Annotated in this window: 47 protein-coding genes, 1 tRNA gene and 1 pseudogene (2 of these 49 only partly in view); 26 read left to right on the top strand and 23 right to left on the bottom strand. The window is 63.9% G+C overall.

The annotated features are described in order from the left end of the window. Positions 1 to 1177, top strand: the 3' portion of a protein-coding gene (locus BM374_RS01305) for an outer membrane beta-barrel protein (protein ID WP_092288792.1). 566 nt of this gene lie to the left of the window's left edge; 1177 of the gene's 1743 nt are visible here — the last part of the coding sequence; its start codon lies off the left edge, out of view; the stop codon is at positions 1175 to 1177. A 116-nt stretch (positions 1178 to 1293) separates the two neighbouring features. Here the strand turns inward: BM374_RS01305 and BM374_RS01300 are convergent, their stop codons facing one another. Together BM374_RS01300 and gltB are read right to left on the bottom strand one after the other, a co-directional pair. Further along, positions 1294 to 2745: a glutamate synthase subunit beta gene (locus tag BM374_RS01300; protein ID WP_092288791.1), complete on the bottom strand. Its 1452-nt coding sequence runs from the start codon at positions 2743 to 2745 to the stop codon at positions 1294 to 1296. 144 nt (positions 2746 to 2889) lie between these two features. After that, the gene (gene gltB, locus BM374_RS01295) at positions 2890 to 7623 is read right to left on the bottom strand and encodes a glutamate synthase large subunit (RefSeq protein WP_092288790.1); all 4734 of its coding nucleotides are present in this window, start codon (positions 7621 to 7623) and stop codon (positions 2890 to 2892) included. 491 nt (positions 7624 to 8114) lie between these two features. Here gltB and BM374_RS01290 point away from each other — a divergent pair, with 491 nt between their 5' ends. Next, positions 8115 to 8858 carry a hypothetical protein gene (locus tag BM374_RS01290; protein ID WP_092288789.1) on the top strand — a complete coding sequence of 248 codons (744 nt, stop codon included), beginning with the start codon at positions 8115 to 8117 and terminating at the stop codon, positions 8856 to 8858. A gap of 57 nt (positions 8859 to 8915) precedes the next feature. Here the strand turns inward: BM374_RS01290 and BM374_RS01285 are convergent, their stop codons facing one another. Together BM374_RS01285 and BM374_RS01280 are read right to left on the bottom strand one after the other, a co-directional pair. After that, positions 8916 to 9686, bottom strand: a complete 771-nt coding sequence (locus BM374_RS01285) for an alpha/beta fold hydrolase (RefSeq protein ID WP_092290106.1) — start codon at positions 9684 to 9686, stop codon at positions 8916 to 8918. Between the two features lie 151 nt (positions 9687 to 9837). After that, the gene (locus BM374_RS01280) at positions 9838 to 10299 is read right to left on the bottom strand and encodes an Hsp20 family protein (protein ID WP_177248034.1); all 462 of its coding nucleotides are present in this window, start codon (positions 10297 to 10299) and stop codon (positions 9838 to 9840) included. A gap of 219 nt (positions 10300 to 10518) precedes the next feature. Here BM374_RS01280 and BM374_RS01275 point away from each other — a divergent pair, with 219 nt between their 5' ends. Further along, the gene (locus BM374_RS01275; protein ID WP_092288787.1) at positions 10519 to 11466 is read left to right on the top strand and encodes an alpha/beta fold hydrolase; all 948 of its coding nucleotides are present in this window, start codon (positions 10519 to 10521) and stop codon (positions 11464 to 11466) included. 173 nt (positions 11467 to 11639) lie between these two features. Here BM374_RS01275 and BM374_RS01270 read toward each other — a convergent pair whose 3' ends face one another. After that, positions 11640 to 14444 (bottom strand): di-heme-cytochrome C peroxidase, encoded by a 2805-nt coding sequence (locus BM374_RS01270; RefSeq protein WP_092288786.1) that lies wholly within the window; start codon positions 14442 to 14444, stop codon positions 11640 to 11642. A gap of 189 nt (positions 14445 to 14633) precedes the next feature. Continuing rightward, positions 14634 to 16430: an adenylate/guanylate cyclase domain-containing protein gene (locus BM374_RS01265; protein WP_177248033.1), complete on the bottom strand. Its 1797-nt coding sequence runs from the start codon at positions 16428 to 16430 to the stop codon at positions 14634 to 14636. Between the two features lie 224 nt (positions 16431 to 16654). Between BM374_RS01265 and BM374_RS01260 the strand changes: the two genes are divergently transcribed. Further along, positions 16655 to 17287 (top strand): LysE family translocator, encoded by a 633-nt coding sequence (locus BM374_RS01260; protein ID WP_092288785.1) that lies wholly within the window; start codon positions 16655 to 16657, stop codon positions 17285 to 17287. 6 nt (positions 17288 to 17293) lie between these two features. On the opposite strand, the gene BM374_RS01255 is transcribed toward BM374_RS01260, so the two are convergent. Continuing rightward, positions 17294 to 18046: a sulfite exporter TauE/SafE family protein gene (locus tag BM374_RS01255; RefSeq protein WP_092288784.1), complete on the bottom strand. Its 753-nt coding sequence runs from the start codon at positions 18044 to 18046 to the stop codon at positions 17294 to 17296. Positions 18047 to 18135: 89 nt separating this feature from the next. On the opposite strand from BM374_RS01255, the gene BM374_RS01250 reads away from it, so the two are divergent. After that, positions 18136 to 19026: a LysR substrate-binding domain-containing protein gene (locus tag BM374_RS01250; RefSeq protein WP_092288783.1), complete on the top strand. Its 891-nt coding sequence runs from the start codon at positions 18136 to 18138 to the stop codon at positions 19024 to 19026. Between the two features lie 13 nt (positions 19027 to 19039). Here the strand turns inward: BM374_RS01250 and BM374_RS01245 are convergent, their stop codons facing one another. The 3 genes from BM374_RS01245 to BM374_RS01235 form a co-directional block, all read right to left on the bottom strand. Then, positions 19040 to 20017, bottom strand: coding sequence for a Bug family tripartite tricarboxylate transporter substrate binding protein (locus BM374_RS01245; RefSeq protein WP_092288782.1), 978 nt, complete (start codon positions 20015 to 20017; stop codon positions 19040 to 19042). Between the two features lie 22 nt (positions 20018 to 20039). Further along, entirely contained in the window at positions 20040 to 20822 is a 783-nt protein-coding gene (hisN, locus tag BM374_RS01240; RefSeq protein WP_092288781.1) for a histidinol-phosphatase, read from the bottom strand. A 519-nt stretch (positions 20823 to 21341) separates the two neighbouring features. Then, a complete protein-coding gene (locus tag BM374_RS01235; protein WP_092288780.1) occupies positions 21342 to 22232 on the bottom strand; it encodes an N-formylglutamate amidohydrolase in 891 nt (296 codons plus the stop codon). Between the two features lie 360 nt (positions 22233 to 22592). Here BM374_RS01235 and cpdR point away from each other — a divergent pair, with 360 nt between their 5' ends. The 4 genes from cpdR to BM374_RS01215 all read left to right on the top strand — a co-directional run bounded on the left by cpdR (position 22593) and on the right by BM374_RS01215 (position 24111). Next, a complete protein-coding gene (gene cpdR / locus BM374_RS01230; protein WP_028179810.1) occupies positions 22593 to 22952 on the top strand; it encodes a cell cycle two-component system response regulator CpdR in 360 nt (119 codons plus the stop codon). A gap of 75 nt (positions 22953 to 23027) precedes the next feature. Continuing rightward, positions 23028 to 23102, top strand: a tRNA-Val gene (locus BM374_RS01225). 207 nt (positions 23103 to 23309) lie between these two features. Continuing rightward, on the top strand, positions 23310 to 23525 hold the full coding sequence (locus BM374_RS01220; RefSeq protein ID WP_092288779.1) for a hypervirulence associated TUDOR domain-containing protein: 216 nt from the start codon (positions 23310 to 23312) through the stop codon (positions 23523 to 23525). Between the two features lie 28 nt (positions 23526 to 23553). Continuing rightward, a complete protein-coding gene (locus tag BM374_RS01215) occupies positions 23554 to 24111 on the top strand; it encodes a DUF488 domain-containing protein (RefSeq protein WP_092288778.1) in 558 nt (185 codons plus the stop codon). A 66-nt stretch (positions 24112 to 24177) separates the two neighbouring features. On the opposite strand, the gene BM374_RS01210 is transcribed toward BM374_RS01215, so the two are convergent. Then, the gene (locus BM374_RS01210) at positions 24178 to 24633 is read right to left on the bottom strand and encodes an NUDIX hydrolase (protein ID WP_092288777.1); all 456 of its coding nucleotides are present in this window, start codon (positions 24631 to 24633) and stop codon (positions 24178 to 24180) included. Positions 24634 to 24830: 197 nt separating this feature from the next. Then, entirely contained in the window at positions 24831 to 25922 is a 1092-nt protein-coding gene (locus BM374_RS01205; protein ID WP_092288776.1) for an enolase C-terminal domain-like protein, read from the bottom strand. A 186-nt stretch (positions 25923 to 26108) separates the two neighbouring features. Between BM374_RS01205 and BM374_RS01200 the strand changes: the two genes are divergently transcribed. Beyond that, on the top strand, positions 26109 to 27671 hold the full coding sequence (locus BM374_RS01200) for an adenylate/guanylate cyclase domain-containing protein (protein WP_092288775.1): 1563 nt from the start codon (positions 26109 to 26111) through the stop codon (positions 27669 to 27671). 117 nt (positions 27672 to 27788) lie between these two features. On the opposite strand, the gene BM374_RS01195 is transcribed toward BM374_RS01200, so the two are convergent. The 3 genes from BM374_RS01195 to BM374_RS01185 all read right to left on the bottom strand — a co-directional run bounded on the left by BM374_RS01195 (position 27789) and on the right by BM374_RS01185 (position 31072). Continuing rightward, on the bottom strand, positions 27789 to 29012 hold the full coding sequence (locus BM374_RS01195) for an ABC transporter substrate-binding protein (RefSeq protein WP_177248032.1): 1224 nt from the start codon (positions 29010 to 29012) through the stop codon (positions 27789 to 27791). 320 nt (positions 29013 to 29332) lie between these two features. Further along, positions 29333 to 30265 carry an alpha/beta hydrolase gene (locus BM374_RS01190; protein ID WP_092290100.1) on the bottom strand — a complete coding sequence of 311 codons (933 nt, stop codon included), beginning with the start codon at positions 30263 to 30265 and terminating at the stop codon, positions 29333 to 29335. A 237-nt stretch (positions 30266 to 30502) separates the two neighbouring features. Next, the gene (locus BM374_RS01185; protein ID WP_092288774.1) at positions 30503 to 31072 is read right to left on the bottom strand and encodes an alpha-ketoglutarate-dependent dioxygenase AlkB; all 570 of its coding nucleotides are present in this window, start codon (positions 31070 to 31072) and stop codon (positions 30503 to 30505) included. Between the two features lie 79 nt (positions 31073 to 31151). Between BM374_RS01185 and BM374_RS38385 the strand changes: the two genes are divergently transcribed. After that, complete coding sequence (locus tag BM374_RS38385; RefSeq protein ID WP_164938899.1) at positions 31152 to 31292, top strand: hypothetical protein; 141 nt, start codon at positions 31152 to 31154, stop codon at positions 31290 to 31292. Here BM374_RS38385 and BM374_RS40080 read toward each other — a convergent pair. Beyond that, positions 31289 to 31437: pseudogene (locus BM374_RS40080) on the bottom strand (ATP-binding protein); the annotation flags it as partial. The gene BM374_RS38385 and the pseudogene BM374_RS40080 sit on opposite strands and share 4 nt — an antisense overlap. A gap of 200 nt (positions 31438 to 31637) precedes the next feature. After that, on the bottom strand, positions 31638 to 33092 hold the full coding sequence (gene hydA / locus BM374_RS01180; protein ID WP_092288773.1) for a dihydropyrimidinase: 1455 nt from the start codon (positions 33090 to 33092) through the stop codon (positions 31638 to 31640). 368 nt (positions 33093 to 33460) lie between these two features. Here hydA and BM374_RS01175 point away from each other — a divergent pair, with 368 nt between their 5' ends. The 4 genes from BM374_RS01175 (at position 33461) to BM374_RS01160 (ending at position 36621) form a co-directional block, all read left to right on the top strand. Further along, a complete protein-coding gene (locus tag BM374_RS01175) occupies positions 33461 to 34525 on the top strand; it encodes an amidohydrolase family protein (protein ID WP_092288772.1) in 1065 nt (354 codons plus the stop codon). Positions 34526 to 34726: 201 nt separating this feature from the next. After that, entirely contained in the window at positions 34727 to 35839 is a 1113-nt protein-coding gene (locus tag BM374_RS01170; protein ID WP_092288771.1) for an amidohydrolase family protein, read from the top strand. A gap of 5 nt (positions 35840 to 35844) precedes the next feature. After that, complete coding sequence (locus BM374_RS01165; RefSeq protein ID WP_092288770.1) at positions 35845 to 36258, top strand: Rieske (2Fe-2S) protein; 414 nt, start codon at positions 35845 to 35847, stop codon at positions 36256 to 36258. A gap of 156 nt (positions 36259 to 36414) precedes the next feature. Continuing rightward, positions 36415 to 36621 carry a hypothetical protein gene (locus BM374_RS01160; RefSeq protein ID WP_092288769.1) on the top strand — a complete coding sequence of 69 codons (207 nt, stop codon included), beginning with the start codon at positions 36415 to 36417 and terminating at the stop codon, positions 36619 to 36621. Between the two features lie 9 nt (positions 36622 to 36630). Here the strand turns inward: BM374_RS01160 and BM374_RS01155 are convergent, their stop codons facing one another. Further along, entirely contained in the window at positions 36631 to 37476 is an 846-nt protein-coding gene (locus BM374_RS01155; protein WP_092288768.1) for an SDR family NAD(P)-dependent oxidoreductase, read from the bottom strand. Between the two features lie 186 nt (positions 37477 to 37662). Here BM374_RS01155 and BM374_RS01150 point away from each other — a divergent pair, with 186 nt between their 5' ends. The 4 genes from BM374_RS01150 to BM374_RS01135 all read left to right on the top strand — a co-directional run bounded on the left by BM374_RS01150 (position 37663) and on the right by BM374_RS01135 (position 42833). Next, entirely contained in the window at positions 37663 to 39159 is a 1497-nt protein-coding gene (locus BM374_RS01150) for an aldehyde dehydrogenase family protein (RefSeq protein WP_092288767.1), read from the top strand. A 122-nt stretch (positions 39160 to 39281) separates the two neighbouring features. Next, a complete protein-coding gene (locus BM374_RS01145) occupies positions 39282 to 40409 on the top strand; it encodes an alkene reductase (RefSeq protein WP_092288766.1) in 1128 nt (375 codons plus the stop codon). Positions 40410 to 40560: 151 nt separating this feature from the next. Next, positions 40561 to 41064 (top strand): GFA family protein, encoded by a 504-nt coding sequence (locus tag BM374_RS01140; RefSeq protein WP_092288765.1) that lies wholly within the window; start codon positions 40561 to 40563, stop codon positions 41062 to 41064. A 107-nt stretch (positions 41065 to 41171) separates the two neighbouring features. Then, positions 41172 to 42833 (top strand): thiamine pyrophosphate-binding protein, encoded by a 1662-nt coding sequence (locus tag BM374_RS01135; RefSeq protein WP_092288764.1) that lies wholly within the window; start codon positions 41172 to 41174, stop codon positions 42831 to 42833. A 167-nt stretch (positions 42834 to 43000) separates the two neighbouring features. On the opposite strand, the gene BM374_RS01130 is transcribed toward BM374_RS01135, so the two are convergent. Beyond that, positions 43001 to 44380: an LLM class flavin-dependent oxidoreductase gene (locus tag BM374_RS01130; RefSeq protein ID WP_092288763.1), complete on the bottom strand. Its 1380-nt coding sequence runs from the start codon at positions 44378 to 44380 to the stop codon at positions 43001 to 43003. Between the two features lie 270 nt (positions 44381 to 44650). On the opposite strand from BM374_RS01130, the gene BM374_RS01125 reads away from it, so the two are divergent. From BM374_RS01125 to BM374_RS01100, 6 genes are all read left to right on the top strand, one after another. Then, positions 44651 to 46045 (top strand): M20 family metallopeptidase, encoded by a 1395-nt coding sequence (locus BM374_RS01125; RefSeq protein ID WP_092288762.1) that lies wholly within the window; start codon positions 44651 to 44653, stop codon positions 46043 to 46045. Positions 46046 to 46135: 90 nt separating this feature from the next. Next, a complete protein-coding gene (locus BM374_RS01120; protein ID WP_092288761.1) occupies positions 46136 to 47047 on the top strand; it encodes an amino acid ABC transporter substrate-binding protein in 912 nt (303 codons plus the stop codon). A gap of 116 nt (positions 47048 to 47163) precedes the next feature. Next, a complete protein-coding gene (locus BM374_RS01115; RefSeq protein WP_092288760.1) occupies positions 47164 to 47895 on the top strand; it encodes an amino acid ABC transporter permease in 732 nt (243 codons plus the stop codon). A 4-nt stretch (positions 47896 to 47899) separates the two neighbouring features. Beyond that, on the top strand, positions 47900 to 48592 hold the full coding sequence (locus tag BM374_RS01110) for an amino acid ABC transporter permease (RefSeq protein WP_092288759.1): 693 nt from the start codon (positions 47900 to 47902) through the stop codon (positions 48590 to 48592). Positions 48593 to 48782: 190 nt separating this feature from the next. Next, positions 48783 to 49514 carry an amino acid ABC transporter ATP-binding protein gene (locus BM374_RS01105; RefSeq protein ID WP_092288758.1) on the top strand — a complete coding sequence of 244 codons (732 nt, stop codon included), beginning with the start codon at positions 48783 to 48785 and terminating at the stop codon, positions 49512 to 49514. Positions 49515 to 49722: 208 nt separating this feature from the next. Next, the gene (locus BM374_RS01100; RefSeq protein ID WP_092288757.1) at positions 49723 to 50583 is read left to right on the top strand and encodes a D-amino-acid transaminase; all 861 of its coding nucleotides are present in this window, start codon (positions 49723 to 49725) and stop codon (positions 50581 to 50583) included. Positions 50584 to 50720: 137 nt separating this feature from the next. Here BM374_RS01100 and BM374_RS01095 read toward each other — a convergent pair whose 3' ends face one another. From BM374_RS01095 to BM374_RS01085, 3 genes are all read right to left on the bottom strand, one after another. After that, on the bottom strand, positions 50721 to 51182 hold the full coding sequence (locus tag BM374_RS01095; RefSeq protein WP_092288756.1) for a carboxymuconolactone decarboxylase family protein: 462 nt from the start codon (positions 51180 to 51182) through the stop codon (positions 50721 to 50723). A gap of 29 nt (positions 51183 to 51211) precedes the next feature. Further along, entirely contained in the window at positions 51212 to 52831 is a 1620-nt protein-coding gene (locus BM374_RS01090) for an MDR family MFS transporter (protein WP_092288755.1), read from the bottom strand. 112 nt (positions 52832 to 52943) lie between these two features. After that, complete coding sequence (locus BM374_RS01085; RefSeq protein ID WP_092288754.1) at positions 52944 to 54095, bottom strand: HlyD family secretion protein; 1152 nt, start codon at positions 54093 to 54095, stop codon at positions 52944 to 52946. 142 nt (positions 54096 to 54237) lie between these two features. Between BM374_RS01085 and BM374_RS01080 the strand changes: the two genes are divergently transcribed. Beyond that, positions 54238 to 55149 carry a LysR family transcriptional regulator gene (locus BM374_RS01080; protein WP_092288753.1) on the top strand — a complete coding sequence of 304 codons (912 nt, stop codon included), beginning with the start codon at positions 54238 to 54240 and terminating at the stop codon, positions 55147 to 55149. A gap of 16 nt (positions 55150 to 55165) precedes the next feature. On the opposite strand, the gene BM374_RS01075 is transcribed toward BM374_RS01080, so the two are convergent. After that, positions 55166 to 57671, bottom strand: partial view of an indolepyruvate ferredoxin oxidoreductase family protein gene (locus BM374_RS01075; RefSeq protein ID WP_092288752.1) — the 3' portion only. It continues 926 nt past the right edge of the window; 2506 of the gene's 3432 nt are visible here — the last part of the coding sequence; its start codon lies off the right edge, out of view; the stop codon is at positions 55166 to 55168.

The raw sequence follows: 57671 nt of genomic DNA, 5'->3' as shown, positions 1-57671 counted from the left end.
TGACGATGCATTTGGCGCGGTCGGCGATTACGCCGGCAGCTTTCTGATCAAGGGCGGTCTCGAGCTCTCCGCCGGCTACGACACCAATCCTGCGCGCCTGCAAAAGCCTGTTGGCTCGCCGGTCTATGTCGTCGCGCCTGACCTGCTCGTGATCTCCGACTGGGAACGCCACGCCCTGGTCGCCGATCTGCGCGGCTCGTTCTCGGGCTACACCAACAACATGCCAGTGACCATCGACGGCCTCGCCTCGCCGTCGCCGGTCGAAATCAACCGCCCCGACTTCACCGGCCATGTCGACGGCCGCGTCGACGTCGATCGGGATTTCAAGCTGACCTCGCAGCTGCGCCTGCGGCTCGCCACCGACAATCCCGGCAGCCCGAACGTGCAGGCCGGTCTGCAGAAATATCCTGTCTATGCCACTTACGGCACCACCGTTGGCTTCGACCAGACCTTCAACCGCTTCCAGGTCGCCGCCGGCGCCACGGTGGACCGCACCGCCTACACCGATTCAAAGCTCACCGACGGCTCGATCTTCAGCAACAACGATCGCGACTTCAATCAATATGGCGGCGTCGGCCGCTTCTCCTACGATCTCAAGCCCGGCCTGAAGCCGTTCGTCGAGATCCAGGGCGACAACCGCGTCCACGACCAGGCCGCCGATCGCAACGGCTACTTGCGCGATTCATCCGGCGGCTACGCCAAGGTCGGCTCGTCGTTCGAATTCTCGCGCATCCTCACCGGCGAGATCTCGGTCGGCTATTCCGCGCGCACCTATGTCGATCCGCGCCTGAGCCAGCTCTCGGGCTTCCTGACCTCGGGCTCGCTGATCTGGAACGCAAGCGGGCTGACCACGGTGAAGTTCAACACCGATACGCAGATCGCGGAAACCACCATCCCCGGCTCCTCCGGCGTGCTCGTGCACACCTATGCAGCGGAAGTCGACCACGACTTCCGCCGCTGGCTCACCGCGATCGGCAAGTTCACCTACGGCACCTACGACTACCAGAACCAGGGCCGCAACGACAAAACCTACTCGCTCGAAGGCAACCTGATCTACAAGCTCAACCGCAACGTCTGGATCAAGGGCACCTTGCGCCACGACATCCTGGACTCGAACCAGCCGGGGTCGAGCTCGCAAGGGACGGTTGTGATGCTGGGTGTGAGGTTGCAGAATTAGTTGCGCTGTCATTCCGGGGCGCGCCACTTGGCGCGAGCCCGGAATCCAACTGGCCTCAGAATCTGTAGATGAATGGATTCCGGGTTCGCGCTTCGCGCGCCCCGGAATGACAGATCTTACCGCGGCAGGTCCGTCTTCCCCATCAGGAACGTGTCGATCGAGCGCGCGCACAGCCGGCCCTCGCGGATGGCCCAGACCACCAGCGACTGGCCGCGGCGCATGTCGCCCGCCGAAAACACGTTCGGGCGCGAGGTCTGGTAGTCCAGCGTGTTGGCCTTGACGTTGCCGCGCGGGTCGAGCTCGACCGCGAGCTGCTTCAGGAGGCCCTCATGCACGGGATGGAGAAAGCCCATCGCGAGCAGGACGAGCTCGGCCTCCAACTCGAACTCGGTGCCGGCGATCGGTTTGAACTTGTCGTCGACGTGCACGCAGTGCAGCTTCTTGACCTTGCCGTTCTCGCCGGAAAACTTCTGCGTCAGCACGGCGTATTCGCGGATCGCGCCTTCGGCCTGGCTGGAGGAGGTGCGCATCTTCAGCGGCCAGTTCGGCCAGGTCAGGCCCTTGTTCTCGCGCTCGGGCGGCGCGGGCATGATCTCGAGCTGGGTCACTGAGAGCGCGCCCTGGCGCAGCGAGGTGCCGATGCAGTCTGATCCGGTGTCGCCGCCGCCGATGACGACGACATGCTTGCCTCCGGCGAGGATCTCCTTGACGCCGTTCAGCGGCTCTTCGGAGACGCGGCGGTTCTGCTGCGGCAGGAAGTCCATCGCGTAGTGGATGCCGTCGAGCTCGCGGCCGGGGATCGGCAGGTCGCGCGGGGCTTCCGCACCGCCGGTCAGCGCGATCGCGTCGTACTGGTTCAACATCTCACGCGGATCGACATTGCCGGTCATGCCGACATGGCTGTTGTAGTGGAAGGTGACGCCTTCGGCTTCCATCTGCTTGACGCGGCGGTCGATGACGCCCTTTTCCATCTTGAAGTCGGGGATGCCGTAACGAAGAAGACCGCCGGCCTTGGCGTACTTCTCGTAGACATGCACGTCGTGGCCGGCGCGCGCGAGCTGCTGGGCGCAGGCCATGCCGGCCGGACCGGATCCGATCACGGCGACCTTCTTGCCGGTCTTCACAGCCGCGACTTCAGGCTTCAGCCAGCCATTGTCCCAGGCGCGGTCGACGATCGCGCACTCGATCGTCTTGATGGTGACCGGGTTGTCGTCGATGTTGAGCGTGCAGGACGCTTCGCACGGCGCCGGACAGATGCGGCCGGTGAACTCAGGGAAGTTGTTGGTCGAGTGCAGGTTGCGCGAGGCTTCTTCCCAATTGCCCTGATAGACGAGGTCGTTCCAATCGGGGATCTGGTTGTTGACCGGGCAGCCGGGCGTGCCGGGGGCGACCGAGCCGGTGCCGTGGCAATAGGGGATGCCGCAATTCATGCAGCGCGCAGCCTGGTCTCGCACTTCCTTCTCGGAGAGCGGAATGACGAACTCGTTGTAATGCTTCACGCGCTCGGCGACCGGGGTGTACTTGCGGTCGTGCCGTTCGATTTCGAGAAAACCCGTGATCTTGCCCATTAAAGCTCGAAGTCCCTGCCGGCTAATTCGTCTGTTGTTTCCTCATCCGTCATTGCGAGGAGTTCTTGCGACGAAGCAATCCAGTCTTTTCGCGGAGAGTTTCTGGATTGCTTCGCTCCGCTCGCAATGACGGGGTGTGATGCCTTACGCCCCGATCGCGATTTTCGGCTCGGCGTCCGCGTTGGCGGCCATTTCGCGGAGCGCGCGCCGGTATTCGACCGGCATCACCTTGCGGAATTTGGGCAGCCATTCCTTCCAATCGGCGAGGATCTCGGCGGCGCGCCTGGAGCCGGTCGCTTTCGCATGGCGCGTGATCAGGACGTGCAGCCGCTCGACGTCGGAGGCGAGCAGGTTGTTGAACACGTCGACCCGGCCATGCGCCTCGAGGTCACCCGAGTGGTGATAGGTCCCGGCATTGATCAGCTCTTCCGACAGCACCGGCTCGAGCTCGACCATGGCCATGTTGCACAGCCTGTCGAAGTCGCCGGTCTCGTCGAGCACGTAGGCGATGCCGCCGGACATGCCGGCCGCGAAGTTGCGCCCGGTCTTGCCGAGCACGACCACGATGCCGCCGGTCATGTATTCGCAGCAATGGTCGCCCGCGCCCTCGACCACGGCGACCGCGCCCGAGTTACGCACGGCAAACCGTTCGCCGGCAATGCCGCGGAAGTAGCACTCGCCCTCGATCGCGCCGTACATCACGGTGTTGCCGACGATGATGCTCTCCTCCGGAACGATGGCGCTGTTGGCCGGCGGCTTGACGATGATCTTGCCGCCCGAGAGACCCTTGCCGACATAGTCGTTGCCTTCACCCTCGAGCTCGAAGGTGACGCCGTGGGCGAGCCAGGCGCCGAACGCCTGGCCGGCGGTGCCCTTGAGGCTGACATGGATGGTGTCATGCGGCAGGCCGGCATGGCCGTAGATCTTGGCGACCGCGCCCGACAACATCGCGCCGGCCGAGCGGTTGGTGCTGTTGATCGCAGCCTCGATCTTCACCGGCGCGCCGCGATCGAGCGCAGGCTTCGCCTTCTCGATCAGCGTACGGTCGAGCACCGCCTCCAGATGATGGTTCTGGCGCTCGGAGTGATAGATCTTCTGGCCTTTCTCTTCCTTCTGCTTGACGAACAGCTTCGAGAAATCGAGGCCCTTGGCCTTCCAGTGCGCGACCAGCTTGGTCTGGTCGAGCAGCTGCACCTGGCCGACCATTTCGTTGAAGGTGCGGAAACCGAGCGAAGCCATGATCTCGCGGACTTCCTCCGCAACGAAGAAGAAATAGTTGATCACGTGCTCGGGCTGGCCGGTGAAGCGCTTGCGCAGGACGGGATCCTGAGTGGCGACCCCGACCGGGCAGGTGTTGAGATGGCACTTGCGCATCATGATGCAGCCGGCCGCGATCAAGGGCGCCGTGGCGAAGCCGAACTCGTCGGCCCCGAGCAGCGCGCCGATCACGACGTCACGGCCGGTGCGGAAGCCGCCGTCGACCTGGACCACGATGCGGCTCCGCAGCCGCTCGCGCACCAGGGTCTGGTGGGTTTCGGCAAGTCCGATCTCCCAGGGCGAGCCGGCGTGCTTGATCGAGGTCAGCGGCGACGCGCCGGTGCCGCCCTCGAAGCCCGCGATGGTGACATGGTCGGCACGCGCCTTGGCGACGCCCGCGGCGACGGTGCCGACGCCGATCTCGGACACGAGCTTGACCGAGACGTCGCCCGTCGGGTTGACGTTCTTGAGGTCGTAGATGAGCTGCGCCAGATCCTCGATCGAATAGATGTCATGGTGCGGCGGCGGCGAGATCAGGCCGACGCCCGGTGTCGAGTGCCGGACCTTGGCGATGGTCGCATCGACCTTGTGGCCGGGCAGCTGACCGCCTTCGCCGGGCTTGGCGCCCTGCGCCATCTTGATCTGCATCATGTCGGAGTTGACGAGATACTCCGTGGTGACGCCGAAGCGCCCCGAGGCGACCTGCTTGATGGCCGAGCGCATGGAATCGCCGTTCGGCATCGGCTTGAAGCGGTCGGCTTCCTCGCCGCCTTCGCCGGTGTTCGACTTGCCGCCGATCCGGTTCATGGCGATCGCGAGCGTCGTGTGCGCCTCGCGCGAGATCGAGCCGAAGCTCATCGCGCCGGTGGCAAAGCGTCTGACGATGTCCTTGGCCGGCTCGACCTGCTCGATCGGGATCGGCTTGCGCTTCTCTTCCTCCGCGTTCTTGATCCGGAACAGGCCGCGCAGCGTCAAGAGGCGCTCCGACTGCTCGTTGAGGATCTTTGCGAAGGCGCGGTAGCGCTCCTGCGAATTGCCGCGCGCGGCGTGCTGGAGCAGCGACACCGACTCGGCTGTCCAGGCATGGTCCTCGCCGCGGCTGCGATAGGCATATTCGCCGCCGACATCGAGCGCGCTCTTGTAGACCAGCGCCTCGCCGAACGCGTCGGCATGGCGGCGCACGGCTTCTTCCGCGATCTCGGCAAGGCCGACGCCCTCGACGCGGGTATGCGTGCCGGCGAAGAATTTTGCGACGAAGTCGGCCTTGAGGCCGACCGCGTCGAAGATCTGCGCGCCGCAATAGGACTGGTAGGTCGAGATGCCCATCTTGGACATCACCTTCAAAAGGCCCTTGCCGATCGACTTGATGTAGCGCTTGACGATCTCGTAGTCGTCGAGCGAGCCGGGCAGGCGGTCCTTCATCGCGATGATGGTCTCGAACGCGAGATAAGGATTGATCGCTTCGGCGCCGTAGCCGGCGAGGCAGGCGAAGTGATGCACTTCGCGCGGCTCGCCGGATTCGACGACGAGTCCGACCGAAGTGCGCAGGCCCGTGCGGATCAGGTGATGGTGCACGGCGGCGCAGGCCAGCAGCGAGGGGATCGGCACGCGGTCGGCGCCGACCATGCGGTCGGACAGGATGATAATGTTGACGCCCTCGCGCACCGCGCTCTCGGCGCGCGCGCAGAGCTCATCGAGCACCTGGTCCATGCCGGCCGCGCCGAGACCGGCGTGGAAGGTGGTGTCCAGCGTGCGCGACTTGAAGTGCGTGTCGGCCACGTCCGAGATCGAGCGGATCTTTTCGAGATCGGCGTCGGTCAGGATCGGCTGGCGCGCTTCCAGGCGCTTGGTGGTCGCCATGCCCTGCAGGTCGAACAGGTTCGGCCGCGGTCCGATGATGGAGACGAGGCTCATCACCAGCTCCTCGCGGATCGGGTCGATCGGCGGATTGGTGACCTGCGCAAAGTTCTGCTTGAAGTAGGTGAACAGCGGCTTGGCCTTGTCCGACAGCGCCGAAATCGGCGTGTCGTTGCCCATCGAGCCCGCGGCTTCCTCGCCGGTGGCCGCCATCGGCGTCATCAGGATCGCGATGTCTTCCTGGCTGTAGCCGAACGCCTGCTGGCGATCGAGCAGCGACAGGTTGGAGCGCACGCCCGTGGTCGGCACCTTCGGCAGCTCTTCCAAGACGATCTGCGTCCGCTCCAGCCACTCCTTGTAGGGATGGCTCTTGGCGAGTTCGGCCTTGATCTCGTCGTCCGGAATCAGGCGGCCCTGTTCGAGGTCGACCAGCAGCATCTTGCCGGGCTGCAGGCGCCACTTGGTGATGATCTGGTCCTCGGGGATCGTCAGCACGCCCATTTCGGACGCCATCACGATGCGGTCGTCCTTGGTCACGAGGTAGCGTGCGGGCCTGAGGCCGTTGCGGTCGAGCGTGGCGCCGATCTGGCGGCCGTCGGTGAAGGCGATCGCGGCGGGGCCGTCCCACGGCTCCATCAGCGCGGCGTGATATTCGTAGAAGGCGCGGCGCTTCTCGTCCATGAGGGGATTGCCGGCCCACGCTTCCGGAATCATCATCATGACGGCGTGCGGCAGCGAGTAGCCGCCCTGCACCAGGAATTCGAGCGCGTTGTCGAAGCACGCGGTGTCCGACTGGCCCTCGTACGAGATCGGCCACAGCCGATTGATGTCCTTGCCGTAGAGCTCGGAGCTCACCGAGGCCTGCCGCGCCGCCATCCAGTTGGTGTTGCCGCGCAGCGTGTTGATCTCGCCGTTGTGGGCGATCATGCGATAGGGATGCGCCAGCGACCACGCCGGGAAGGTATTGGTCGAGAAGCGCTGGTGAACCAGCGCGAGCGCGCTCTCGAAATCCTTCTCGTGCAGATCGGGATAGTACTTGCCGAGCTGGTCAGCGAGGAACATGCCCTTGTAGATCACGGTGCGGCAGGACATCGAGCAGGGGTAATAGCCGGCAAGACCGCGGTCGCGGCGCTGATAGATGGCCTGCGAGATCGACTTGCGCAGGATGTAGAGCCGGCGCTCGAACTCGTCCTCGCTCTTGGCGGTGCCGTTGCGGCCGATGAACACCTGCATGCAGGCGGGCTCGGTCGGCTTCACGGTGACGCCGAGCGAGGAATTGTCGGTCGGCACGTCGCGCCAGCCGAGCAGGGTCAGCCCCTCGTCCTTGATCTGGTCGGCGATGATGCTCTTGATGACGTTGCGCCAGGCGGTGTCGCGCGGCATGAACAGCGCACCGATGGCGTATTCGCCGGGGGCGGGCAGCGCGAAGCCGAGCTCCTTGGCCTTGCGGCTGAAGAAGGCATGCGGGATCTGCACCAGGATGCCGGCGCCGTCACCGGCGCGCGGGTCGGCGCCGACGGCGCCGCGATGCTCGAGATTGCACAGGATGCTCAGCGCGTCCGAGACGATCTCGTGGGATTTGTTGCCCTTGATATTGGCGATGAAGCCGACGCCGCAGGAATCCTTTTCCAGGCTCGGATCGTACAGGCCCTCTGCTTTGGGGCGCGAATTGTGCTCCTGGATCGGATCGGCCGTTTTCGAGGCGACCGTCGCCGACAGCTCTTCTGCCACGATGTTTGCGCGCTCGAATTGCGACCCGTTCATTGTTCCAATCCTCTCCATGCGGCAAGCTGCCTCACCGCCATCTTCGGCGCACCTTGGGCGTTCCGCGGCACCCGCCTCTGGGTCACCGCTCGTCCGTTGCGAGCCGCATTTTCTTAAATTCAGGCCAAGGCGTTCTTCGTCCCCGAGAACGGCTTTGCCTGTTGCCTTATGGCGCTCGAAAGCGCCGGTTTTCGCTGCAATCCCCATGCCGGAACTGCAAGCAAAATTGAGACAGCTTTCCTGTCCTAACCATCACCTTGCCAAATTTTTGTCTAGCACACAAGCGTGCGGAAGTCGCGATTCCCGATATGTCAATCAATCGCTTTCCGAAAGTTGCGCGGCCCCGGTTTTGGAGCAAACGCGCCGCGATCCGGCCCAAGCGGCGCCGAAATCCCGAATGAAGCTTCGGATCAGCCCTTCGAACGGCGCGCCACGCCGCACGAAGCGAAAGGGCGCGGATCACTTGGGGGCCTGACAGGAGCGTGTCGACCATGAAGTTTTTCACAGAATGTGTGGCCGCGGCCACGCTGGCGCTGGCTGCAACCGCTGCTCAGGCACAAGTTCCGGCCAGTGGTATTTCCGGAGGGGCCTATATTGCGGTGTCGGATTTCGAGGGGCCCTTTATCGCGCCGGAAGCCGCGCCGCAGCCGCGTTACGGCTATGGTTATGAGGAGCGTGGTCCGGCGCCGGCCCTGCTGCCGGCTACCGAGGTCTACGCGGTGCTGCGCGACAATGGTTTCTCGCCGCTCGGTATCCCGCGCCTGCGCGGCGCCGTCTACACCATCGCGGTGATCGACCGCCGCGGCGACGATGGCCGGCTCGTAATCGACGCCCGCGACGGCCGGATCATCCGTTTCATGCCGGCCGCCGACGCCTATGGCATGACCCCCACCTATGAGGAGCCGGCGGTTGGGCCTTACGAGCCGCAAACCGCGCTGCCGCCGCCGACCATGGTCCGCAGCGGCCCGCCGCGCCCGCCGGCGTCGATCCCGCACGTCGCCAGCCGTACCGTGCCGCTTCCGAAGGCGGCTCCGCCGCGCGCCGGGACGCCGGTGGCGGCTGCGAAGCCCGCGGAACAGCCGACGCAAGCTCAGCCCGCGCAGCAGACCGCCGCCATACAAGCAAAACCCGCCGAGGCCGCGCCGCTCGCCACTGCTCCGACCGTGGGCCAGGCCAAGCCGGCTTCAGCCATTTTGCCGACACAGGAGATGCCGGCAGTGCAAGGGCTGGATTAGGTTGACGTGCAAAAAGCGCCCGAAGAGCTCGGGCGCGCTGGCACCAGAGGCAATGCCTCAGCTGCGCGGATGCCCCGCCGCCTCCAGGATCAGATTCGCCACCTCTTTCGGATGCGACACCAGCGAGAGGTGGCCGGCGTCGAGTTCGATCGTGGTCGCGCTCATACGCTTGGCGAGGAAGCGTTCGAAATCGGGGTTGATGGTGCCGTCGTTCTTCGACACCGCATACCAGCTCGGCTTCGTATGCCAGGCGGCTTCGGTGGTGCGGCCGGCGAAGATCGAGGCGGCCGTCGGCCATTGCACGGCATAGAGCTCCTTCGCGCGTTCCGGCGCAACGCCGTTGGCGAAATATTTCAGGAAGGCGTCTTCGGACAGTTTGGTAGTGCCGTTGCGCTCGACGATGCCGGCGCGCGCAGGGCCGGCGGGAAACTGCTTCGAGAGCGCGATGAAATCCTCATTGGCATCGGGGGCGCGCGCGGCGACGTAGACGAGGCCGGTGACCTTCGGGTCGGTGCCGACCTGGCTGATCACGGTGCCGCCCCAGGAATGCGCGGCCAGCACAGTCGGACCATCCTGCTCGGCGAGCACACGCTTGGTCGCCTCGACCGACTCGGCGAGCGACCCCAGCGGATTCTGCACGGCGGTGACGTTGAGCCCGGCGGCCTGGAGGATCGGGATCACCTCCGACCAGCTCGAGCCGTCGGCCCAGGCGCCGTGCACCAGCACGACGTTCTTGGCCTTCACGGACTGCGGGGTCTGTGCATGGGCAAGGCTGACGGGAGCCGCCAGCAGGCTCGCGGCGACGAAAAGGCTGCGCCAGAAAGTCATCATCGTTCTCCGTCTTGTTTTGGCTGCGATGTCCAAAGGACGGAGCGTGAGGCCGCAGCGTTACGCGTTCTCACCGCTCTGTGATGCGGTGCAAAATAAAAACGCCCCGGGGCACCGGGGCGTTTTCGCAGCTTGAAAGTCGATGCGCGGCTTAGGCGGCGACCGAGTTCTCGATCACCTGGGCCTTAGCAGCGCCGCTGTTGATCGCGATCTGGCGCGGCTTCTTGGCTTCGGGAATCTCGCGGACGAGGTCGACATGAAGCAGGCCGTTCTCGAGCGAGGCGTCCTTCACCTGCACGAAGTCGGCAAGCTGGAAGGCGCGCTCGAAGGCGCGGGCGGCGATGCCGCGATAGAGCACTTCGGATTTCGAGTTTTCGTTGGCGACTTTCTCGCCCTTGATCGTCAGCGTGTTTTCCTTCGCGACGATGGAGAGCTCATCCTTGGCAAAGCCCGAGACCGCGACGGTGATGCGGTAGGCGTTCTCGCCGGTGCGCTCGATGTTGTAGGGGGGATAACCGGGGCTGCCATCCGAACTTGCCTGGTCGAGCAGGCTGAAGAGACGGTCGAAGCCGACGGTGGAACGATAGAACGGGGTGAGGTCGTAGGTACGCATGGTCAAGTCCTCCATTGAGCGACTGTTGGGTAACCCGCCCGCCAATCGGGCCGGGCTATAGTCTGTGTGCAGCCTGATGTTCCGGTCCCGAAACACTGGTAGCGGCCTGCACTGAGATGATATGGGTGGGTCCAGACGGCGTTCAAGAGGGCGGCAATGGCGCCTTTTCGGCGCTCCCGCCCCTTGATTTGCAGCACTTGCGCCCAAGCACGTCCAATCATGACGCTGGTCTCGATTCCGTCCAATCCCGTTCCCGAAGACGTCGTCAGCGGCACCATCAAGACGCCCGATGGTGTCGAGCTGCGGTTCGCGCGCTGGGCGCCGCCGGCGAACCGCAAGGGGACCGTTTGCGTCTTTACCGGGCGCAGCGAGCAGATCGAGAAATATTTCGAGACCGTGCGCGATCTGCGCGACCGCGGTTTTGCGGTGGCGATGATCGACTGGCGCGGGCAGGGCCATTCCGCGCGTCGCCTGCGCGACCCGCGCAAGGGCTATGTGCGCAACTTCGCCGATTACGAGATCGACGTGGAGACCTTCGTTCAGCAGGTGGTGCTGCCGGATTGTCCGCCGCCGTTCTTCGCGCTGGCCCATTCCATGGGCGGCGCGGTGCTGTTGCGCCTCGCGCATGCGGGCAAGCGCTGGTTCGACCGCATGGTGCTGACCGCGCCGATGATCGATTTGCCCGGTCGCGCCACATCGTTTCCGGTGCGGGCGCTGTTGAAGACGATGCGGATGCTGGGGCGGGGCGGTGGTTACGTGCCCGGTGGCAGTGACCAGCTCACCGGGCTGTCTCCCTTCATCAACAATCCCCTGACCAGCGATCCCGTGCGCTATGCCCGCAACGCCGCGATCCTGGAGGAGGACCCGACGCTCGGCCTGGCATCACCGACGGTTGCCTGGGCCGACACGGCCTTCCGCGCCATGCACACTTTCAAGGGCATGAACTACCCCTCCGAGATCCGCCAGCCGATCCTGATGCTGGCGGCCTCCAACGACACGGTCGTTTCCACTGCCGCGATCGAGGAGTTCGCCTATCATTTGCGCGCCGGCTCCCACCTCGTGATCGCCGGCTCGAAGCACGAGATCCTGCAAGAGCAGGACCGCTACCGCTCCCAGTTCTGGGCCGCATTCGACGCGTTCGTGCCGGGCACGCCGCTGTTCAAGTGAGGATGAATTCGCGAAGGCGGTGCGAGTTGGACGCGCGGAGTGTCCTCATTCTCGGTCATTGCTTCGTCGCACCAGCGCAAAATTGCTTCGCAATTTTGTCGCGGGCTCCTCGCAATGACGGCGTGGATGCATTCTGGCCTCTCCCCGCGCGCGGGGCGAGCTAAAAAGACGACTCACAGCGTCTTCAAATACTCGATCAAATCGTAGCGCTCTTGCTCCCTGAGCACGCGGCCGATGGTGCCGTCCTTGCCGGGACCCGGCGTGCCATCGAACGAGTGGCCGGCATTGCTGTTGCCGAACAGCTCGGTGCCATCGGACGCCAGCGTCGAGAAGCGCGACTGCCCGGTCTTGCAGCTCTCGCCGTCGGTGACCGCGAAGCCGACCTGCTTCGGATCGTAGTCGCGATCGCCACCCATGCAGAACGATTTGGGGCGCTCGGCCGCGGGGCTCAGCATCCAGTAGAGCGAGGGGACCGATCCGTTGTGCAGGTACGGCGCGGTGGCCCAGACGCCGTTGAGCGGGCGCGCGCGATACCAGGGCCCCTTCTCCTGCTTGTCCGGCGGTTGCGGACCGGGATTGGGGCAGTTCTTGCGCGCACCCCACCAGGCCTGCTGAACCTTGGGATCGATCTTGGCATCGTCCATCGCCTTGCGGCTGACGATGTCGACGAGCACCATCAGGCCGAGTGCGTACGGCATGTCGGTCGAAGAAATATCCGGCAGACTGCAGCCCCACCAGGCATTGAGATTCTGCGTGGGGTCGAGCTTGAGGAAGCCCGGCACCTGAACCGTCCGCGTCGCCAATATGCTGGCCTGAGCCGGGTCCGTTCCCATACCTTTGGCGCTTTTCTGGACCTCGTTCAGGAATTTGTCGTTGCCGATGGTTTCCCACCGTGACGAAGACCAGATGCTCTGGTCCGGAAATTCGCTGTCGAACACGGGATCGTTGACCGGACCGAGATGGCATTCGACGCAGATCTCCGCATAGAGCTTGCGGCCGCGTTTGACGCGCTCGCCATCAATCTTCCACGCCGCGTCGCCGAAGATGTCCGATGGCCATTTCGGCGATGTCAGGCCGGAGAGCTGCTTTTTCGGATAGGGCGCCGATCCCTTCAGCAGGTCCTCGATCCAGTTCAGATTCTTGATGTCCATCGACGAGCGGAACAGGGCGTCCTTCGGCGTATCGTTGGACAGATTCAGCAGTGCAGTCACGCCCAGCGCTTCGCCGGCGTTGCGGATCAGCGGTTGCTCGATGGACGCGTCATATTGCGCGAATTTCAGCCAAGGAATGGTCCAGATCGGCGGGAAGCTGACCGGCGCGTCCTTGGCGTGCAGATTCTTCTCGAAGCCGCTGAGGCCACTGAGCGTCATGTCCTGGGAGAAGACCTGGTTGCCGATGCGGTTGAGCGCGTCGAGGCGACCATATCCTTCTTCCGTGTCCTGCTGCTGCTCTTCGCGCTTCGTCTTCTCGTTGAACCTGGTCTTGCCCGCGATCGTCTTGTCGTAGGTCGTTTCCCAGTCTTTCAGGAATGTGCCGATCGCACTCAGCTTCTGCTTCAGCGCATCGCGGTCGGCATCGCTGGCGGAGGGGCCGAGCACACGGTCGGCGAAGCGCGTGAAGCGGCCGGGCACGACCAGCGTGTAGGCGATCGACAGGCCGGTCGTGATCTCGAGCTTCCTGAGATCAGTCATCGCCGGGCCGCCGTCGAAGCGGATGTCGATGCCTTTGTAGTGGATCTGGCCGGTGTGGCAGGCGGCGCAGGTGAGGCCGATCCGATCCTCGCCGATCTTGCCGGTCACAGGATCGGCCACGCCGGTCATGCGCGCAAAGCCGACGGGCAGGCCGTCGACGTTTTCGGCCTGCCGACCCCAGTTGACCGGTGGATCCCACAACCGCGCCGGCACCGGCCTGGTCTTGTCGTAGACGTTCGCATAGCCGAACCGGCGCAACGTGGCGTCATCGGTGTTGATCGTCTGCGGGCTCGGGATGAAGCCGAAGCGCTGCAGATGGTCGCTGTCGTGCAGCATCCCGGGCTTGGCGAAGAAATGCAGCCGCGGCTGCTCGAGCGCCATGAACCAGCTGTACGGCACCGGGAAGGTCGCGGTGCCCTGGCTGGCGTGATGAAACCAGTGCCGGTCCTCGAGCGCCCAGTTCTGCTCGAGCCAGTACGCGGCGCGGGGCTCGACAAGCTTCGGCAACGGCGGGGCCAGGAACTGGCCGATGACATGGGGCAGCATCGGCTGGAATTGATCTGGAAAGCGCAGCGCCACGATGCCCAATAGCAGCAGCGCGGCGACAAAGCCGCTGCCTGCGCGCAAGATCAGCGAGGGCGGGGTGACCGGCTGGCTGACCACCCGCTGGGTGATCCTGTCAGGGAACTTGCGCTCGTTGAACAATGTCCTCACCTCGGCCACGCTGAGATAGCGGTCATCACCCTGACCCTTGCCCATGATCTTGAGCAGGACCGGCCATTCGAACTTCATCAGGATCGGGTAGTACCAGCGCGCCTGGTTGCCGGCGCGCTTGAGGTTGTCGTTCATGAAGGTCTGGATTTGCGAGGCGTTGAGCCCGATCTCGGTGCCGCCGTCCGGATCGACAAAGGTGCCGCCGAAACCGGCGAGCCGGGAGATCTCGTCCTCGTTGACCTTTCCGTCGACGCCGAGGATGCGCGAGCCGGCGCCGAGCTTGTCGAGCGGCCCGCCGCGCAAGCGATTGAGCTGTGCGCCCCAGAATATGCTTTGCAAGATGTGACAGGCGCCGTTCGCGATCAGCGCGACGCCGCGGACCTGGATGCGAGCCGAGGTCTTCTTCAGCCCGGTCTCGCCGCTTGCATTTGCGATGGTCTGCGACAACGTCCGGAGCGGGACGGTGCCGCCGTCGACGAAGCCTTCGCCGACGAGACCACGCAGGAACGGGCAGGGATTGTTCGGCGAGACTGCGATTGAGGGATCGAACGGTGTCTTGCGGGGGGCATCCATCGGCAAATTCCTGAAACAAACGAATCGCGAAAGGCGGCCGCGCCGACAAAGCGCGGAAAGTCCTAACAAACAGACAGCGGACGCGGCGTGACTATACTACTTCAGGGTGTGACGAAGTGTGGCTGAATTCACTCGGGTGTCAATAAAGCCGGGCGCGGCATTGCAGCGCCGCGCCTTGGAGTGCTGCCGTCAGGATTCGGCGGTTCGTCTGACGTCGCTCTGGACCAGCGTGAGCTTGCTGGCCGGCACGCCCGCCTTCAGCAGCCCGTCACGGTAGTGCGCGATGTCCTCGGGCCGCTTCCAGTGAAAATTCCGCAGATGACGGTCGACATTCAGGGTCGGGTAATTGCTCATCAGCACGCCGGTCGCTTCGGCGGCCTCGTTGGTCCGGCCGAGCTGCGCCAGCGCCGCGGCGCGGATCGCAAGCGCCTGCATGTGGTTCGGGTTGATGTAGAGCTGCTCGCGGGCCCAGGACAGGGTCGCATCATATTGGCGGACGAGATAATGGCTGAAGGCGTTCAGCGCCGCCCATTGATAGCGTGGGTCGCTGTTGTCACGCTGGGCCGCCATCGAAAACAGCTCGATGGCCTGGCGGTGCTCGCCGATGACGAAGTGGCAGATTCCAAGCACGCCGCGTGCACCCATGTCGTAGGGGTTGAGGGCGACGGCGCGCTTGGCAGCATCCATCGCCGCCTCGTCATGGCCCTCCATCGCGTGTGCCCAGGACAGGATCGAGAACGCAAAGGACGAGCGCGGGTCGAGCCGGACGCTGGTCTCGGCAAGCTGCATCGCCTCCGTCCACATCTCGCGCGTGCCCTTGACCCAGCCGAACTGGATGCTCTGGATCTGGATCGTGGCGAGATAGGCGTGCGCGATCGACAGTTTGGGATCGAGTGCGATCGCCTCCCGGAACAGGTCGACGGCCTCGCTTAGATCCTCCTTGGTTTGCCGGTAATAGTGCGACAGGCCTTTCAGGAAGCGGTCCCAGGCGGTGATGTCGTTGGTCGGGCGCGCGGGCGCGGAGGCCTCGGCGCGGACGATCTCGGTGGCGATGGCGGCGGACAGATTGGTCGTGATCTCGTCCTGCATGGCGAAGAGGTCGCCGATGTCGCGGTCGTAGCGGCCGGTCCAGAGCTGCTCGCCGGTCTCCGGCGCAATCAGCTCGGCGGTGACGCGGATCTTGGCGCCGGCGCGCCGCACCGAGCCCTGGATCAGATAGGTGGCATCGATCTCGCGCGCGATCACGCGGGTGCTGACATTCTTGCCCTTGAAGGCGAAGGTCGAGTTGCGGCTCAGCACACGGTAGAAGGATTGCAGCGACAGCGCGTGAATCAGGTCCTCGGTCAGGCCGTCGGAGAAATATTCGTCCCTGGCGTCGCTGAGATTGGCGAAGGGCAGCACGCCGACGATCGCGGTGCGGTAAGGCTGCGACAGCGCCGATCCTTCCTTCAGCTCGCGTGCGAGGGCAGGCGCGCCCTCGGGCGTCCAGGTCCAGACCCCGATCGGATCCTTGATGTTCTTGAAGCGGTGATTGCCGGCGTCCACCAGCGGCACGGTGAGATGCTTGCTCGCTTCCTTGTACGCCTTGGCCGAGATCGCGAAGCCGCCCGGGCTCGCCACCGATTCCAGGCGGACGGCAATGTTGACATCGTCACCGAACACCTCGTCCTCGTCCGCGATGATGTCGCCCATATGGATGCCGAGCCGGAACTGCATGGCACGGTCGGCGGGCAGATGGTGGTTGCGCTCCGCCATCAGCACCTGCATCGCGATGGCGGCTTCAGTGGCGCCGACGATGGAGGGAAATTCCAGCAGGAAGCCGTCGCCGGTGTTTTTGACGACACGACCGCCATGATTGAGGATGATGGGATGGATCGCGCTACGATGGGCCTTGAAGACGGCGTGGGTGCCGGCCTCGTCAGTCCCCATCATGCGCGAATAGCCGGCGACATCGGCGCAGACGATGGCGGCCAGACGTCTTTCCATATCCTCGGAGCTCCAAGCGAGAGGGCCAGCCACCAGGTGGCAGTCGCCGCCAATCCACCATTTCAAGAACAGCCGTCTTTATAGAGCAGACGGGGCCGAGCGAAAGTATGATCCACATTGCAAATTTGATGCAAATCCTAGGCATCCAGGCGGTGGACGGCCGGACGCGAACCGACTAAGGCCGGTCCTGAAACCGCCCGGACCGGCGGCGAGAGGCCTTTCTCATGCTCGGCATTCACGAAATCTGGCTCTTCGTCCTGTCGGGCGTGCTGCTCAACATCACACCTGGGCCTGATACGGTCTATGTGATCGGCCGTAGCCTGCAGATGGGCTGGCGCGGCGGGGCGGCGGCTGCCGTCGGCATCAGTTGCGGCTGTTTTTTCCATGTCGCGGGCGCGGCGATCGGCCTTTCGGCGCTTTTGATGGCCTCGTCCACGGCGTTCGGGGTGCTGAAGCTGGTCGGCGCGGCCTATCTGGTCCTGACCGGCCTTCAGATGCTGTGGTCGCGGCCGGCACTGATGGCGGTCAAGGACGATGCCGAGCGGAGCTCGCTGCGGCGGGTTTTCCTGCAAGGCGTCTTCACCAACGCGCTCAATCCCAAGGTCGCGCTGTTCTTCATGGCCTTCCTGCCTCAATTCGTCGCAGCCGATTCAGCCCATAAGCCGCTCGCCTTCCTGACGCTCGGCCTGATCTTCATCTGTACGGGCACGCTGTGGTGTCTGGTGCTGGCGGCGTTCGCGGCTAGGGCCGCTCACCGGCTGCGGCGGTCGGAGGGCGTGATTGCCTGGGTCAACCGTGCCTTGGGCGGCCTCTTCATCTATCTCGGCATCCGCGTCGCCATGCTGGAGGCGCGGTAACTTCGGTTAAGCGAACTCCTTCAGCAGCGCGCTGCCGGCGAGATAGACGCCGAGCAGGATCATCGCGATCAGGAACCAGCGGCGAAACGCTTCCGCCGGCATCCGCGCCCGCACCGATTGGCCGATATACATGCCGGCAAACGCCATCGCCATCGCGACGGCCCCCGGCACGGCATTGGCCGGGGTCAGCAAACCGCCGGCGGTGAGATTGAAGGCGAGTGCCAGCGTTGCCGTCGTGAAGAACACGCCGAGCGCCTGCACCAGCTCGTCCTTTTCCATGCCGATCGCCTGCATGAACGGCATCGAGGGGATCACCTGCACGCCGGTCGAGGCCGAGATCACACCGGTGATGATTCCGACCACGCCGCCGGCCCATTTCTCGTTCCCGGGTGCGACGTGGAATTTGAACTTGCTGAGGCCGATGATGGCGTAGACCACCAGCAGGATGCCGAGCACCACGGTGCCGTATCGGGCATAGGGCCCCGTCAGCGCACCGGCGTTGAGCCAGCATCCGATCACGGTGCCGATCATCAGCGGCCACAGCCGCCTCAGGATGTCGCGCAAATACGGACCGACGAAGGTCTGCCAGATGTTGGTGACGATGGCGGGCACGATCACGATGGCAATCGCGCGGCTCGGCGCCATGCTCACTGCGAGCAGGCCCATGGACACGGTCGGCAGGCCGAGCCCGACCACGCCCTTGACGAATCCGGCGACCAGGAAGACGGCGGCGATGAGAATGAGGAGCGGGTCGATCATCCCAACACATTGACCGAAGCTGCGCGCCGGCACAATCTGAAGGTTACGGAGACAGCCTTCGTAAACCACGAAGGCTGAGGAGACCTGCCATGCGTTTCGACCTCGTCGATCTCCAGCTCTTCATCGCGGTCGCCGACCAGCGCAGCATCACGCGCGGCGCCGAGCGCTCGCACCTGGCGCTGGCCTCGGCCAGCGCGCGCATCAAGGGGCTCGAGGACGCGCTCGGCGTCGCGCTGCTCAAGCGTGGGCGCCGCGGCGTCGAATTGACGGCGGCCGGCGAGAGCCTGCTCGATCATGCGCGGTTGGTCATCCACCAGATCGACGCCATGCGCGGTGACCTCGCCGGCTTTGCCAGCGGCGTGCGCGCCAGCGTGCATTTTCTCGTCAACACATCGGGACTGTCGGAGCATCTGCCGAAGGCGCTGGCCGCATTTCTGCGCGAGCATCGCGACGTCGCCATCGACATCGAGGAACGCGAGAGCACCGACATCGCGGCGGCGATTACCGCCGGTGCCGCCGATCTCGGCTTCGCCGCCGAGCACGCGCTGCCCGACCATATCGAGCGCTTCGTCTTCAGCGAAGATCACCTGACATTGGTGACGTCGCGCCGCGGTCCGTTCGCGGGCCGTCGCCAGATCGATTTTCAGGAGACGGGCGCTTGCGATTTCGTCGGGCTCACCAGCGCCACCGCGCTTCAGATGCATATTTCAAAGCACGCCGCCCGATTGGGCATGCGGCCGCATTACCGTGCGCGCCTGCGCGACTTCGACGCGATCTGCCAGATGGTCGCCGCCGACGTCGGCATCGCCCTGGTGCCTGAAGCCGCCGCCCGCCGCTGCGCCAAGCTGATGCCGCTCGCCATGCTCCGCCTGCGCGACGCCTGGGCCAACCGCAAGCTCGTGATCTGCGCCCGCAGCTTCAAGACCCTGCCACGGCCGGCCAAGATGCTGGTGGAGCATTTGCGGGCCGAGGCGGTGTGAGGAGAAAGGTGACTTATTTCGCCGTCTCGACGCCGGCGTCCTTGATCACTTGCGCCCACTTCTTCGTCTCGTCCGCGATGAAGGCGCGAAAATGCTCAGGCTCGTCGCCGACCAGCGTCGCACCCTGCTGGGCGAGCTTCTCCTTCACCGCGGGATCCGCCATGGCCCTGGTCGCGAGGTCATGCAGGGCGCCGACGATCTCCTTCGGCGTGCCCTTCGGCGCGACCATGCCGTACCAGTTCTCGATGCGCAGATCGGGAAAGCCCACTTCCTTCGTGGTCGGCACGTCCGGCGCGGTCGGGGCGCGCTCCACTGATCCGACTGCGATCGGCCTCAAGGCGCCGGCCTTGACTTGCGGCAGCAGCACCGGGAGATCGAGGAAGGTCATCTGCACCTGCTGGCCCAACAGATCGTTCACGGCCGGAGCCGCGCCGCGATAGGGCACGTGCACGATGTCGATCCTGGCCGTCAGCTTGAACAATTCACCGGCGAGATGCGGCAGGCTGCCGGGGCCTGAAGAGGCGAAATTGAGCTTTCCGGGCTGCGCCTTGGCGAGCGCAATCAATTCGCCGATGTCCTTGGCCGGCACGTTGGTCGCCACGACCAGCATTTCCGGAACGGTTGCGACCAGCGTCACCGGCGTGAGGTCGACAAGCGCATCGTAGGCAACCCTCTCCATGCTCGGGCTGATCGCGAGCGCGCCGGCCGAGGAGATGGCGATGGTGTAGCCGTCGGGCGCGCTCTTTGCGACCGCGTCGGTTCCGAGCACGCCGCCTTGGCCACCGCGATTGTCGATCAGCACCGGCTGCCCCGCCAGTTCCGACATGCGCTGGCCGATGACGCGGGCGATGATGTCATTGGGACCGCCGGCCGGGAACGGCACGATCAGCTTGATCGGTTTTGCGGGAAAATTCTGTGCCGACGCCATGGACGGCAGCAGCAGGAACAATCCTAGGAACGACGTAGCGAGCAGCCTCCGCGAGATGGTCATGCAAGCCTCCCGCTCGCATTTGCTATTGGTTCAGCAGCTTCAGTGCTTCTTCATGAACCCTGGCGTCGCCGGCCGCGACGATGCGACCGCCGCCCTGCGCCGGCTTGCCTTCCCAGGTGGTGACGATGCCACCGGCACCGGTCACGATCGGGATCAGCGCTGCGATGTCATAAGGCTTCAACTCGGTCTCGACCACGAGATCGACGTGGCCGGCCGCCAGCATGCAGTAGGAATAGCAATCGCCGCCATAGCGCGACAGTCGCGCGCCCTGCTCGATCCGGCCGAAAACGGCTCGGTCGTGCTCGTTCATCAGTAGCGGCGAGGTAGTGTAGGTGGTCGCCTCCGACAGCGAGGCGCAGCGGCGGACCTGAAGCCGGCGCTCGCCGGAGGGGCCCTTGTAGTTGGCCGAGCCGTTGTCGCCGGAAAAGCGCTCGCCGATGAAGGGCTGGTGCATCATGCCGTAGACCGGCGTGCCCTTGTGCAGGAGCGCGATCAGCGTGCCCCAGATCGGAAAGCCGCCGATGAACGACTTTGTGCCGTCGATGGGGTCGAGCACCCAGACATAATCGGCGTCTTCGCGCTCATTGCCGAATTCCTCGCCGACGATGCCGTGCTGAGGGAAATTGGCCTTGATCAGCCGCCGCATCACGGCCTCCGCGGCCCGGTCGGCCTCCGTGACCGGATCGAAATCCTTGGTCTTGCTCTTGTCGTCGATGGACAGCGAGGTGCGGAAGAACGGCAGGATGGTTTCGCCGGAGGCGGTGGCAAGCCGTCCGATGAAGGCTGAGAAATCGATCACCGTCACGGCGCATCCTCAAAACGAAAGTCGGGTGAAGCTTGCATCTAGCTAGCTCAATTCGCCTCGCCCGTGCAGCGCTGTCTTGGTTTGCACCCTGGTATTTTGGATGCGGAGGCCGGTTGCCCGGCGAGCCATATGCTGGCCAAATATCGATCACGGTGTTGAGAACTTAGTTCCTTATATGCCTTGTTTGTATGCAAATGACTATCAACCCATTGAATTTCCTTATTAAAGAGACTGAATCTGGATTTCGCTGGAAGCAAATGAGCCATGTGTTTTTGCATGGGAATCGGCGCAAAAGCTCTTGCACTTTGTGCGGCGCGGCCGCATATTGTTGCGGTGCGGTAGCGCTTGGCGTTACCGCTGCCCTCCTTGGGCGTTTCCTCCCTAGACTTGGGCCGCTTCTTCATCAGAAGCGGCCCTTTTTTCTGTGTTGCCTGTTTTCAGTTTCACGCGCGTGTTGGCACCAAACGAAAACGCGCCCGCGCGTGAGAAGCGTACAAGCGGGTCGTTCGAAAGCTGCGTTTATTCCGCTGCGGCCTGGAACGGGCCGAGGTCGCCGAACGGGATCGTGGTCGCCAGCACGTCGGCGAGGATGCCGAAATCGCTCGCCACTTGCGCAAAGCGCGGGCCGCGCTCGCGCCGCCGTTCGTCCATGTAGATCCCGCGGTTGAGTTCGAGCTGCACGGCGTGCAGGCCGCTCGCCGGATTGCCGTAATGCTCGGTGATGAAGCCGCCCGCATAGGGCTTGTTGCGGCCGATCGAATAGCCAAGCCCGGTCATGGTTTCTTCGACGCGGTCGGGCAGCAGGGGCGTGCAGCTCGTGCCGTAGCGGTCGCCAATCACGATGTCGGGCCGGCGCGGCTCGTCTCTGCTGACGCCGACCGAGGGCATCGAATGGCAGTCGACCAGCACCACGGTGCCGAACATCTGGTGCACCTTGTTGATCAGCCGGCGCAGCGCGCGATGATAGGGCTTGTACAGCGTCTCGATCCGCGCCAACGCATCGTCGACCAGAATGCGGTCGCGATAGATCTCCTGGCCGTCGCCGACCACGCGCGGAATGGTGCCTAATCCGCCCGCGACGCGCATCGAGCGGGTGTTGGCAAAGCTCGGCAGGCGTCCGGTGAACATCCGGGGGTCGAGCTCATAGGGTTCGCGGTTGACGTCGACAAAGGAGCGGGGAAAGTTGACCCGCACGGTCGGAAAGCCGCGCGCGCTGAGGTGGCCGATCAGCTCGTCCATGAAGGAATCTTCGGAGCGCCGGAGTTGCGCCAGGTCGATCCGCGATGCCGCGAGGAATTCGTCCGGATAGGTCGAGCCGGAATGGGGCGAGTTGAAGATAACAGGCGCGCGCCACTCGGCGGGCTCCACGATCTCGAAGGCTGGCGACACCTCGCCGTCAAACCGGGTCATCTTCTCAGGCTTTGTCCCTTACTCTCAGGCTTCGTCCCTTCACGCCGCAAGGCTCGGCGCCGCAAGATCCGGCAAAGCTTCGGATCGAAGTGATTCGGCCGATCGAGCGGCTCTTATGTGTCGTCATTGTCCGGAATCGCAACCATTCTGCCAAGTGAAAAGATGCGATGGACGCTGGAACAGGTCTTAACTGTGCGGGCAGACAGGCGGGGATCGGCGGGTGCGGCGGAATTGATTCGCATTCCATTCCGGTTCACAACACCCCGCAGCGAGCCTGAGGGTTAAGATTTTCACCCCAAATTTACCCTCTGTCGGGCTTAGTGACCTCTGCATATCCTCTGGGGATTCGACGTTCCTGCCATGGCAAAAATCCTGCTCGCCGAAGACGACAACGACATGCGCCGTTTCCTGGTCAAGGCGCTGGAAAATGCCGGTTTTCAAGTCTCGTCTCATGACAACGGCATGGCCGCCTATCAGCGGCTCCGGGAAGAGCCCTTCGAGATGCTGCTCACCGACATCGTGATGCCGGAGATGGACGGTATCGAACTCGCCCGCCGGGCCTCGGAACTCGACCCTGATATCAAGATCATGTTCATCACCGGCTTCGCCGCGGTCGCCCTGAACTCGGATTCGGACGCCCCCAAGAACGCCAAGGTGCTGTCGAAGCCCGTTCACCTCAGGGAATTGGTGAGCGAAGTGAACAAGATGCTGGCGGCCTAAATCGGCCTTGTTCCGTCCTTGCGCACGCTCCCTTGAGCCGTTATAGGGACCCCACCCGACGTAAGTGGACTTTTAGGGCACGTAGCTCAGCGGGAGAGCACTACCTTGACATGGTAGGGGTCACAGGTTCGATCCCTGTCGTGCCCACCATCCTTCGCTCGCGATAGCGAGAGAAGGATGCCACGCCGAAGCCCAAAGGGCGAAGGCGGGCTGCCGCCGCGAGCTTCGGCTAGGCAAGCCACGATCCACCAATCTCAAAAATGAGCGTATCCGGCGTAGCTCGAAAGAGCGAAGACGGACTGCCGCGTCATGCTCCGCTCCCCTGGAACACGCCGCCACGCCCGGCATTGTTCCTCCATGCCCAAATCCTTCCATCGCGGCGATCACGTCAGCTGGAATTCCGAGGCCGGGCGCGTGCGTGGCCACATCCTGCGCGTCCACACCAAAGACGTCGACTACAGGGGCCACACTCACCACGCCTCGCCCGACGATCCCCAATACGAGATAAAGAGCGACAAGACCGATCACGTCGCCCTGCACAAGGGCAAGGCGTTGCGGCGGCTCAAGAGCTGAGTGGCGCAAGCGAGCCGACGAGGTTTCCATGGCTCATCCCTTTTTCACGATTGGGCACGCGACACGTTCGATCGAGCAATTCGTCGAACTGCTGCAGGGCAGCTCGGTCACCTTCGTGGCCGATGTCCGCACCGTGCCCCGCTCGCGCACCAACCCGCAGTACAATCGCGAGACGCTGCCGCAATCGCTTGCGACCGTTTCGATCGGCTATGAGCACATCGCGTCGCTGGGCGGGCTGCGCAGCCGCAAGCGCGAGGTGGCGCGCGAGACCAACGCCTTCTGGCAGAACGACAGCTTCCACAATTATGCCGACCACGCCATGGGCGCGGCGTTTCACCAAGGCCTTGCCCATTTGCGCGAACTCGGGCAGGCGCAACGCTGCGCCATCATGTGTGCAGAGACATTGTGGTGGCGATGTCACCGGCGGATCATTACCGACTATCTGCTCGCTGCTGGAGAGACGGTGTTTCATATTCTCGGCCCCGGACAGGTCGACGAGGCAAAAATCAATCCGGCCGCGCACATCCTGTCCGACGGCCGGCTCGATTACCCCGCGCAGGAGCAATCTGCTGGCCGCGGTGCCTGACGCGATACGGGCTGGATAGCCGTGCGCAAGAAAATCCCGGGCGCAGAGCCGTGGTAGCAGGGACTGTCAATTGCGCCTGAGCAACAACTCCTTCAGCCCGGTCGGATAGAGGTTCGGGCCGCCTTCGACATCGAGATCGGCGAGGTCGAACCAGCGGGCCACGATCTCCTCTCCGTTGTCCTCGCGGAAGTCGATGCGGTCCTCGCTATCGAACGCGCCGGGCGGGAACGCGATTTCGGCGATGAACATCACTTCGTGTCCGGTCGCGCCCTCGTGGACAAAGATGTTCTCCATCATCAGCGGCGCGCCGGTAATGATGATATCGATGCCGAGCTCTTCATTGAACTCGCGTGCGAGCGCAGCCTGCCAGCTCTCGCCGAACTCGATTTCACCGCCGAGGGGGCGAACGCCTTTGATCCGCCCCGCATCGTCGCGCACCTCGGCCGCAAGCAGCCGCCCGGCGCGCCAGTGCAGGCCGATCGCAACGACCCGGATATGGGGACGAGGGCGCCATGTCGTCATGGGGCATGGTTAGACGTCTTTGGGCCCCGTCGCAATCGCCGCCTGAGCTCAGGTCTCGCCGGGCCATTGCAATGCCGGTGCGGAGATGTCCGCTACGCCCAGGGGATTGATCGCACGGCAGGCGATCTGGTCGATGATCTCGTCCAGCGACTGCGGCTTCAAATAGAACGCAGGCAGCGGCGGAAGCGTAGCCGCACCTAGCTCACGAGATATTTCTTCACCGCCGCCTCGTCCCATTCAAGGCCGTTGCCGGGCTCCTCGCCCGGCAGCGCAAAGCCGTCCTTGATCTTGAGCCGGCTCGCCAGCACCGCGTCGGCCCAGTCGACATATTCCAGCCAATGCGCCGATGGCGTCACGCAGAGCAGCTGAGCGCTCACTTCCGAGAACAGATGCGTCGACATCTCGATGCCGGCGGCGTGGGCGAGCGCTGCGGCGCGGAGCCAGCCCGTGACCCCGCCGATGCGCTGCACGTCGGGCATGGCGTAGTCGCAGGCTTCGACGGACAGCGCGGCCTGCATCGAGAACGCGCTGTCAAAATTCTCGCCGATCTGGACCGGCGTTCGCAGCACATCGGCAATGCGGGCGCAGCCCGCGTAGTCGTCGTGGCGGATCGGCTCCTCGATCCAGCTCAAGCCTTCGTCGTCGAGCATCTCGCCGCGGCGGATCGCCTCACTCACGGTCAGCGCCTGATTGTAGTCGCACATCAGCGTCACCTCGTCGTCGACAGCCTTGCGCACCGCACGGACCACGGCGAGATCCTCCCTTGCATCGGGCCGGCCGAGGCGGATCTTGGCAGCGTGAAAACCCTCGGCCAGCAGCTTGTGTGCCTCGTCGACAGCGGCACCCGCCGGCATGATGCCGAGCCCCTTTGAATTGTAGGCTTTGACCGGCTTCGGCGCGCCGCCGAGCAGGCGGGCCAGCGGTAGGCTGTGGCTGCGGGCCAGCGCGTCCCAGGCCGCCATGTCGATGCCCGATTGCGCCAGGCGCTGAAGGCCGGCAAGCCCGAGCAGCGTGAAGTGCCGGGTCAGCTTTCGCTCGATCTCGAACGGCAGCAGTTCGTCGCCGGCGACGAGGTCCGACATTTCCGTGACCATGGCGGTCAGCGGCTTCAGGGCCGACGGCGTGATCGAGAACAGATAGGCGTGGCCGACCGCGCCCTGGTCGGTCTCGCAGTCGATCAGCACCAGCGGCGCCTTCGCCACCGCCCCGGTCGAGGTCAGAAGCGGCAAGTTCATCGGCACGATCACGGGGCGCGCGTTGAAGCGCCTGATGCGGATGGTCTCGGTCATGGCTCGGTCCGGATTATCAATGCAGGTTGATGGCGATCTTAGACATTCGTCATCAAACCAAAAGCAGCTTGCCGCGACCACCATAAAAGGGGTTGCGCGGGCGCGCGTTTATTGGCTGTGTGCCAGGCGCATGCTGTGGCGCAAATCCGGCGGGCCTGCGCCAAAACCGCATAACGGAGCCATCAAGTGAAACAAGAGATCGCCGAGGAGCAGCGCAAGAGCGGCATCCTGACCGGGGCCGTGATCGCCTTCCTCCTGCTTGCCCTGCCGCTCGCAGTCTGGCTGGACCTGACCGAGCTCAGCAAGACGGCGCTGCGCCGGCAGGCCATCGATCTCAATTCCGTCATCACCAGCGTGCGCAGCTATTACGCCTCCAACGTAGTCGGGCGCATCCTTGCCAACCCCGGCGGCACGACCAAGGTCGTGCACAATTACGAATCCGTTCCCGGAGCGGTGCCGATTCCCGCGACGCTGTCGCTGGAGCTCGGCCGGGTGATCGGCGCCCAGCAGGAGAACATCACCTACCGCTTCGTCTCGGACTTTCCGTTCCAGAACCGTGCCCCGCACCAGCTCGACAAGTTCGAGAAGGATGCGCTGGCCGCACTGCGCGCCGATCCCGAGCAGAAGATCGTCGACACCGAGACCTCGCTGTTCTCGGACAAGGTCCGCCTGGTCGCCCCCGTCACGATGGGGCCGGCCTGCGTCAGCTGCCACAACAGCCACCCCGAAAGCCCGAAGAAGGACTGGAAGGTCGGTGACATCAGAGGCATCCAGGAAGTCATTATCGCCCAGCCGATCGCCGCCAACATCTTCTCCTTCAAGTTCCTGCTGGCCTATTTCCTGATCGCCGCCGGCTGCGGCCTGTCGTTCCTCTCGCTGCAGCGCCGCCAGGCGAGCCGCATCAAGGGCATGAACAAGGAGCTCGAATCCGCCAACGACTTCCTGGCTTCGCTCTCGATGAAGATCTCGCGCTACATTCCGCCGCAGGTCTACAAAAGCATCTTCTCCGGCCAGAAGGACGTCACCATCCACACCGAGCGCAAGAAGCTCACGATCTTCTTCTCCGACATCCAGAATTTCACGGCGACCACCGAGCGGCTGCAGCCGGAATTGCTGACCCAGCTCCTCAACGAATATTTCACCGAGATGTCCGCGATCGCGCACGAGCATGGCGGCACCGTCGACAAGTTCATCGGCGATGCCATGCTGATCTTCTTCGGCGACCCCGAGACCAAGGGCGATCGGGCGGACGCGCAGGCCTGCCTGCAGATGGCCTGGCGCATGCAGCAGCGTCTGACCGAGCTCAATGCAAAATGGCGCGCCGCCGGCATCGAGCAGCCGTTCCGCTCGCGGATGGGCATCAATTCCGGCTATTGCAACGTTGGCAATTTCGGCAGCAGCGACCGCATGGACTACACCATCATCGGCGCGGAAGCGAACCTCGCCGCGCGGCTGCAATCGATCGCCGAGCCCGGCGGCATCGTGCTGAGCTACGAGACCTTTGCGCTGGTCAGCGACATCGTTCGCGCCCACGCGCTGCCGGCGATCACCATGAAAGGCATCAGCCGCGAGGTCATTCCATATTCGGTGGATGCCCTCAACGACGCTGCGACGGAGCGGAGCGGGGTCATCACCGAGCGCGCGCCGGGGCTGGAGCTCTATCTCGATCCCGCCGTGGTGAAATCAGGCGATGCCGCCCGCGTGCGCTCGCTGCTGGAAAGCGCACTGGCCTCGCTCAAGCCGGCGTGAGGATACGCCGTTCCGATTGAGAGAGTCCCCGTGTGGCACCCCTCTCCCTAACTCTCCCCCCTTGTGGGATAGGGCGGGGGAGAGGGGTGGCTCAGCAAAAGGTGCGCGTGATAAGTCCTACCTCGCTGCGCCCTCGGTAAACGCCGTCTCAATCACTTCCCCAAAAGGCTGCCAGGAGCGGCCGTCGAACTGGACCAGCCGCATCTGCTTGATCGGCAGATAGCTGTCGGGCGAGCTGTTCATCCTGATATTGGGCAACGCGACGGAGGGGTGATAGTCCCGCAGCGATGCCGCCTGACGCATGATGTTCTCGCGCGACAGGTCGTCGCCGCATTGCCTCAGCACCTTGGTCAGCGCCTCGGCCGCGGCGTAACCATAGAGCGCTGCGCTGTTGTTGGTGCTTTCGACCCGGTGGTACTTGTCCATGAAGGCGAACCAGTCCTTCATGCCTGGATCGTCTTTCCACGCGGGATCGCTCGGATCCTTCAGGAACGCCGCCGAGATCACGCCGGCCGAATTCTCGAGGCCCGCGGGTGCCATCGCATTGGCGATCGAGGCCGAGGCATCGTTGACGATGAAGACCGGGTGCCAATTCAGCGACGCCGCGAGCTGGATGACCTTGGAAGCCGTCGATGGCACGCCGAGGAAGACGAAAATGTCGGCCCCCGCGCGCTTGAGGATCGACACATGTCCTTCGAGATGCTGGTCCGAGATGTCGAAGGCGACGTCCACGAGGACGAGACGGTTCAGATCGCCAAGGCCTTCCTGGATGCCCTTGTAGAGCATGCGGCCGAACTGGTCATTCTGCCAGAGCACGACGATCTTCTTCCGGGGATAATAGGCCTGGATATAGTTTGCGTAGATGCGCCCCTCGGAGCGGAATGGCGGTTGCCAGCCCATGGTCCAGGGAAACGCCCTGGCCTGGCTCAGTTCCTCGTCGCCGGAGGCGACGAACAGCTGCGGGATCTTCTTCTCGTTCAGGTACGAGCGCGTGGCGAGATTGCCTGGAGTGCCGAACGATCCGAACATCAGCTGCACGTTGTCCTTCTCGACGAGATCGCGGGTCAGGTCCAGCGCGGTTGCAGGATCTGAATTGTCGTCGCGGGTGATGAAGCGGACCTTGCGGCCGTTGATGCCGCCGTGATCGTTGACCATGTCGAAATAGGCAGCCTCCGCATTGCCGATCGCACCGAACTCCGAGAGCGGCCCCGAATAGGGCACGATGTTGCCGATGCGGATTTCGTCGTCGGAAGTGGGTTGGTCCGAACGCTGCTGCGACATCGCCCCGAGCGAGGCGAGCGCGGTGATCAAAACGAACAGCAATCTGCCGGTGACGCGCATGCTCGACACCTTATCGTTGGCCCCCAACGAGATCGGCTCAGTCCGCACCAAGGCGAGTTGATCTACGTCAAGCGTTTGGCGATCCTATGGCTGGATGGATCGACGAAAGCGGCAGGCGTGCTGACGCGGCGGTTGCGATCAACAACGTCGCACTACCCCCGTCATCCTGAGGTGCGAGGCTCGCGATGCAGCGCATCGCGGGCGGAGCCTCGATGGATGAACGGCCAGGCTGCATCCAAGCGGAGACAGCCGGCCATCGCCCTTCGAGGGCCGCTGAAGAAGCGGCCACCTCAGGGAGACCGGGATGGATTGATCGGCCCCTACGGCAGCCCGCGCGCCTCCAGCTGATGCACCAGCAGGAGCGTCGGCTCGGCGAGGCTGTCGCCGGAGCCGTCGAGGCCGAATGCAGCCGCGATGCCGTCGTGGCTTCGCAGCACGGTCGTGCGCGGGCAGTGGCCGGCGCCGCAGAGCGTCTTCTTCAGGGTCTCGCCTTGCGCGACCAGGTTCGCGGCATCGTTCGCCGCCCAGGCCAGCAGGATCGGCTCGTCGACGTTGAGAATGCCCGGAAAGACCGACCGCTTGTCGTATTGGCTGGCGTCGTTACCGAAATAGGCCTTCTCGCTGTCACTGGCATCCTTGCCGGCGCGATAGATGCCGGACACCAGCACGACGGCGGCGACATCGGCCCGGTCGGCCTGAAGTTCGGGATGCGCGAGCAGGCTCGCGACATGGAAAGCGCCGGCGCCATAGCCGACCGCGACGATCTCGCGGGCATCGCCGTTGAACAGGTCGATATTGCCGTGGACCCAGGACAATGCCGCGGCGACGTCGGCCGCGCCCTTTGGCCAGGTCGCCGCGGGCGCAAGGCGATAGTTCACGCGCACCCCGATCATGCCGTTGCGGGCGGCAAAGCACATCGCTGCGTCCTGGATGTCGCGGGACAGCTCCGGTGCGCCGCGGTCGCCGGTGAACGTGTCGCCTGTCACGAACAGCAGCACCGGTCGCGGCGTGTCCGCCTTGGTAGCCTCGCTGGTCGCGACGTCGAGCACATTGGCCTCGCTGTCGCCATAGCGCAGGCCGCGCGAGAAGGTGACCTGCTCGCAGAGCCGTGCGAGGCCGCCGGCGGTGGTGTCGCTGTCGGTGAGGCCTATCAGGACAAGATCGGACGGCGCGGTTGGCCGCACCGGCGCCAGGCCATGTGCGGAGGCCGCTGTCATGGTCAGAACAAGAAAGAATGCCAGACAATTCTTGATCATGGTGGTGCCGGCTTTGCGCGCTCTATGTTCGTGTTGTTGGTTTCTCTTGCGGCGATTTCACGGCACGCTTGCCTGGTTCGCATTCCCGCATCTGAATGCAATGCACGGGCCATGCAGCGATTGCGCCGGGCAGCCGATTTGGCGCGACGGATCAGACAGTTGTCACGTGCGGCCGTCCCTCGTCCCGGGAGAGCGTTCTACTGTGCATGGGGTTGTTTTCGCGTTTTTGGTCCGTCAGCCCTGCTTCATCGTCCGGAACGTGATGGAGTAGCGGTGCGCCTCGACCGGCGGGATGCTGTGCTCCCATTGCGCGCGCGCCTCGCCCTCCATCATGTAGAGCGAGCGCGGTAGCGCCTCGAGCGTGTAGCGCTCCCATTTGTCGCCGCGTCGACGGCGGAAGCGGAATTTGCAGGGAGAGCCCAGCGACAGTCCGAGGATCTCCTTGAAGTGCGGCTTGTCGCGGTGCCAGCCGATGCCGACGCCGACATCATACTCGGTGCACAGCACCTGCCGCACGCTCCCCTCGGCGAACCCCGCCCATGTCTCGGCCCGACGCGCGACCGGCCGCACCCAGTCCGGGATCGGCTCGGCCTCGGTCAGCCGCTGCTGCGAATAATCGTATTGATAGCCGAACCACGCCACCCGGCGGTTGCCCTCGAACGCGCCGAACTGAAAGCGCTGGAGCGGCAATGCTGCGATGCGGCCGATCAGCTCCTGCTCGGCGGCGGCGTCGACAAAATTGTCCGTATAGCGCAGGCCCGCCGGCCCCGCCTGCGGTTCGCTGAACAAGCCAAGTTGCGTCATCCCTCGCATTTCCGTGATGGAACCTGATGGCGTCTGGTGCGACTTATCTATGACGCGGAGAGTGATGTGCGAGGCTGTCATGGCAGAGAAGCATTCCGCCGATCCGGTAGAGATCATGCGGGCGACCGGTCATCCTGAACTGGAATATGCCGCCGGCTGGACCATCGCGGGTCTGGTCACCATCGGCACCATCGTCGCCGCCTGGGTGTTCGCGATCTAGGCGGCAGGGAATTGGAGCTCGAAGGCTACGCCCTCGTCAGAGGGCTTGAGCCCGATCGACCCGCCATGGCTCGCCATCACCGCGCGCGCGATGGCGAGGCCCATGCCGGTCCCGCCCTGGTCGTGAAGAACGCGTCAAAGATCCTGGATGCGACAGCACGATCAGCGCCTAACTTGGCGGAATGGCAGCCAGTCGGTCGCTTCCAATTCCCTGACCGACGTGTTGAGCTTGGCGCTGAAATGATCGGTATCAGTGCGCACGCGGCCGATGACCTGAGCGACGTCAAGAGCGAGGTCGTTGTTGCGGGTGCTCGACCGATTGCGAGCGACCAAGGCGGCCTGATCGCTACGGCGTCACTGCTCCGCGGCTTACGGCCCGCGGGGCGGTCAGCTCCTTCCACGTCGAATTGGCGACGTGCACCGGCGAGAAAGCCGGTCGCTCGACATAGTGCCCATCGCCCGCCTCGGCGCGCAGATCGCCATCCTTCCACACGATGCGACCGCGCGAGATTGTCGCAGCAGGCCCGCCGGTGCAGGCAAAACCTTCGAACACATTATAGTCAATCCGGCTCATCTGCCGCTTCGCGCTGATGGTCTTGGTCGCCTTCGGATCCCACACCACGATATCGGCATCCGAACCCACGGCGACCGCGCCCTTGCGCGGATAGATGTTGAGGATGCGGGCGATGTTCGCCGAGGTTACCGCAACGAATTCTTCCTTGGTCAGCCGCCCCGTCGCGACGCCGGCGGTCCACAGCAGCGCCAGGCGATCTTCGAGGCCGCCAGTGCCGTTCGGGATCTTCCTGAAGTCGCCGCGGCCAAAGCGCTTCTGCTCGGTGGTGAAGGCGCAGTGGTCGGTCGCGACCACTTGCAGCGAGCCGGACTGCAGGCCGGCCCATAGGCTGTCCTGGTGCGACTTGTCGCGGAACGGCGGCGACATCACCCGCTGCGCGGAATGATCCCAATCCTTGTTCTGATATTCGCGTTCATCGAGCAAGAGATGCTGGATCAGCGGCTCGCCATAGACGCGCTTGCCCGCGGCGCGTGCGCGCGCGATCGCCTCATGTGCTTCGCGGCAGCTGGTGTGAACGATATAGACCGGCGTGCCGGTCAAATCGGCGATCATGATGGCACGGTTGGTGGCTTCCCCCTCGACTTCCGGTGGCCGTGAATAGGCGTGGCCCTCGGGGCCGGTGACGCCGCGCGCGATCAGCGCCTCCTGCATCAACGCAACGACGTCGCCGTTCTCCGCGTGCACCACCGGCATGGCGCCGAGATGGGCGCAGCGCGCGAACGAGTTGTAGAGCTCGTCGTCATTCACCATCAGAGCGCCCTTGTACGCCATGAAATGCTTGAAGGTGTTGATGCCGTAGGTTTTGACCACGGTCTCCATCTCGTCATAGATCTGCTTCGACCACGACGTCACCGCCATATGGAAGCCGTAGTCGGCGGCTGCCTTCTCGGACTTGTGCCGCCACTCCTGATAGGCCGCGAGCATCGACTGGCCGGGGTCGGGCAGGCAGAAATCCACCACCATGGTGGTGCCGCCGGTCAGGGCCGCCTTGGTGCCGGATTCGAAGTCGTCGGCGGTGACGGTGCCCATGAAGGGCATTTCGAGATGGGTGTGCGGATCGATGCCCCCCGGAATGACATAGGCGCCGCCGGCATCGATGATCTCCGCGCCGGTGGGTGCTGCGATCGATGCGCCGATCGCGACGATGCTGCCGCCCTCGATCAGCACGTCCGCACGGCGCGAATGATCATGATTGACGACGGTGCCGCCACGGATGAGGAGGGACATGGGAACTCCGGAGGAGGGGGAAAGGACGGAACGTACTAAGCTAAGCGCGCCGGTCACGATGCGACAGGCGAAATTTTAGTCAACTCCTGCTCGGCAGTTGCGCCGCCCGCGCGCTGCGCGAGAACCCTTCTGATCCCGCCGCCAACATCGCGATCGCGCTGGCGTAGCGTATCTTGCGACGGACGATGCCGAGCTTCGCGCGATGACGGCCTGATCTCATATCGCGCCTGCGAAATGCAACCGAGCCATGACGGATCGCACGTATCCGCGCTCTTGCGCGCCAGCACCGGGCGGCGCAGTCTGCGTTCGCGACGCAATGAACGTCGCCAACAAAGACGGGCCGACAGAGCCTTGGCGAGGAAGCATCCATGGCGGTGACGCGGATCGACTGCGACATCCACCCGGCTGTTGGTGGCACGCGCACGACGCTGCTGCCTTATCTTAGCGATCACTGGAAAGAGCAGGTGCTGAGCCGCGCCATCGACGGTCTCGATCTCACCTCCTATCCGCCAAGCATGCCGCTGACTGGCCGCGCCGACTGGCGTCCGACGAACGGCGCCAAGCCAGGCTCCGATCTCGCCATGGTGCAGAAGGGGGCGTTCGACCAGCTCGGCGCCAGCCACGCCATCCTCAACGTGCTCTACGGCGCCCAGGCCGTGTTCGATCCCTACATGGCCGCCGACTTCTGCAAGGCGATCAACGACTGGATCGCCGCCGAATGGCTGTCGCGTGATCCGCGTTTGCGCGCCTCCATCGTGGTGCCGATGCAGGCGCCTGATTTGGCGATCGATGAGATCGAGCGCCGTGCCGGGGACAACAGGTTCGTCTCCATCCTGGTGCTGGCGCAGGGCGAGACGCTGCTCGGCCGCCGGCATTACTGGCCGGTCTATCAGCTCGCGGAGAAATACAAGCTGCCGCTCGCGATCCATGCCGGCTCGCAATATCGGCAGGCGCCGAGTTCGGCGGGCTGGCCGTCGCACCGTTACGAATATTATTTCGTCGAAGCGCAGGCGTTTCAGGCGCAGATCCTGAGCCTGATCTACGAGGGCGTGTTCGGCAAGTTTCCGGACCTCAAGGTCGTGCTGATGGAGTCGGGCGTGAGCTGGCTGCCGGCCTTCATGTGGCGCGCCAACAAGACCTGGCGCGGTGTCCGCGTCGAGGTGCCCTGGGTCGAGCGTGAGCCGGCATCGATCATCCGTGACAATTTCCGCGTGACCATGCAGCCGTTCGACGCACCTGCGGACGCAAAAAGCGTCGCGGAGATCATCGACCAGATCGGCTCGGACAAGATGTTCCTGTTCGCATCCGACTATCCGCACTGGCAGTTCGACGGCGATGATCCGATCCCGCCGCATCTGCCGAAGAGCATCATCAGCAAGATGTGCGTCGACAATCCGCTGGAAACGTTTCCGCGGCTTAAATTGAATGCGTGAACCATGTTGAATTTCGAGCCGGGATTACAGCTGCCACACCTCTCCCGCAGGGAGAGGTCGGATCGCATCGAAAGATGCGATCCGGGTGAGGGGTTTCGCTCTACCGGGATTGCCGCGCCCCCTCACCCGGCGCTTCGCGCCGACCTCTCCCCGACGGGGAGAGGTGAAGCGACTGCCACAAGAGGTTTTTAGGAGGTTCGCATGAGTGAAGTCATCGACCGTCCGCTGCGCGACGACGAGAGGCCCGCGGCATCACGGCTGCGGATCGTCGATTGCGACGTGCATCCGAGCCTGAGATCGACCGACGATCTCAACGGGTTCCTGCCGAAGCGCTGGCAGCAGCACCTGAAGGAATATGGCAGCCATCTGCGCACGCCCTATCTGTTCACGACGCCCTATCCGCGCTCTTCGCCGCTGATCGCCCGGCGCGATGCCTGGCCGCCGACGGGCGGGCCGCCGGGCTCCGATCTCACCTTCATGCAGCAGCAGCATCTCGATCCGCTCGACGTCGAGTTCGGCATCCTGCAGGTGCTCGACCTCTTCATCTTCTCGCAGCAGAATCTGGAGTTCGGCGCCGCGATCCAGCGCGCCATTAACGACTGGCAGCTGGCGTTCTGGTCGCACCGGGATCCGCGCCTGAAGGCCTCGATTCTGATCGGACAGGATGGGGTGGATCTCGCCATCGCCGAGATCGAGCGGTGCGCAAAAATCGGCGAATACATCCAGATCAACGTCTCGCCGCGCGCCAACGAGCCGCTCGGGCGCCGCCGCTACTGGCCAATCTACGAGCGCGCGCAGGCGCTCGACCTGCCGCTCGGCATTCATGTCGGTGGCTATGGTGGACATCCACCGACCGGCGGCGGCTGGCCGTCCTACTATGTCGAGGAGCACCAGTCCAATGCCCACACTATCGCGGCGCAGCTTGCCAGCCTCGTGATCGAGGGCGTGCCGGAGCGCTTCCCCAAGTTGAAGATCGTCTTCATCGAGGGCGGCTTCGGCTGGATCCCGTCGGCGGTATGGCGCATGGACCAGCATTTCGAGCGCTTTCGCAGCGAAGTGCCCCATCTCAGGCGCAAACCGTCGGAATATGTCCGCGAGCATTTCTGGTTCACGACCCAGCCGATCGACGAGCCGGACGAGGCGCGGCATCTGCGCGCGCTGATCGAATGGGTCGGCATCGACCGACTGCTGTTCTCGTCGGACTATCCGCACTGGGACTTTGACGATCCGCGCTTCGCCTTCAAGACGCCGCTGACGGAAGTCGAGCAGAAGAAGATCTTCAGCACCAATGCCCGCGCGGTCTACAAGTTCTGACCAACATGGCCCGCCACATCGTCGCGTCCACGTCAGAGATCCCGCCCGGCGGCAACAAGGTCGTCGAGGTCGCGGGTCGCGACATCGTCGTGTTCCACGTCAATGGCGAGTTCTTTGCGCTGCTGAACCGCTGCCCGCATGAAGGCGCGCCGCTGGAGAAAGCGGCCTGCGTGGCGCGGCTGACCTCGCCGGAGCCCGGCGTCTACGAGCGTTCGCGCGTCGGCGAGATGCTGCGCTGTCCCTGGCACGGCTGGGAGTTCGACATGCGCAACGGTCAATCCTGGTTCGATCCGAAACGCGTCAAGGTCAGGTCATATCCTGTCGCGGTGGAACGCGGCGACGAGCTCCAGAAGGGCCCGTATGTTGCCGAGACGTTTCCGGTACATGTCGAAGACTCCTATGTGATTGTGGAGGTTTGAAGTCACACCTGCTGTCATTCCCGGACGATGCGAAGCATCGGAATCTCGTCTTTCCGGGTCTGGTCCTTCGGACCATCTCGGGATGACGGATCACGCATTGAGATTCCAATACAAGTGCGATATGGCTCTCGCGCTTTCCAGAGGCGGAGACGAGCTTTGTCGAAACAATCCCTGCGAGAAGAGGCCGAGCGCCTGATCCGCGAATCCTTGGAAAAGAAGACCATCGTCGTGAAGCAGGGCACCACCCGGATCGAGGCGGTCTGCGGCAAGTGCGGCGCGCCAAACCGGGTTCAGGCGGAAAAAGGCCAGAGCCGCGTCAAGTTCGCCTGCAAGAATTGCGGGCACAAGCAGGAGACGCTGTAGGCGTGTCGCCTAGCCTCCTTCCGCAAACTTCTTGAACGCGTCCGCATAGTCCGGATGCCAGCGCGACAGCGGCGGACGGTTCTCGACGATGTCGCCGGTGGCCCAGAGCATGCGCTTCTCGTCGAGCGGGCGCGGCACGTCATTGTCCGGGCAGAGAATGTAGAAGTCGCCGGCCTCGAGCCGCGCCAGCATGAAATCGACAGTCTGTTCCGGCGTCCACGCGCCGGCGGGCTTTTCGGTGCGGCCCTTCGCCGTGAGGCCCGTGAACACGAAGCCCGGGATCAGCAGGTGCGCGGTGATGTGGCAGTCCCTGGTGTTGCGCAACTCGTGCTGGAGCGCTTCCGTAAACGCCTTCACGCCGGCCTTGGAGACGTTGTAGGCGGGATCGCCGGGCGGGGTGGTGATACCCTGCTTCGAGCCGGTGTTGATGATCAGGCCGGCTTTGCCGCGTGCGATCATATTGGGCGCGAAGATACGCGCGCCGTTGATGATGCCCCACATGTTGACGCCGATGATGCGCTGCCAATTATCAGGCTCGCCGAACAGCGTGCTGCCCGGCTGGATGCCGGCGTTGTTCATCAGCAGGTCGGTGCCGCCGAAACGCGCGCCGACGGCGCGTTCCAGTTCCATCACGCTTTCGATTCGGCTGACGTCGGCCGCGGACGTCATCACATTCGCTGCGCCCGCAATCGATGACAGTTTTGTTGCGGCCTCCGCCAGCCTGTTCTCGTCGACATCGACGATGCACACCTTCATCCCGGCGCGCGCGAACGCTGTGGCCGCGGCAAGACCGATGCCGGATGCGCCGCCGGTGATCACGGCGACATTGCCTTTGGCGATGACAGGATGCGGCATGGCTGTTCTCCGGAACTTGCTTTTCTTCGAGCTAGCACACGGCGCGCACGCGACCCCGCCCAAGTCGGCATGGCAGGGCTTCGTTCCACGCCGACTTTACGCCTTTTCGGCCCCGCTGTATTCTGCTCGACCTAACCATCCCAGCCAGATCGAGCTCAATCAATCACATACCCAGGGAGTGCAGCCATGGCTGTGTCGCAGGCTATTCCGATCACGCGCCATCCGTTCGCCAACGGGTCCTACAAGCAGATGCTGATCGACGGGAAGTGGGTCGATGCTGCTTCCGGAAAGCGCTTCGAGACCCACAACCCCGCCACCGGCGAGCTGCTCGCAACAGTGGCCGAAGGCGACAAGGAAGATATCGACCGTGCCGTCGCCGCCGCCCGCCGCGCTTTCGAAGGACCCTGGAGCAAGGTCAAGCCGTTCGAGCGGCAGAACCTGCTCCTGAAGCTCGCCGATCTCGTGGAGAAGAATTTCGACGAATTGTCGCAGCTCGACACGCTCGACATGGGCGCGCCGCTCAGCCGCACCCGTGCCTATCGCCTGCGTGCCGTCGGCATGCTGCGCTATTACGCCGGTCAGACCACCGCGATCCACGGCGAGACCATCGAGAATTCGCTACCCGGCGAGATCTTCTCCTACACGCTGAAAGAGCCGATCGGTGTGGTCGGCGCCATCATCCCCTGGAATGGCCCGCTGACCGCGACGATCTGGAAGATTGGGCCTGCGATCGCGACCGGCTGCACGGTGGTGCTCAAACCGGCGGAAGAAGCGCCGTTGACTTCGCTGCGTATCGCCGAGTTGGCGATGGAAGCCGGCATTCCGCCGGGCGTCATCAACGTCGTGCCCGGCTATGGCGAGACCGCGGGCGCGGCGCTGGCCTCGCATCATGACGTCGACAAGGTCGCCTTCACCGGCTCACATGTCACGGGCCAGTCGATCATCCGGGCGTCGGCCGGCAACCTCAAGCGCGTCTCGCTCGAGCTCGGCGGCAAGTCGCCGGACATCGTGTTCGCGGACGCCGATCTCGATGCGGCCGTGCCGGGCGCGGCGATGGCAGTGTTCGCCAATTCCGGGCAGATCTGCAGCGCGGGCACGCGGCTGTTCGTTGAGCAGGCGATCTATGAGGAATTCGTCGGCCGCGTCGCCGAGTTCGGCAAGAAGCTGCAGGTCGGCAACGGCCTCGATCCCAACGTCCAGATCGGTCCGCTCGTCTCGGAGCAACAGCTCGATCGCGTCACCGGCTATCTCGACATCGGCCAGAAGGAGGGCGCGCGTGCGCTCGCCGGCGGCGGCCGCGTCACCGAAGGCGCGCTGTCGAAGGGCTTCTTCGTCTCGCCGACGGTATTCGCGGGCGTGCAGGACAACATGCGCATCGCGCAGGAGGAAATTTTTGGCCCGGTCATCTCCGCCATCGCGTTCAAGGACATGGACGAGCTGGTCAAGCGTGCCAACAACACCACCTTCGGCCTCGGCTCGGGCCTGTGGACGCGTGACGTCACCAAGGCCCATGCGGTTGCAAAGCGCCTGCGCGCCGGCTCGGTGTGGGTGAATTGCTACCAGGCCATGGATCCGGCCGTGCCGTTCGGCGGCTACAAGATGAGCGGCTACGGCCGCGAGTCGGGCAAGCAGCACGTCGAGGAATATCTCAACGTGAAGGCCGTCTGGATCAAGACGGCGTAAGACCAGTTCTCTCGCTGCATTCCACGGGAGAGAATATCTGCCTTTGCGAGGGGCGGCACCTTTTCCGGGTGTCGCCCCGCGCTATATGCTTGCCATCCTTCCACCGTCATTTCGGGGCCCACATGAAATTTCCGGCGTTGTTTCGACCGTTGCAACTCGGTCCGTACAAGCTCGCGCATCGCGTCGCGATGGCGCCGCTGACGCGCATGCGCGCCGAGCGCGATAGCTTCGCTCCGCGCCCGCTCAATGCCGAATATTATGGTCAGCGCGCGACCAAAGGCGGCCTGATCATTGCCGAAGCTTCGCCGGTGCTTTCGCAGGGCCGCGGCAACCCCGCAACGCCCGGCATCTATTCGGAGGCTCAGATTTCCGGCTGGCGCAAGGTGGTCGATGCCGTGCACGCCAAGGGCGGCATCATCTTCCTCCAGCTCTGGCATGTCGGCCGCGTCTCGCATTCCTCCTTCCACGGCGGGGCTCTGCCGGTCTCGGCATCGGCGATCCCGATCAGGGCCGACGGCATGAAGGCGATGACGGCGGACGGCAAGCTCGCCGAGTACGAGACGCCGCGCGCACTGGAGACCGGCGAGGTCAAGGGAATCGTCGAGGCCTTCAGACAGGCCGCGAAGAACGCGCTCGCCGCCGGCTTCGACGGTGTCGAGATCCACGGCGCCAACGGCTATCTGCTCGAGCAATTCCTGCAGTCGCGCAGCAACCAGCGCACCGATCAATATGGCGGCTCGATCGAGAACCGGATGCGCCTGCTGCTTGAAGTGACCCAGGCCGCAATCGACGTCTGGGGCGCGAACCGTGTCGGCGTGCGGTTGTCGCCGCACGGCATCGCCAATGATTCGGTCGAGCCCGATCCGATGCCGCTCTACACCCACGTGGTGAAGGCGCTCGACAAGCTCGGTCTTGCCTATTTGCACCTGATCGAACCGCGCTCCAGCGGCGCCGGCCGTGCCGATGTCCACTGGGAGAATGTGCCCTCGGCCATGGTGCTGTTCCGCCCGTATTACAGTGGCGTGCTGATGACCGCCGGCGGCTTCACCGGCGAGACGGCAAATGCGGCGATTGTCGAGGGCCACGCCGACCTCGTCGCCTTCGGCCGCATCTTCATTTCAAATCCCGATTTGCCGCGGCGCCTCGAGCATGGCTACCCGATCACGCCCTACAACCGCGCGACCTTCTACGGCGGCGAGGAGAAGGGGTATACGGATTATCCTGTTTATGACGAACTGACGCCGGCGTAGCTCTCTCCGTCATTCCGGGGCGCGACGAAGTCGCGAGCCCGGAATCCATCTAGCCGCATACCTGGAGGTGGGATGGATTCCGGGCTCGATGCTTCGCATCGCCCCGGAATGACGAGCTTGCTGCGCTCGCAATGACGACGGAGAGAACTTTATGGCCAAATCCGCAGCCGCCGCAGGGATCGCCACCGGCCAATGCCTCTGCGGCAAGGTCACCTTCGAGATCGACGTTCCCGCCCGCTGGGCCTGGCACGATCATTCCGCCGCCAGCCGCCGTGCCCATGGCGCGGCTTACGCGACCTATGTCGGCAGCTGGAAGAAGCGCTTTCGCATCATTTCGGGCAAGACCGCGCTGACCCGCTACGAGGACAAGGCGACCAAGACGGCGCGCAGCTTCTGCTCGCATTGCGGCACGCCGATCGCCTATGAGCGGCCACGCGGGCCCCACATGGTCAACATCCCCCGCGCGCTCTTCAAGGAGCGTACCGGCCGCCAGCCGCTCTATCACATCGCGATCGAGGAGCTCCAGGAATGGGCCTATACCGGCGAGCCCCTGGTGCCGCTGAAGGGTTTTCCCGGCGTGGTCTGGCAGCGCTCGACAAAGAAGAAGCGTGCGGGCGGCGAGGACCCGTTCGAGCTGGGGCGGGAGGAGACGTAGCGCCGCCCCCGCGCAACGCAGCCATGACCGGGCTTCCTTGCGCGCTTCCCAAAATTCCGGCCATCATGTGCCGTCCTTGCGGCAACGTCCGCGCCCCTGGAGGAAACATGAAGAACAAGATCACCGGCCGCTCCGCCTTTCTTGCGCTGCTCAAGGACGAGGGCATCACGCATCTGTTCGGCAATCCCGGCACCACCGAGCTGCCGATCATGCATGCGCTGAAGGACCATCCTGATCTGACCTATGTGATGGCGATGCAGGAGAGCCTGGTGGTGGCCATCGCCGACGGTTACAGCCGCGCCTCTGGAAAGCTCGTCGCCTGCAACGTCCATGTCGCCCCCGGCCTCGGCAACGCGATGGGCTCGCTCTACAACGCCCGGTTCACGGGCACGCCGATGATTCTCACCGCTGGCCAGCAAGAGCAGGGTCATGGGTTGATGGAGCCGGTGCTCTATGGCCCCTTGGTGCGCATGGCCGAGCCGCTGGTGAAATGGGCAGTCGAAGTCACGCGGCTGGAGGATTTGCCGCGTATCGTCCGCCGCGCTGCCAAGGTCGCGACCACGCCGCCGACCGGGCCGGTGTTCATCTCGCTGCCGGGTGACATCCTCAACAGCGAAGCCGGCATCGATCTCGGCCGCTCCACCCGCATCGATGCGCGCGCAAGGCCGTCGGATGAGGCGCTCAGGGCGTTCGCCGCGCGTCTGCTCAAGGCCGAACGGCCCGTCATCGTCACCATGGACGAGGTGGTCAAGAGCGACGCGCTGAAGGAGGCGGCCATACTCGCAGAATTGCTCGGTGCCGCCGCCTACCAATCCTCGACGCCCTATGGCGCGCACTTTTTATCGGAAAATCCGTGCTTCATGGGCTCGCTCGCGCGCGTGCAGAAGGTCGCGCGCGACACCCTCGCGCCTTACGACCTCCTGATTGCGCTGGGCGGCGATCCCCTGCGGATGTCGGTCCATAGCGAGGTCGATGCGCTGCCTGACGGACTCGGCATCGTGCAAATCGGTCTCGTCGATTGGGAGATCGCCAAGAACTACGGCGCCGAGATCGCGCTCAAGGCCGACGTGAAGGAAACGCTGCGTGCGCTAATTCCGGTGCTCAAGGAGATGGGCGGCCCGACACTCACCGATCGGGCGAGGCAGCGTCTTGCCGAGCTGGCGCCGAAGAACTGGACCGCGCGTCGCATCGCGTTGGTCGAGCAGATCGGCAAGAGCGCGGGCCGCACGCCGGTCGATCCGGATTATTTGGTCCTGCAAATGGTCGGGGCCATGCCCGATCATGCGATCCTGGTCGATGAAGGCCTCACCTCCAGTCGCCAGGTCACGGCGCTGCGTCCGCATCGCGACCGCTACGGCTATCACGGCCTTGCCTCCGGCGGCATCGGCTGGGGCTTGCCCGCGTCCGTTGGTGCCAGCATTGCCAATCCGGATCGGCCCGTCGTCTGCTTCTCAGGTGATGGCAGCGCGATGTATTCGATCCAGTCGCTGTGGACGGCTGCGCATCACAAGCTGCCGCTCAACGTCGTCATCGCCAACAACGGCGGCTACCGCATCATCAAGCAGCGGCTGCTCGCCTTCCATGGCGACGACAATTATGTCGGCATGGATTTCGTCGATCCGCCGGTGGATTTTGCCGGCGTTGCGAAGGCGCTGGGATGTGAGGCGATCAAGATCAGCGATCCGCGCGAGCTGAAGGCGACGCTGACGTCGGCCTTCAATCGGCCGGGCACGAAGCTGATCGAGGTGATGGTGGACGGGAGGGTTTGAGACGCGACCGAACCTCCACATATTCAGTGTCATCGCCCGGCTTCGACCGGGCGATCCAGTATTCCAGAGGCAGCTGTTATCTACTGCGAAGCCGCGGCGTACCGGATGCCCCGGTCAAGCCGGGTCAAGCCGGGGCATGACAGCGAGTATGTGGCGCGACCTTCCTTCTATCCCTTCCGTCCCACCCGATACCCCGCCGCCGGATGCGGCGCATCGAGCCTCGCGCGTCCGTCGCCGAACAGCTTCTCGCGCAGCGTGCCGTTCGCATATTCGCTCTTGTACCGTCCGCGCTTGGTCAGCTCCGGCACCAGCATGTCGGCAATATCCTCAAAATCGCCGGGCGAGATCGCAAACGCGACGTTGAGGCCGTCGACATCGGTCTTCTCGAACCAATCCTCGATCTTGTCCGCGACGCTTTCAGGCGTGCCGGCCACGACAGGGCCGGCGCCGCCGATGCCGACATGTTCGATGACGTCGCGCACGGTCCAGACCCGATCGGGATCACCGCGGGTGACGTTGTCGAGTGCGCTGCGGCCCGCATCGTTCTGGACGTGGCGGACCTGCTGGTCGAGCTCGTAGCCGGAGAAATCGATGCCCGTCCATCCCGACATCAAGGCGAGCGCGCCTTCCGGATTGATGTGCGAGCGGTAGTCGGCATATTTCGCCGCCGCTTCAGCTTCGGTGTTGCCGAGGATAATCGTCATCATGTTGAACATCAGGATCTCGGCCGGGTTGCGGCCGAGGGCGGCGGCCTCCTGGCGGATCGCGGCGACGCGCGGCGCGATGATCTTGGCCGATGGTCCCGACATGAACACGCATTCGGCGTGCTTTGCGGCGAACTGCCGGCCGCGCGGCGAGGTGCCGGCCTGGTACAGCACGGGCGTGCGCTGCGGCGACGGCTCGCTGAGATGAATGGTGTTGTTGATGCGGTAGTTCGCGCTCTCATGATTGATGCGATGAACCTTGCTGGGGTCGGTGAAGATGCCGCGCTTGCGATCGCGCAGCACGGCGTCGTCCTCCCAGCTTCCCTCCCAGAGCTTGTAGACCACCTCCATATATTCATCGGCGATGTCGTAGCGGTCGTCGTGTCCGATCTGTTTGTCCTTGCCCGCACCGCGCGCGGCGCTGTCGAGATAACCGGTGACGACGTTCCAGCCGATCCGTCCCTCGGTGAGATGATCGAGCGTCGACATTCGCCGTGCGAACGGGTAGGGCGGTTCGAACGAGAGGTTGCTGGTGACGCCGAAGCCGAGATTTTTCGTCACCGCGGCCATCGCCGAGAGCAATAGGAGCGGCTCGTTCGACGGCGTCTGTGCTGCATTGCGCAAGGCTGCGTCAGGGCTGTTGCCATAGACGTCGTAGACCCCGAGCACGTCGGCCAGGAACAGTCCGTCAAAACGGCCGCGTTCCAGCGTCTTGGCGAGATCGATCCAGTAGGGCAGGCGGTTATATTCGGCAGTGCGATCGCGCGGATGGGTCCACAAGCCCGGTGACTGGTGTGCGACGCAGTTCATCGCAAATGCGTTGAGCCTGATCTGTTTGGCCATGCTGGTCCCCTGGCGCCCTGTACCGAGCGCTCTTCGAATGATAGACGTGCGCCCCAACTTGGCGACGTTCTTGCATATAACTGGCCCATAGCAAGGGCCAAAGGAGAAAGGCTGACGCTTGGCAAGTCAAAATCAGCGGTCTCCTGCCCTTGGCAAGTCGATCTCAAGAGAGCAATTACGAAATCCCAAGAACGATCCAAGCCCCGCCACTTTCGAGGATCGGCGTAGCCAGCTACGCTCTCCGATCTTGAAACCTTGAAAACGAAAGCAATGACCAGAGCCGACGCCATCGCCCGCGCCCGGGACGACTTCAAATCCGGCGCCTTCCTCGCTGAACTCGACCGCCGCGTCGCCTACAAGACCGAGAGCCAGAATCCGGCGCGCGGCGCCGAGCTGCGGGCCTATCTGGAACAGGAGATGATGCCCTCCTTCGCGGCGCTCGACTTCACGAGCCGGCTGGTCGAATCCCCCAGCGGCAAGGCGCCGTTCCTGTTCGCCGAACATCACGAGAGCGTCTCGGCTCCGACCGTCTTGATTTACGGCCATGGCGATGTCGTCGACGGCATGGAAGGAGAGTGGCGCGACGGCCGCGATCCCTGGCGCACGACGGCGGCGGGCATTCGCCTCTATGGTCGCGGCACCGCCGACAACAAGGGCCAGCACAGCGTCAACATGGCCGCGCTCCGGGCCGTGCGCGAAACCCGCGGCGGCAAGCTCGGCTTCAACGCCAAGTTCATCGTCGAGATGGGCGAGGAGATCGGCTCGCCTGACCTCGGCAAGGTCTGCGACCTCAACCGTGACGCGCTCAAGGCTGACCTGTTCATGGCTTCCGACGGGCCGCGGCTGTCGGCGGATCGGCCGACCTTGTTCCTGGGCTGCCGTGGCGGCATCCGCATTCATCTCGATGTGAATCTGCGCGACGGCGGACACCATTCCGGCAATTGGGGCGGCGTGCTCGCCAACCCCGCGACCATCCTGGTCAATGCGATCTCAACGCTGGTCGACGGGCATGGCCGGCTTCAGCTCGAGGCGCTGAAGCCGCCGCGGCTCACCAACCAGATCCGCAGCTATCTCGCCGACGTGCAGGTGGTCCCGAGTGCGGACGAGCCCGCGCTGGCCGAGGTTTGGGGCGAGGACGGTCTGTCGCCGGCCGAGCGGCTCTATGCCTGGAACACGCTGGAAGTCCTGGCGATGTCGTCGGGCAATATCGAAAAGCCCGCCAATGCCATTCCGGGCCACGCCAACGCCGTGCTGCAACTGCGTTTCGTGGTCGGCACCAAGGTCGATGGCCTGATCGACGCGATCAGGGCCCATCTGGTTGCGAAAGGCTTTCCGATGGTCGAGGTGCGGGCAGCCCAGAGCTTTGCCGCCTCGCGTACCGATTTCGACAGCCCCTGGATCAAATGGGCGGCCGATTCAGTGCGGGAAACCACCGGCAAGGCGCCGGCCGTGCTGCCAAATTTCGGCGGCTCGCTGCCGAATGACGTGTTTTCCGAGATTCTCGGCCTGCCGACGCTCTGGGTCCCGCACTCCTATCCCGGCTGCTCGCAGCATGCGCCCAATGAGCACATCCTGCTGCCATTGACCGAAGAGGCCTTGACCGTCATGGCGGGGCTGTTCTGGGATCTCGGGGAATTGCAGAAGCCACTGACCTCGGCCCGTTAACCTGAGCCTTCGATCCAGCCGAAAGTCACATTCTAATCCGGGCCGATTTGTGCTTGCATCCGGCCGCATCATCCTGAAAGGGGACAAAAAGTGAAATACCTCCGTAGCATCGGGCTCGCGCTCGCCGCGACCTTCGCTGTCAGCCAGGCTGGGGCCGAGGAGCTGACCGGCACGCTGAAGAACATCAAGGACACCGGCGCCATCACCTTGGGCTTCCGCGACTCCTCGATCCCGTTCTCCTATCTCGACGACAACCAGAAGCCCGTCGGGTTCGCGATGGACATCTGCTACAAGATCGTCGACGCCGTGAAGAAGGAGCTCAAGCTCGACAAGCTCGAGGTGAAGCTCAATCCCGTCACCTCCGCGACCCGTATCCCGCTGATGGCCAATGGCACCATCGACCTCGAATGCGGCTCGACCACCAACAATGCCGAGCGTCAGAAGCAGGTGTGGTTCACCAATACCCACTTCCTGACCGCCAGCCGCTACGTCTTCAAGAAGTCGAGCGGGTTGAAGTCGATCGACGACCTCAAGGGCAAGACGGTGGTCTCCACTGCCGGCACCACCAACATCAAGCAGCTCACCGAAGCCAACGTCGAGAAGAAGCTTGGCGCCAACATCATCCCGGCCAAGGATCACGCCGAAGCCTTCCTGATGGTCGAGACCGACCGCGCCGTCGCCTTCGTGATGGACGACATCCTGCTCGCCAGCCTCGTCGCCGGCTCAAAGAATCCGTCTGATTACGTCATCTCCAAGGACGCGTTCTCCAAGCCGGAGCCCTACGGCATCATGCTGCGCAAGGACGACGTCGCCTTCAAGAAGGTGGTCGATGCTGCAACCGCCGCGCTCTACACCTCCGGTGAAGGCGAGAAGATCTACGACAAGTGGTTCATGCAGAAGATCCCGCCGAAGGGCCTCAACCTCAACACGCCGATGTCGGAAGAGCTGAAGCACGAGTTCGCCAAGCCTTCGGACTCGCCGAACCCGGACGACTACAAGTAAGATAAAACCTCGATCTTTCGATCGGGATCATGTCCGGCCACTCTTGACACCAGAGTGGCCGGACATTTGCATAAGCGGCGGGACATCTCTGACTGGCGCGTTCGCGCGGGGGACACGTGAACTACCATTGGAACTGGGGAATCTTTTTCCAGCCGAACCCGATGGGGACCGGCACCTACCTCGACCTCTTGCTGTCGGGCCTGGCGCTGACCCTCGAAACCGGAGTGCTGGCCTGGATCATCGCTCTGATCACCGGATCGGTCGTCGGTGTGATGCGCACGTTGCCGTCGAAAGGCGCCAACTGGTTCGGCTTCGCCTACGTCGAATTCTTCCGCAACATGCCGCTCCTGGTGCAGCTGTTCCTGTGGTTCTTCGTGCTCCCGGAACTGCTGCCGAAATCAGCTGGCCTGTGGCTGAAGCAATTGCCGAATGCGCCGTTCTGGACCGCTGCGATCGGTATCGGCCTGTTCATGTCGGCCCGCGTTGCCGTGCAATTGCAGGCGGGAATTACGTCGCTGCCGAGGGGGCAGAGAATGGCGGCGACCGCGTTAGGGCTGACGACGGTGCAGGGCTATCGCTACGTGCTGCTGCCGATGGCGTTTCGCATCATCCTGCCGCCGCTGACCTCCGAGTTCCTCAACACCATCAAGAACACCGCGGTCGCCATCACCATCGGCTTGCTCGAGCTGACCGGAGAGGCGCGCTCGATGCAGGAATTCTCGTTCCAGGTGTTCGAGGCCTTCACCGCCGCGACACTGCTCTATCTCCTCGTCAACGCCGTTGTCGTGACCGCGATGCGCTTCCTCGAGCGCTACGTCGCGATCCCCGGCTACATCACGGGGAAGTAGCGCCATGTTCAGCAATTTCGACTTCGACGTCATCATCCGCGCGCTGCCCTATCTGTTCTACGAGGGCATGAGCTTCACGGTGATGCTGACGGCGCTGTCCACCCTCGGCGGCCTGGTCTTCGGCACGGCGATCGCCCTGATGCGGCTCTCCGGTTTCAAAGTGCTTGGGCAAATTGCCGGCCTCTATGTCGACTTCATGCGCTCGCTGCCGCTGGTGCTGGTGATCTTCTGGTTCTACTTCCTGGTTCCCTATATCGGACAGTGGCTGACCGGCGCCGCGCGGCCGATCAGCGTCGGCGCGTTCGCGTCCTCGCTCATCACCTTCATCATGTTCGAGGCCGCCTACTTCTCCGAGATCATGCGCGCCGGCATCCAGTCGATTTCGCGCGGTCAGCCGGCCGCCGCCAGCGCGCTCGGTCTGACCTACGCGCAGACCATGCGCTACGTCGTGCTGCCGCAAGCCTTCCGCAACATGCTGCCGGTCCTGATCACGCAGACCATCGTGCTGTTCCAGGACACCTCGCTGGTCTACGTGCTGTCGATTACGGACTTCCTCGGCGCTGCCAGCAAGGTCGCACAGCGCGATGGCCGTCTGGTCGAGATGTATCTGTTTGCGGCCGTCGTCTACTTCACCATTTCCTGTATCGCGTCTTACGGCGTTCGTCGCCTCCAGTCGCGCATCGCCATCATCCGCTAGGTGGGATCTGGATATGAGCTCTCGACACGTGGTGCCCTTCACCTCTCCCATAGGGAGAGGTCGGATCGCGTTAGCGATCCGGGTGAGGGGTTTTGGGCCAACGATAGATCTAAACCCCTCACCCGGCGCTCCGCGCCGACCTCTCCCCTTGGGAGAGGTGAACCGCATCTGCCGCAGGGCTTGAGAACACATGATTGAAATCAGCCACGTCAACAAATGGTACAGCCCGAGCTTTCAGGTGCTGACCGATTGCACCACCAGCGTCACCAAGGGTGAGGTCGTCGTGGTCTGCGGCCCTTCGGGCTCGGGCAAGTCGACGCTGATCAAGTGCGTCAATGCGCTCGAGCCGTTCCAGAGCGGCGACATCAGCGTCGATGGCACCAAGGTGAACGATCCCAAGACCAATCTGCCGAAACTGCGTTCCCGCGTCGGCATGGTGTTCCAGCATTTCGAGCTGTTCCCGCATCTGAAGATCATCGACAACCTCTGTCTCTCGCAGGAGAAGGTGCTCGGCCGCTCGCACGACCAGGCGGTGGCTAAGGGCATGCAGCTGCTGGAGCGCGTGGGCTTGAAGGAGCAGGCGCAGAAATTCCCCGCGCAGCTCTCCGGCGGCCAGCAGCAGCGCGTCGCGATTGCGCGGGCGCTCGCGATGGATCCGATCGTGATGCTGTTCGACGAGCCGACCTCGGCGCTCGATCCGGAGATGGTCAGCGAGGTGCTCGACGTCATGGTCGATCTCGCCCGCGAAGGTATGACTATGATGGTCGTGACCCATGAAATGGGCTTCGCCCGCAAGGTCGCCAACCGCGTGATCTTCATGGACCGTGGCGAGATCGTCGAGGATGCCCCGAAGGATGATTTCTTTGGCAAGCCGCGCAGCGACCGCGCGCAGAAATTCCTCTCGAAGATTCTGTCGCACTAACTACCGCCGTCCCGTTGCGCGCGTAGCGCGACTATGGTGCGCAATTGCGCACCTGAGGATCCATCGGGCGGCAGTACACGAGGAGAAATGGATTCCGGGCTCATTCGCTTCGCGAATACCCCGGAATGACGAAACGAGGGGTGATCGTTCCCCCTAACTGGCGTATAAGCGCGCCAAATCCCTTTTTCCTCCCCCAGGAGACCCCGCCTTGGATTCGATCGCCTACGTCAACGGCTCATTCGTCCCGCTCTCGGATGCAAAAATCTCGGTGCTCGACCGCGGATTTCTGTTTGCCGATGGCATCTATGAGGTCTCGGCGGTGCTCGACGGCAAGCTGGTCGACAACGCCTCGCATCTGGCTCGGCTGGAGCGTTCGGTCGGCGAGATCAAGCTCAAGCTGCCGGAGACGGTCGAGCGCATCACCGAGATTCAGAAAGAGCTGATCGCGCGCAACAAGCTCGCCAACGGCCTCGTCTATCTCCAGGTGACGCGCGGAGCCGACAAGGGCCGCGACTTCCCGTTCCCGAAGGCTGACGTCAAGCCGAGCCTGGTGATGTTCACCTCGGAGAAGGACATCATCAATGCGGCAGCGGCCAAGACCGGCATCAACGTCATCACTGTGCCCGACATCCGCTGGGAACGCCGCGACATCAAGAGCGTAGCGCTGCTGGCGCAGGTGCTGGCCAAGCAGGCGGCGGCCGAAGCCGGCGCCGGCGAGGCCTGGATGCTGGAAGACGGCTACGTCACCGAGGGCGGCTCATCGTCGGCCTTCATCCTGACCAAGGACGACGTCATCGTCACCCGCAAGAACTCCAACGCGATCCTGCCGGGCTGCACCCGCAAGGCCGTTGTCGCCCTTGCCGAAGAGCGCCAGCTCCGCGTCGAGGAGCGTTCCTTCACCGTGGAAGAAGCGCTGGCCGCGAAGGAAGCGTTCGCAACCTCAGCCTCGTTGTTCGTGCAGCCGGTAGTCGCGATCGACGGCAAGAAAGTTGGCGACGGCAAGCCCGGTCCTCTTGCCGCGCGCCTGCGCGAGATCTATGTCGAGTTCGCCAAGGCGACGGCGGTCTGACCCGCACACTCTGCTACTGTAGGGTGGGTTAGGCGAAGCCGTAACCCACCTCTCTGGTTTCCGCGGAGACAGAAGTGGTGGGTTACGCCTTCGGCTAATCCACCCTACGAGATTTTCCCCGGCAAGGACGTCGTGCCCTAGGCCACCGAGGCCTTTACCTTTACCGGATGCACCGCGCGGAATGCGATCGCCAGCCGGTTCCAGGCGTTGATGGCGCCGATCAGTATGGTCAGGTTCACCGTCTCCGCATCGGAGAACTGCCCGCGGATCTCTTCATAGACATCGTCGGGTGCGTGCGTCTCCGCGATCAGCGTCACGGCTTCCGTCCAGGCCAGCGCGGCGCGCTCGCGGTCCGTATAGAGCGGGGATTCGCGCCAGGCGTTGAGCAGATAGATGCGCTGCTCAGTCTCGCCGCGCTTGCGGGCGTCCTCGGTGTGCATGTTGATGCAGAATGCGCAGCCGTTGATCTGCGAAGCCCGGATCTTGACGAGCTCGATCAGGGATTTCTCCAATCCCGTCGACTGGATCTGCTCTTCCAGCGCCATCAGGGCCTTCATCGTATCGGGAGCGGCCTGGTAGAAATTCATGCGGGGTTTCATGGTCGTTCTCCTTGCTTCTTCGGGTGGAATCAGTGGGCTCCGCCGGCCGATGTCTGGCCGGGTTTCTTCAGGAAGAATACGGCGATCAGGGCCACCATCAGCGCCATGCCGAGCAGATAGAACGTGTCGCTGAAGGCGAGGATATAGGCCTGCTTCTGCACGGTATGGCCGATTGCGGCATAGGCGCGATGCACCGCATCCGCACGGTCGAGCACGCCGTGATTGATGAAATACTGCGTGAGCTGTTCCAGCCGCGTGCGGGTCGCCTGCTCGAACACCGAGACCGACTGCATCAGCACGTTGGAGTGATACTGCTCGCGCTTGGTCAGGACGGTCTGCAGCAGCGCGATGCCGACGGCGCCGCCGAGGTTGCGCATCATGTTGAACAGGCCGGAGGCCGAGCCGGCGTTCTCAGGCTCGATTCCCGAAGTCGCGACCGCCGACAGCGGTGCCATCACCAGTGCCTGTCCGACGGCGCGGACGACGTTGGGCCACATCAGCTGGTCGGAGGCATAATCGTTGGTCATGAAGATATTCATGAAGTTCGAGCCGGCGAACAGCACGAAGCCCGCGCCGATGATGATCCGAGCATCGTACTTCTGCATCAGGCGTGGCACCAGCGGGATCAGCACCAGTTGCGGCAGCCCGGTCCATGCCAGCACCATGCCGATCTGTTCGGCATTGTAGCCCTGAATGCGCGACAGATATTGCGGCAGGATGAACACCGAACCGTACAGCGCGATGCCGAGCAGGAAGTTGGCGAGCATGCCAAAGCCGAAATTGCGGCGAACCAACAGGCGCAGGTTCAACAGCGGCTTCTTCACCGTGAGCTCGATGATCAGAAATACGGTCAGCGCCACGGCCGCGATCACGCTGAGCCTGACGATGAAGGGCGAGCCGAACCAGTCGTCCTTGTTGCCTTCCTCCAGCACGGTTTGCAGGGCAGAGAGACCGATCGCCATGGTGATGATGCCGGCCCAGTCGCCCTGGCGCAGCAGCGACAGCTTCATCGGCTTGGGCTCGAGCGCATACCAGAGCATGCCGACCATGATCGCGCCGGGCACGAGGTTGACGTAGAAAATGTACTGCCAGCCGAGATTCTCGGTGAGATAACCGCCGATGGTCGGGCCGATCGCCGGCGCGAACGTCGCCGACAGCGCGAACAGCGCAAGGCCGACCGGCTGCTTTCCGCGCGGCAGCAGCGTGATGATGAGCGTGAAGGCCATCGGGATCAGCACGCCGCCGGTGAAACCCTGCACGGCGCGCAGCACGATCATCTGCGGCAGGTCCTGCGCCAGCGCGCAGGCCGCCGACAGGCCCAAGAACAGGATCGCATTGGTGAGGAGATAGACCCGGATCGAGAACACCTGCGCGAGCCAGCCGGAGAGTGGGATCACCACGATCTCGGCGATCAGATAGGACGTCGAGATCCAGCCGCCGTCATCGATGCCGGCGCCGATCGCACCCTGGATGTCGGCCAGTGAGGCATTGACGATCTGAATGTTCAGCACCGCCATGAACGCACCGAGCGTGGCGCCGATCACGGCGATCCAGGTTTTGGCGGAGACGGCCGGGGTCGCCGGTGCCGCGGCTGGGGCGGGGATGCTGACCGCGGAAGCGGTGGTAAGGGCTGGTTGGAGCGTGCTCATGGAAGCCTCGTCTCTGCTATTGAGACAGGATGCGTTAGACCGATGGTTTCGATAACAGCGGAAGTCCTGATCATCCGGCAGGACTTGATGATCCTGCCGGATGTTTTCTGTGTCAGCCGCCGTCAGCACGTGGCGCGTTGTCTGCGACGCGCCCGGTCGTCTCGCGCTCCGCCAACACGGTCGCCTTGGTGTCGACCGTGGGCACCGCCGACATGCCGGGCCGCAGCAGGCCGGTCAGACTGTGATCGTCGAGCACGATCTTCACCGGCACGCGCTGCACGATCTTGGTGAAGTTGCCGGTGGCGTTGTCGGGCGGCAGCAGCGCGAATTCGAGTCCGCTGGCCGGCGAAAGGCTGTCGACATGACCATGCAGCGTGCGATTGCGAAAACTGTCGACGTGCAGCTCGACCGGTTGGCCCGCGCGCACATGCGTGAGCTGCGTCTCCTTGAAATTCGCGACCACATAGACTGCGTCGAGTGGCACCACGGCCATCAATTGTGTGCCGGCCTGCACGTACTGGCCGACGCGCAGGCTGCGGGCGCCGACCGTGCCGTCGACGGGCGCGGTGATCTCGGTATAGGACAGGTTCAGCTCGGCCTGGTCCGCGACGGCGCGGGCGTGGTCGAGCTGCGCTGCGGCCTGCGCACGCTGGGTGGTGAGCACGTCGACCTTGCGCTGGGCGGCGACCAAGCCCGACCTGGCGTGCTGCAATTGCGCGTTGCTGGCGCGGAGTGCCGCATCGGTCTGCTGTGCGCGCTGAATGGTGCCGGAGCCGGACTTCATCAGGTCGTCGTAGCGGGCACGCTCTTCCTGCGCGAATTTCAGATTGGCCTCGGCGGCCGCGACGTCGGCCGTGCTCTGCTCGATAACAGGCTGCTGCAGTTCGAGCTGGGCATCGAGGTTGCGGACTGATGCTTCGGCTGCGGCGACATCCGCGCGGGCCTGGTCAAGCGCAGCCTTGAAGTCGCGATCATCGATCCTGGCCAGCACCTGGCCGGCTCTAACCTTCTCGTTGTCGCCGACCAGCACCTTGGCGATGTAGCCGGAGACCTTCGGGGCGATGATCGTCGAATCGGCCTTCACATAGGCGTCGTCGGTCGATTCCAGGTAGCGGCCGGTTGTCAGGTAATCGTAGCCAAAGTCGCCGGCGGCGGTGATGCCGAGAGCCATCGCCAGCCCGATGGCCGCCCGCCGGATCGCCTGGCGGGATGGCCGAAGGTTAATTTTATCATTTGTTTCAGTGACATAAGCGGCGTTCGACATGGCGTCCTCGCAAATTCCCAACGGCCCTTCACTTCAACCAGGCGCCGTTCACGCCGGAAGATGCGTTATCCGGCTCCTTGCGATAATCCATGAATTGATGGAAGGATTATCCAGTAAGAGCGGATAATCTGGACCTTGAATCATGGACCGCTTCACCAGTCTCACCGTCTTCGTTCGGGTGGTCGAACACGGAGGATTCTCGGCCGCCGCCCGCCGGCTCAACATGTCGACGACCATGGTGAGCAACCATATCCAGGCGCTGGAGGACCGGCTGGAGGTGCGGCTGCTGAACCGCACCACGCGCAAGGTGAGCCTCACGGAGATCGGTCAATCGTATTACGAGCGCGCGACGCAGATACTCGCCGATCTCAAACAGGCCGACGACATCGCCAGCGAATTGCAATCGGTCCCTCGCGGCACGCTGCGCGTCCATGTTGCCACGCACATGGTGCCGTTCGTCGCACCCGTCGTGGCAAAACTCCTGTCCACCTATTCCGAGCTCAAGGTCGATTTGCGCATGGGCGAGGCCGATGTCGACCTCATCGAGGAAGGCTACGACGTGGCGCTACGCATGATCCCGCCGCCGGATTCGAGCCTCATCGTCCGCAGCCTCGCCACCTGGCGTCACGTGCTGTGCTGCTCGCATGATTATCTCGAACAGCACGGCCGCGTGCAGAAGCTGGAAGAGCTTGCCGGGCACAATTGTGGCCGCCATCTGAACTATCCCTTCGGCGACGAGTGGCGCTTCCTCGATCGCAAGGGCGTGCCGGCGTCGGTGCGCATTTCAGGCAGCTTCGTCACCAACAGCGGAGAGGCGTTGCGCAAGGTGGCGCTGGAGGGCGCTGCCGTGTGCTTGATGGCCGGCTTTCTCATCCACGATGATCTCGAAACGGGCCGGCTGGTTCGTCTGCTGCCTGAATACCGGACGGTCGAGCTGTCGATGAACGCGGTCTATCCGCACAAACATCATCTGTCGGCGAAAGTCAGGACATTCATCGACATGCTCCTGCAGCACAGCGCCGAACAGCAGAAACTGATCAATCCATATTCGTGACGGCTGATGCCGCAGCTCAGGCCGCCTTGGCCGCTCCTGGTTGATCCAGCAACGAGTCCACGTCGGCCTTGACCTTCGCAATCGCGGCCTGTTTCACCGGCCCATATCCGCGGATCTCCATCGGAGCCTTGGCGATCGCGATCAGGCCAGCCAGATTCCGCGCATCGAGCCGGCCGAGCATGATTTCGATCAAGCCTTCATACCAGGTGATGAGCTCACGCTCCGCGCGTCGTTCCGACGTGTAGCCAAACGGATCGAAGGAGGTTCCGCGCAGCCGCTTCAATCGCGCAAGCAGGGCCAGCGGCAGTTGGATCCACTGACCGAAGTTGCGCTTGCGCGGACGTCCGCGCGCATCGCGCTCGGACGGCAGAAACGGCGGGGCGAGGTGATATCGGATGCTGAATCCATCCTCGAACTCCCGCTTCAGCTCATCGAGGAAGCCGTTTTGCATATGCAGACGCGCCACTTCATATTCGTCCTTGTAGGCCATCAGCTTGAACAGGCTGCGGGCGACGGCCTCGGTCAGCGCCTCGCTATTGAAGGCAGTTTCGGCATTGCGGATTTTTGCGACGAGCGCCCGGTAGCGCGCGGCATAGGCATCGTCCTGGTAGTCCCTGAGGAAATCGGCGCGCCGGGTGATGATCTGGTCGAGCGTCTCGGCCTTTGGCGCGTCTTCCGCCTTTGGCAAGAAGTCAGGATCGGCAGCGGCGATCCGGCCCCAGGCAAAAGCCTGCTTGTTGCGCTCGACCGAGACGCCGTTGAGTTCGACTGCGCGCAGCAACGCTGCCAGCGAGACCGGCACCAATCCGCGCTGCCAGGCAAAGCCGAGCATGATGATGTTGGCATAGACGGCATCGCCGAGCAGGCGCTCGGCCAGCGCATTGGCATTTATCGCGTCGAGATTTTCCTTTCCGATGACGCCGCCGATTGCGCGCAGGCGGGCGGGCGAGGCGAGATCGGCATCGCGGAAGCGAACGACGTCGCCGGTCGGCATTTCTGCCGTGTTGACGGCAGCGCGCGTGCCGCGGCGATAAGTGCCCGAGGCCTTCGGCGAGGAGCTGACGACGAGGTCGCAGCCGATCAGCGCATCGGCGGCGCCCTGGTCGATGCGGACCTGGTGCAGCGCTTCCGGGCTCGCGGCCAGGCGGATGTAGCTGAGGACGGGCCCGAATTTCTGCGCAAAACCGGTGAAATCCAGCACCGAGACGCCGCGACGCTCCAGATGCGCAGCCATGCCGATCAGCGCGCCGACCGTGATCACGCCGGTGCCGCCGACGCCGGTCACGAGCAAATCGTAGGGGCGGTCGAGCGTTGTGAGCGCGGGCAGCGGCAGCGCGGCCGCGCGGCCGATCGCGTCGATCTGGCTCGCGCTCTTCTTCCGGCGCGTCGCCCCTTCAACCGTGACGAAGCTCGGGCAGAAGCCGTTGAGGCAAGAGAAATCCTTGTTGCAGGCTGAGAGGTTGATCTGGCGCTTGCGGCCGAACGGCGTCTCCTTCGGCTCGACACTGAGGCAATTGGACTCGACGGAGCAGTCGCCGCAGCCTTCGCAGACGAGATCGTTGATATAGGCAAAGCGCTTGGGATCGGTCATCTGACCGCGCTTGCGGCGGCGCCGCTTTTCGGTGGCGCAGGTCTGCTGATAGATCAGCACCGAGACGCCGGAGACGTCGCGCAACTCGCGCTGCACGGCATCCATTTCCTCCCGCGGATGGATGGTGACGCCATCAGGCAGATCCGCCGGCAGGAACTGCCCGGGCTCGTCCGAGACCAGCGCGATGCGGGCCACGCCCTCGGCGCGGACGCTGTGGGCGATGGCATGCACACTGACGGGGCCGTCGACCGGTTGGCCCCCGGTCATGGCAACGGCGTCGTTGAACAGGATCTTGTAGGTGATGTTTGCCTTGGCGGCGATCGCCTGCCGGATCGCCATCGAGCCGGAATGGTAGTAGGTGCCTTCGCCGAGATTCTGAAACACGTGCTTGTGGCCGGTAAATCGCGACGAGGCGGCCCAGTTCACGCCTTCGCCGCCCATCTGGATCAGCGAAGAGGTCTCGCGATCCATCCAGCTTGCCATGAAGTGGCAGCCGATGCCGGCCAGAGCTTTCGATCCTTCCGGCACTTTCGTCGAGGTGTTGTGCGGGCATCCGGAACAGAAATATGGCGTACGCGTCGCGCCCGCGACGTTGATGGTGCGCTCGGCTTGCGGCAACAGAGCGGCCGCGCGCGCGGCGAGATCGAGCCCCGGAAACATCGGATCGAGCCGGCGGGCCAGGACATCTGCGAGCATGCGCGGCGACAATTCGCCGATCCAGGAGATCAGCCGTGCGCCCTGCTCGTCGTGTTTGCCGACCATGCGTTCGGGTTTTGCGCCGGGATAGTCGTAAAAATATTCCTTGAACTGGCTCTCGATGATGCCGCGCTTTTCCTCGACCACGAGGATCTCGCGCTTGCCCTTCACGAACTCCATGGCGTCGTGCAGCGCCAGCGGCCAGACCATGCCGACCTTGTAGATGTCGATGCCG

Origin of the sequence: Bradyrhizobium sp. Ghvi (genome assembly GCF_900115265.1) — a bacterium.
Taxonomy (GTDB): Bacteria; Pseudomonadota; Alphaproteobacteria; order Rhizobiales; family Xanthobacteraceae; genus Bradyrhizobium.
Note: the sequence above shows the minus strand (reverse complement) of the source record. Positions and strands in the feature narration are given on the sequence as shown.

Excerpts from the sequence above, each read along its gene's own strand:
- BM374_RS01300 (WP_092288791.1), bottom strand. The coding sequence starts at position 2,745 with ATGGGCAAGATCACGGGTTTTCTCGAAATCGAACGGCACGACCGCAAG.
- gltB (WP_092288790.1), bottom strand. The coding sequence starts at position 7,623 with ATGAACGGGTCGCAATTCGAGCGCGCAAACATCGTGGCAGAAGAGCTG.
- BM374_RS01290 (WP_092288789.1), top strand. The coding sequence starts at position 8,115 with ATGAAGTTTTTCACAGAATGTGTGGCCGCGGCCACGCTGGCGCTGGCT.
- BM374_RS01285 (WP_092290106.1), bottom strand. The coding sequence starts at position 9,686 with ATGACTTTCTGGCGCAGCCTTTTCGTCGCCGCGAGCCTGCTGGCGGCT.
- BM374_RS01280 (WP_177248034.1), bottom strand. The coding sequence starts at position 10,299 with ATGCGTACCTACGACCTCACCCCGTTCTATCGTTCCACCGTCGGCTTC.
- BM374_RS01275 (WP_092288787.1), top strand. The coding sequence starts at position 10,519 with ATGACGCTGGTCTCGATTCCGTCCAATCCCGTTCCCGAAGACGTCGTC.
- BM374_RS01270 (WP_092288786.1), bottom strand. The coding sequence starts at position 14,444 with ATGGATGCCCCCCGCAAGACACCGTTCGATCCCTCAATCGCAGTCTCG.
- BM374_RS01265 (WP_177248033.1), bottom strand. The coding sequence starts at position 16,430 with ATGGAAAGACGTCTGGCCGCCATCGTCTGCGCCGATGTCGCCGGCTAT.
- BM374_RS01260 (WP_092288785.1), top strand. The coding sequence starts at position 16,655 with ATGCTCGGCATTCACGAAATCTGGCTCTTCGTCCTGTCGGGCGTGCTG.
- BM374_RS01255 (WP_092288784.1), bottom strand. The coding sequence starts at position 18,046 with ATGATCGACCCGCTCCTCATTCTCATCGCCGCCGTCTTCCTGGTCGCC.
- BM374_RS01250 (WP_092288783.1), top strand. The coding sequence starts at position 18,136 with ATGCGTTTCGACCTCGTCGATCTCCAGCTCTTCATCGCGGTCGCCGAC.
- BM374_RS01245 (WP_092288782.1), bottom strand. The coding sequence starts at position 20,017 with ATGACCATCTCGCGGAGGCTGCTCGCTACGTCGTTCCTAGGATTGTTC.
- BM374_RS01235 (WP_092288780.1), bottom strand. The coding sequence starts at position 22,232 with ATGACCCGGTTTGACGGCGAGGTGTCGCCAGCCTTCGAGATCGTGGAG.
- cpdR (WP_028179810.1), top strand. The coding sequence starts at position 22,593 with ATGGCAAAAATCCTGCTCGCCGAAGACGACAACGACATGCGCCGTTTC.
- BM374_RS01220 (WP_092288779.1), top strand. The coding sequence starts at position 23,310 with ATGCCCAAATCCTTCCATCGCGGCGATCACGTCAGCTGGAATTCCGAG.
- BM374_RS01215 (WP_092288778.1), top strand. The coding sequence starts at position 23,554 with ATGGCTCATCCCTTTTTCACGATTGGGCACGCGACACGTTCGATCGAG.
- BM374_RS01210 (WP_092288777.1), bottom strand. The coding sequence starts at position 24,633 with ATGACGACATGGCGCCCTCGTCCCCATATCCGGGTCGTTGCGATCGGC.
- BM374_RS01205 (WP_092288776.1), bottom strand. The coding sequence starts at position 25,922 with ATGACCGAGACCATCCGCATCAGGCGCTTCAACGCGCGCCCCGTGATC.
- BM374_RS01195 (WP_177248032.1), bottom strand. The coding sequence starts at position 29,012 with ATGCGCGTCACCGGCAGATTGCTGTTCGTTTTGATCACCGCGCTCGCC.
- BM374_RS01185 (WP_092288774.1), bottom strand. The coding sequence starts at position 31,072 with ATGACGCAACTTGGCTTGTTCAGCGAACCGCAGGCGGGGCCGGCGGGC.
- BM374_RS38385 (WP_164938899.1), top strand. The coding sequence starts at position 31,152 with ATGGCAGAGAAGCATTCCGCCGATCCGGTAGAGATCATGCGGGCGACC.
- hydA (WP_092288773.1), bottom strand. The coding sequence starts at position 33,092 with ATGTCCCTCCTCATCCGTGGCGGCACCGTCGTCAATCATGATCATTCG.
- BM374_RS01175 (WP_092288772.1), top strand. The coding sequence starts at position 33,461 with ATGGCGGTGACGCGGATCGACTGCGACATCCACCCGGCTGTTGGTGGC.
- BM374_RS01170 (WP_092288771.1), top strand. The coding sequence starts at position 34,727 with ATGAGTGAAGTCATCGACCGTCCGCTGCGCGACGACGAGAGGCCCGCG.
- BM374_RS01165 (WP_092288770.1), top strand. The coding sequence starts at position 35,845 with ATGGCCCGCCACATCGTCGCGTCCACGTCAGAGATCCCGCCCGGCGGC.
- BM374_RS01155 (WP_092288768.1), bottom strand. The coding sequence starts at position 37,476 with ATGCCGCATCCTGTCATCGCCAAAGGCAATGTCGCCGTGATCACCGGC.
- BM374_RS01150 (WP_092288767.1), top strand. The coding sequence starts at position 37,663 with ATGGCTGTGTCGCAGGCTATTCCGATCACGCGCCATCCGTTCGCCAAC.
- BM374_RS01145 (WP_092288766.1), top strand. The coding sequence starts at position 39,282 with ATGAAATTTCCGGCGTTGTTTCGACCGTTGCAACTCGGTCCGTACAAG.
- BM374_RS01140 (WP_092288765.1), top strand. The coding sequence starts at position 40,561 with ATGGCCAAATCCGCAGCCGCCGCAGGGATCGCCACCGGCCAATGCCTC.
- BM374_RS01135 (WP_092288764.1), top strand. The coding sequence starts at position 41,172 with ATGAAGAACAAGATCACCGGCCGCTCCGCCTTTCTTGCGCTGCTCAAG.
- BM374_RS01130 (WP_092288763.1), bottom strand. The coding sequence starts at position 44,380 with ATGGCCAAACAGATCAGGCTCAACGCATTTGCGATGAACTGCGTCGCA.
- BM374_RS01125 (WP_092288762.1), top strand. The coding sequence starts at position 44,651 with ATGACCAGAGCCGACGCCATCGCCCGCGCCCGGGACGACTTCAAATCC.
- BM374_RS01110 (WP_092288759.1), top strand. The coding sequence starts at position 47,900 with ATGTTCAGCAATTTCGACTTCGACGTCATCATCCGCGCGCTGCCCTAT.
- BM374_RS01105 (WP_092288758.1), top strand. The coding sequence starts at position 48,783 with ATGATTGAAATCAGCCACGTCAACAAATGGTACAGCCCGAGCTTTCAG.
- BM374_RS01095 (WP_092288756.1), bottom strand. The coding sequence starts at position 51,182 with ATGAAACCCCGCATGAATTTCTACCAGGCCGCTCCCGATACGATGAAG.
- BM374_RS01090 (WP_092288755.1), bottom strand. The coding sequence starts at position 52,831 with ATGAGCACGCTCCAACCAGCCCTTACCACCGCTTCCGCGGTCAGCATC.
- BM374_RS01085 (WP_092288754.1), bottom strand. The coding sequence starts at position 54,095 with ATGTCGAACGCCGCTTATGTCACTGAAACAAATGATAAAATTAACCTT.
- BM374_RS01080 (WP_092288753.1), top strand. The coding sequence starts at position 54,238 with ATGGACCGCTTCACCAGTCTCACCGTCTTCGTTCGGGTGGTCGAACAC.